General features: G+C 53.1%; 56 protein-coding genes, 3 tRNA genes and 2 pseudogenes (2 of these 61 running past the window's edge). 19 read left to right on the forward strand and 42 right to left on the reverse strand.

All coding sequences use genetic code 11. The features are described 5' to 3' along the window. The 3 genes from modB to E2L00_RS07200 form a co-directional block, all read right to left on the reverse strand. Positions 1-194, reverse strand: partial view of a molybdate ABC transporter permease subunit gene (modB, locus tag E2L00_RS07190; RefSeq protein WP_167609021.1) — the 5' portion only. 499 nt of this gene lie to the left of the window's left edge; only the first 194 of its 693 coding nucleotides appear in the window; its start codon is at positions 192-194; the stop codon falls past the left edge of the window. Next, positions 194-967, reverse strand: coding sequence for a molybdate ABC transporter substrate-binding protein (gene modA / locus E2L00_RS07195; RefSeq protein WP_167609024.1), 774 nt, complete (start codon positions 965-967; stop codon positions 194-196). Before modA ends, modB begins: the two co-directional genes overlap by 1 nt. A 294-nt stretch (positions 968-1261) precedes the next feature. Further along, positions 1262-1411: an AcrZ family multidrug efflux pump-associated protein gene (locus E2L00_RS07200; RefSeq protein ID WP_167609027.1), complete on the reverse strand. Its 150-nt coding sequence runs from the start codon at positions 1409-1411 to the stop codon at positions 1262-1264. Positions 1412-1540: 129 nt separating this feature from the next. Here E2L00_RS07200 and modE point away from each other — a divergent pair, with 129 nt between their 5' ends. From modE to gpmA, 7 genes are all read left to right on the forward strand, one after another. Further along, the gene (modE, locus tag E2L00_RS07205; RefSeq protein WP_167609030.1) at positions 1541-2332 is read left to right on the forward strand and encodes a molybdenum-dependent transcriptional regulator; all 792 of its coding nucleotides are present in this window, start codon (positions 1541-1543) and stop codon (positions 2330-2332) included. A gap of 75 nt (positions 2333-2407) precedes the next feature. Further along, positions 2408-3886: a molybdate ABC transporter ATP-binding protein ModF gene (modF, locus tag E2L00_RS07210; RefSeq protein WP_167609033.1), complete on the forward strand. Its 1479-nt coding sequence runs from the start codon at positions 2408-2410 to the stop codon at positions 3884-3886. Between the two features lie 234 nt (positions 3887-4120). After that, a complete protein-coding gene (galE, locus tag E2L00_RS07215; protein WP_167609036.1) occupies positions 4121-5137 on the forward strand; it encodes a UDP-glucose 4-epimerase GalE in 1017 nt (338 codons plus the stop codon). A gap of 9 nt (positions 5138-5146) precedes the next feature. Next, positions 5147-6193 (forward strand): galactose-1-phosphate uridylyltransferase, encoded by a 1047-nt coding sequence (galT, locus tag E2L00_RS07220; RefSeq protein ID WP_167609669.1) that lies wholly within the window; start codon positions 5147-5149, stop codon positions 6191-6193. 2 nt (positions 6194-6195) lie between these two features. After that, positions 6196-7344, forward strand: a complete 1149-nt coding sequence (galK, locus tag E2L00_RS07225; RefSeq protein WP_167609039.1) for a galactokinase — start codon at positions 6196-6198, stop codon at positions 7342-7344. After that, a complete protein-coding gene (galM, locus tag E2L00_RS07230) occupies positions 7338-8378 on the forward strand; it encodes a galactose-1-epimerase (RefSeq protein ID WP_167609042.1) in 1041 nt (346 codons plus the stop codon). The genes galK and galM overlap by 7 nt, the downstream gene beginning before the upstream one ends. A 209-nt stretch (positions 8379-8587) precedes the next feature. After that, a complete protein-coding gene (gene gpmA / locus E2L00_RS07235) occupies positions 8588-9340 on the forward strand; it encodes a 2,3-diphosphoglycerate-dependent phosphoglycerate mutase (RefSeq protein WP_167609045.1) in 753 nt (250 codons plus the stop codon). 257 nt (positions 9341-9597) lie between these two features. Here the strand turns inward: gpmA and E2L00_RS07240 are convergent, their stop codons facing one another. After that, positions 9598-10209, reverse strand: coding sequence for a TetR/AcrR family transcriptional regulator (locus E2L00_RS07240; RefSeq protein ID WP_167609048.1), 612 nt, complete (start codon positions 10207-10209; stop codon positions 9598-9600). A gap of 141 nt (positions 10210-10350) precedes the next feature. Between E2L00_RS07240 and E2L00_RS07245 the strand changes: the two genes are divergently transcribed. Then, positions 10351-11211, forward strand: coding sequence for an NmrA family NAD(P)-binding protein (locus E2L00_RS07245; RefSeq protein ID WP_167609051.1), 861 nt, complete (start codon positions 10351-10353; stop codon positions 11209-11211). 134 nt (positions 11212-11345) lie between these two features. On the opposite strand, the gene aroG is transcribed toward E2L00_RS07245, so the two are convergent. Next, complete coding sequence (gene aroG / locus E2L00_RS07250) at positions 11346-12398, reverse strand: 3-deoxy-7-phosphoheptulonate synthase AroG (protein ID WP_167609054.1); 1053 nt, start codon at positions 12396-12398, stop codon at positions 11346-11348. Between the two features lie 315 nt (positions 12399-12713). On the opposite strand from aroG, the gene E2L00_RS07255 reads away from it, so the two are divergent. Then, positions 12714-13091, forward strand: coding sequence for a protein YbgS (locus E2L00_RS07255; protein ID WP_167609672.1), 378 nt, complete (start codon positions 12714-12716; stop codon positions 13089-13091). A gap of 121 nt (positions 13092-13212) precedes the next feature. Continuing rightward, positions 13213-14151, forward strand: coding sequence for a CDF family zinc transporter ZitB (gene zitB, locus E2L00_RS07260; RefSeq protein ID WP_167609057.1), 939 nt, complete (start codon positions 13213-13215; stop codon positions 14149-14151). Here the strand turns inward: zitB and pnuC are convergent. From pnuC to sdhC, 24 genes are all read right to left on the reverse strand, one after another. Further along, a complete protein-coding gene (gene pnuC, locus E2L00_RS07265) occupies positions 14143-14859 on the reverse strand; it encodes a nicotinamide riboside transporter PnuC (RefSeq protein WP_167609060.1) in 717 nt (238 codons plus the stop codon). The two genes, zitB and pnuC, sit on opposite strands and share 9 nt — an antisense overlap. A 22-nt stretch (positions 14860-14881) precedes the next feature. After that, entirely contained in the window at positions 14882-15943 is a 1062-nt protein-coding gene (gene nadA / locus E2L00_RS07270; RefSeq protein ID WP_167609062.1) for a quinolinate synthase NadA, read from the reverse strand. Positions 15944-16202: 259 nt separating this feature from the next. After that, positions 16203-16278, reverse strand: a tRNA-Lys gene (locus E2L00_RS07275). 54 nt (positions 16279-16332) lie between these two features. Further along, positions 16333-16408, reverse strand: a tRNA-Lys gene (locus E2L00_RS07280). A 197-nt stretch (positions 16409-16605) separates the two neighbouring features. After that, positions 16606-16681 (reverse strand) — tRNA-Lys (locus E2L00_RS07285). A 164-nt stretch (positions 16682-16845) separates the two neighbouring features. Continuing rightward, entirely contained in the window at positions 16846-17640 is a 795-nt protein-coding gene (gene cpoB / locus E2L00_RS07290) for a cell division protein CpoB (protein WP_167609065.1), read from the reverse strand. 9 nt (positions 17641-17649) lie between these two features. Then, positions 17650-18168 (reverse strand): peptidoglycan-associated lipoprotein Pal, encoded by a 519-nt coding sequence (pal, locus tag E2L00_RS07295; RefSeq protein ID WP_167609068.1) that lies wholly within the window; start codon positions 18166-18168, stop codon positions 17650-17652. A 26-nt stretch (positions 18169-18194) separates the two neighbouring features. After that, positions 18195-19487, reverse strand: coding sequence for a Tol-Pal system beta propeller repeat protein TolB (tolB, locus tag E2L00_RS07300; RefSeq protein WP_167609071.1), 1293 nt, complete (start codon positions 19485-19487; stop codon positions 18195-18197). Positions 19488-19619: 132 nt separating this feature from the next. Further along, positions 19620-20915, reverse strand: a complete 1296-nt coding sequence (gene tolA / locus E2L00_RS07305) for a cell envelope integrity protein TolA (RefSeq protein ID WP_167609074.1) — start codon at positions 20913-20915, stop codon at positions 19620-19622. Between the two features lie 28 nt (positions 20916-20943). Next, entirely contained in the window at positions 20944-21369 is a 426-nt protein-coding gene (tolR, locus tag E2L00_RS07310) for a colicin uptake protein TolR (protein WP_167609077.1), read from the reverse strand. Between the two features lie 10 nt (positions 21370-21379). Beyond that, on the reverse strand, positions 21380-22066 hold the full coding sequence (tolQ, locus tag E2L00_RS07315) for a Tol-Pal system protein TolQ (RefSeq protein ID WP_167609080.1): 687 nt from the start codon (positions 22064-22066) through the stop codon (positions 21380-21382). Further along, complete coding sequence (gene ybgC / locus E2L00_RS07320; RefSeq protein WP_167609083.1) at positions 22063-22467, reverse strand: tol-pal system-associated acyl-CoA thioesterase; 405 nt, start codon at positions 22465-22467, stop codon at positions 22063-22065. The genes tolQ and ybgC overlap by 4 nt, the downstream gene beginning before the upstream one ends. Before the next feature lie 147 nt (positions 22468-22614). Then, complete coding sequence (gene ybgE / locus E2L00_RS07325; protein ID WP_167609086.1) at positions 22615-22908, reverse strand: cyd operon protein YbgE; 294 nt, start codon at positions 22906-22908, stop codon at positions 22615-22617. Continuing rightward, positions 22908-23018 carry a cytochrome bd-I oxidase subunit CydX gene (gene cydX / locus E2L00_RS07330; RefSeq protein WP_167609089.1) on the reverse strand — a complete coding sequence of 37 codons (111 nt, stop codon included), beginning with the start codon at positions 23016-23018 and terminating at the stop codon, positions 22908-22910. Before cydX ends, ybgE begins: the two co-directional genes overlap by 1 nt. Before the next feature lie 14 nt (positions 23019-23032). Beyond that, a complete protein-coding gene (cydB, locus tag E2L00_RS07335; RefSeq protein WP_167609091.1) occupies positions 23033-24172 on the reverse strand; it encodes a cytochrome d ubiquinol oxidase subunit II in 1140 nt (379 codons plus the stop codon). 15 nt (positions 24173-24187) lie between these two features. Then, the gene (cydA, locus tag E2L00_RS07340; RefSeq protein ID WP_167609094.1) at positions 24188-25756 is read right to left on the reverse strand and encodes a cytochrome ubiquinol oxidase subunit I; all 1569 of its coding nucleotides are present in this window, start codon (positions 25754-25756) and stop codon (positions 24188-24190) included. Between the two features lie 755 nt (positions 25757-26511). Next, positions 26512-27384 (reverse strand): succinate--CoA ligase subunit alpha, encoded by an 873-nt coding sequence (gene sucD / locus E2L00_RS07345; protein ID WP_167609097.1) that lies wholly within the window; start codon positions 27382-27384, stop codon positions 26512-26514. Further along, positions 27384-28550 (reverse strand): ADP-forming succinate--CoA ligase subunit beta, encoded by a 1167-nt coding sequence (gene sucC, locus E2L00_RS07350; RefSeq protein WP_167609100.1) that lies wholly within the window; start codon positions 28548-28550, stop codon positions 27384-27386. The genes sucD and sucC overlap by 1 nt, the downstream gene beginning before the upstream one ends. A 129-nt stretch (positions 28551-28679) precedes the next feature. Then, a complete protein-coding gene (gene odhB / locus E2L00_RS07355) occupies positions 28680-29906 on the reverse strand; it encodes a 2-oxoglutarate dehydrogenase complex dihydrolipoyllysine-residue succinyltransferase (RefSeq protein ID WP_167609104.1) in 1227 nt (408 codons plus the stop codon). A gap of 14 nt (positions 29907-29920) precedes the next feature. Beyond that, positions 29921-32728: a 2-oxoglutarate dehydrogenase E1 component gene (gene sucA, locus E2L00_RS07360; protein ID WP_167609107.1), complete on the reverse strand. Its 2808-nt coding sequence runs from the start codon at positions 32726-32728 to the stop codon at positions 29921-29923. A 198-nt stretch (positions 32729-32926) separates the two neighbouring features. Then, on the reverse strand, positions 32927-33643 hold the full coding sequence (locus E2L00_RS07365; RefSeq protein ID WP_167609110.1) for a succinate dehydrogenase iron-sulfur subunit: 717 nt from the start codon (positions 33641-33643) through the stop codon (positions 32927-32929). A 15-nt stretch (positions 33644-33658) separates the two neighbouring features. Then, positions 33659-35425 carry a succinate dehydrogenase flavoprotein subunit gene (gene sdhA, locus E2L00_RS07370; RefSeq protein ID WP_167609112.1) on the reverse strand — a complete coding sequence of 589 codons (1767 nt, stop codon included), beginning with the start codon at positions 35423-35425 and terminating at the stop codon, positions 33659-33661. Further along, a complete protein-coding gene (gene sdhD / locus E2L00_RS07375; RefSeq protein ID WP_167609116.1) occupies positions 35425-35772 on the reverse strand; it encodes a succinate dehydrogenase membrane anchor subunit in 348 nt (115 codons plus the stop codon). The genes sdhA and sdhD overlap by 1 nt, the downstream gene beginning before the upstream one ends. Beyond that, the gene (gene sdhC / locus E2L00_RS07380; RefSeq protein ID WP_167609119.1) at positions 35766-36170 is read right to left on the reverse strand and encodes a succinate dehydrogenase cytochrome b556 subunit; all 405 of its coding nucleotides are present in this window, start codon (positions 36168-36170) and stop codon (positions 35766-35768) included. Before sdhC ends, sdhD begins: the two co-directional genes overlap by 7 nt. Before the next feature lie 279 nt (positions 36171-36449). On the opposite strand from sdhC, the gene E2L00_RS21940 reads away from it, so the two are divergent. Together E2L00_RS21940 and E2L00_RS07385 are read left to right on the forward strand one after the other, a co-directional pair. After that, on the forward strand, positions 36450-36608 hold the full coding sequence (locus E2L00_RS21940) for a hypothetical protein (RefSeq protein WP_420808833.1): 159 nt from the start codon (positions 36450-36452) through the stop codon (positions 36606-36608). Positions 36609-36813: 205 nt separating this feature from the next. Then, a complete protein-coding gene (locus E2L00_RS07385) occupies positions 36814-38100 on the forward strand; it encodes a citrate synthase (protein WP_167609122.1) in 1287 nt (428 codons plus the stop codon). Between the two features lie 90 nt (positions 38101-38190). Here the strand turns inward: E2L00_RS07385 and nei are convergent, their stop codons facing one another. From nei to seqA, 9 genes and pseudogenes are all read right to left on the reverse strand, one after another. Further along, a complete protein-coding gene (gene nei, locus E2L00_RS07390; protein ID WP_167609675.1) occupies positions 38191-38982 on the reverse strand; it encodes an endonuclease VIII in 792 nt (263 codons plus the stop codon). An 18-nt stretch (positions 38983-39000) separates the two neighbouring features. Further along, a complete protein-coding gene (pxpC, locus tag E2L00_RS07395; protein ID WP_167609125.1) occupies positions 39001-39933 on the reverse strand; it encodes a 5-oxoprolinase subunit PxpC in 933 nt (310 codons plus the stop codon). Next, entirely contained in the window at positions 39927-40583 is a 657-nt protein-coding gene (pxpB, locus tag E2L00_RS07400) for a 5-oxoprolinase subunit PxpB (RefSeq protein WP_167609128.1), read from the reverse strand. Before pxpB ends, pxpC begins: the two co-directional genes overlap by 7 nt. 20 nt (positions 40584-40603) lie before the next feature. Then, the gene (locus E2L00_RS07405) at positions 40604-41347 is read right to left on the reverse strand and encodes a type 2 GTP cyclohydrolase I (protein WP_167609678.1); all 744 of its coding nucleotides are present in this window, start codon (positions 41345-41347) and stop codon (positions 40604-40606) included. Between the two features lies 1 nt (position 41348). Next, positions 41349-42174: pseudogene (locus tag E2L00_RS21585) on the reverse strand (FAD-binding domain-containing protein); the annotation flags it as partial. Then, positions 42172-42675, reverse strand: a pseudogene (locus E2L00_RS07415) (2-thiouracil desulfurase family protein); the annotation flags it as partial. The pseudogenes E2L00_RS21585 and E2L00_RS07415, both read right to left, overlap by 3 nt. Positions 42676-42934: 259 nt before the next feature. Then, complete coding sequence (locus E2L00_RS07420) at positions 42935-43141, reverse strand: YbfA family protein (protein WP_167609136.1); 207 nt, start codon at positions 43139-43141, stop codon at positions 42935-42937. Between the two features lie 257 nt (positions 43142-43398). Continuing rightward, positions 43399-45042 carry a phosphoglucomutase (alpha-D-glucose-1,6-bisphosphate-dependent) gene (gene pgm, locus E2L00_RS07425; RefSeq protein ID WP_167609139.1) on the reverse strand — a complete coding sequence of 548 codons (1644 nt, stop codon included), beginning with the start codon at positions 45040-45042 and terminating at the stop codon, positions 43399-43401. A gap of 22 nt (positions 45043-45064) precedes the next feature. Next, positions 45065-45619, reverse strand: a complete 555-nt coding sequence (seqA, locus tag E2L00_RS07430; RefSeq protein ID WP_167609141.1) for a replication initiation negative regulator SeqA — start codon at positions 45617-45619, stop codon at positions 45065-45067. A 185-nt stretch (positions 45620-45804) separates the two neighbouring features. On the opposite strand from seqA, the gene ybfF reads away from it, so the two are divergent. The 4 genes from ybfF to fur all read left to right on the forward strand — a co-directional run bounded on the left by ybfF (position 45805) and on the right by fur (position 48620). Continuing rightward, entirely contained in the window at positions 45805-46581 is a 777-nt protein-coding gene (ybfF, locus tag E2L00_RS07435) for an esterase (RefSeq protein ID WP_167609144.1), read from the forward strand. Positions 46582-46716: 135 nt separating this feature from the next. After that, positions 46717-46998 carry a LexA regulated protein gene (gene ybfE, locus E2L00_RS07440; RefSeq protein ID WP_167609147.1) on the forward strand — a complete coding sequence of 94 codons (282 nt, stop codon included), beginning with the start codon at positions 46717-46719 and terminating at the stop codon, positions 46996-46998. Positions 46999-47337: 339 nt separating this feature from the next. Further along, positions 47338-47868, forward strand: coding sequence for a flavodoxin FldA (fldA, locus tag E2L00_RS07445; protein ID WP_167609151.1), 531 nt, complete (start codon positions 47338-47340; stop codon positions 47866-47868). A gap of 299 nt (positions 47869-48167) precedes the next feature. Further along, on the forward strand, positions 48168-48620 hold the full coding sequence (gene fur / locus E2L00_RS07450; protein WP_167609681.1) for a ferric iron uptake transcriptional regulator: 453 nt from the start codon (positions 48168-48170) through the stop codon (positions 48618-48620). An 84-nt stretch (positions 48621-48704) separates the two neighbouring features. Here the strand turns inward: fur and chiQ are convergent, their stop codons facing one another. From chiQ to nagE, 4 genes are all read right to left on the reverse strand, one after another. Continuing rightward, the gene (chiQ, locus tag E2L00_RS07455) at positions 48705-49037 is read right to left on the reverse strand and encodes a ChiQ/YbfN family lipoprotein (protein WP_167609684.1); all 333 of its coding nucleotides are present in this window, start codon (positions 49035-49037) and stop codon (positions 48705-48707) included. Between the two features lie 40 nt (positions 49038-49077). Next, positions 49078-50475 (reverse strand): chitoporin ChiP, encoded by a 1398-nt coding sequence (gene chiP, locus E2L00_RS07460; RefSeq protein WP_167609154.1) that lies wholly within the window; start codon positions 50473-50475, stop codon positions 49078-49080. 459 nt (positions 50476-50934) lie between these two features. Then, entirely contained in the window at positions 50935-52602 is a 1668-nt protein-coding gene (glnS, locus tag E2L00_RS07465) for a glutamine--tRNA ligase (RefSeq protein ID WP_167609157.1), read from the reverse strand. 187 nt (positions 52603-52789) lie between these two features. Beyond that, entirely contained in the window at positions 52790-54811 is a 2022-nt protein-coding gene (gene nagE, locus E2L00_RS07470; protein WP_167609160.1) for an N-acetylglucosamine-specific PTS transporter subunit IIBC, read from the reverse strand. 333 nt (positions 54812-55144) lie between these two features. Here nagE and nagB point away from each other — a divergent pair, with 333 nt between their 5' ends. The 3 genes in view from nagB to nagC are tightly spaced (at most 25 nt apart) and all read left to right on the forward strand, a layout consistent with a single transcriptional unit that may run on beyond the window. Beyond that, positions 55145-55945: a glucosamine-6-phosphate deaminase gene (gene nagB, locus E2L00_RS07475; protein WP_167609162.1), complete on the forward strand. Its 801-nt coding sequence runs from the start codon at positions 55145-55147 to the stop codon at positions 55943-55945. 25 nt (positions 55946-55970) lie between these two features. Continuing rightward, positions 55971-57119: an N-acetylglucosamine-6-phosphate deacetylase gene (gene nagA, locus E2L00_RS07480; RefSeq protein WP_167609165.1), complete on the forward strand. Its 1149-nt coding sequence runs from the start codon at positions 55971-55973 to the stop codon at positions 57117-57119. Positions 57120-57126: 7 nt separating this feature from the next. After that, positions 57127-57671: the 5' end (the start) of a DNA-binding transcriptional regulator NagC gene (gene nagC, locus E2L00_RS07485; RefSeq protein ID WP_167609168.1), read on the forward strand. 676 nt of this gene lie beyond the right edge of the window; 545 of the gene's 1221 nt are visible here — the first part of the coding sequence; its start codon is at positions 57127-57129; the stop codon falls past the right edge of the window.

Below are 57671 nucleotides of genomic sequence, written 5' to 3' on the forward strand. Positions count from 1 at the left end.
AAATAGCCAACCACTACGGGCGGCAATACCAGGGGGAGATGAATAAGGCTGTCGAGCAAGGCTTTGCCCGGGAAGCGGCATCGCACCAGCACCCAGGCAAAGAAGATCCCAAAAGGAAGGCTAAACAGCACCGCAAGGGTCGAGACTTTCAGGCTCAGCAATACCGCCTGCCATTCGGGATCGGTCAATAACATTATTTGGTCGTAAATCCGTAACGTTGGAAGATAGCTGCCGCTTCCGGTCCTTGCAGATAGCCATAGAATGCGGTAACGGTTGGGTTATCGTGGCCTTTTACAATCGCGATAGGGTATTCCACTTTTTTATGGGAGTCTTCCGGGAAGGTGCCCACCACTTTCACGCCTTTGCTGGCAACGGCGTCGGAGCCGTAGACAATACCCAGTGGCGCTTCATCTCGCTCAACCAGCGCCAGCGCGCCGCGCACGTCTTCTGCAGGCGCAAGTTTAGGGGATAACGTCTCCCACGCGCCCAGTTTTTGCAGCGCTTCTTTGGCATAAATCCCGGCCGGTACATGGTCAGGATCGCCCACGGCCAGACGCCCGCCTTTCAGCAACGCTGTCCAGTCGGTTTTGGCGTTAATCGCCACATCGCCAGTTTTGCTCTCTTTTGGCGCAACGACCACCAGGCTGTTGCCAAGCAGCGTTTCGCGAGTATCCGTTTTAATCGCGTCTTTACTTACCGCGTAATCCATCCATTTCTGATCGGCAGAAATGAATAAATCCGCAGGCGCACCCGCTTCGATTTGACGCGCCAGGGTGGAAGAAGAGGCAAAAGAAGACGCCACTTCGACGTTTTTCCCTTTTTGATACTGCGCGGCAATGTCCTGCATCGCATTAGTTAACGATGCCGCGGCGAACACGGTAATTTTGCTGTTAGCGGCAAATGCCTGGCCTGCCAGACTGACGCTCAACGCTGCGCCAAATGCGAGACGTACCCACTGCTTAGTCATGTTATTACTCCATTGAGTTTCGTTATGTCCGCGGTAATATAACGATACTGCGCAAGAAGATACAAATATTATCGGCAGAAAAAGAAAGGTCTTTAACAAGAAACGCCCGCATAAGCGGGCGTTGCAGACTGATGATAAACTCTCAACCAACACAGGCTGAACGTATATCTCCGAATAAAAAATAACCAAAATCAACGAGTTAATTTGCGGCTGATAACCACAAAGAAGGAAAAATCACGCTTTTTCCTTCTTTGTCAGCAAACTAAAACGCCCGCATAAGCGGGCGTTGCAGAATCAATGCTGTTGTTTTGGCTGGTCGCGGTGACCGACTTTTGAGAAGACGTTGAAGACTTCACCCAATCCGTAGATCAAACCAAGGATCACTGCCATTACTACCGGCACCATGATCACGGCAAATGCCAAACTTTTCAATAACTCTAACATGATTGCCTCAGGTGAAAAGTAAGAGTAACTATTCTAACGGCCCGACAGAAAAACGCACTGTCCTTTTGTGCCATTTGCCCCCATCGCCGCAATAGAGGAAAATGGCATTTTTCCTTGTCCGGAGAGGATATGCAGGCTGAAATATTACTCACGCTAAAGCTCCAGCAGCGGTTGTTCGCCGATCCACGCCGCATTGCGTTACTTAAACAGATACAACATACCGGCTCTATTAGTCAGGGTGCGAAGCTTGCGGGCATCAGCTATAAAAGCGCCTGGGACGCCATCAATGAAATGAACCAGCTTACCGATGACACGCTGGTTGAACGCGTCACCGGCGGTAAAGGCGGCGGCGGCGCTGTCGTCACCCGCTACGGTGAGCGGTTGATTCAGCTCTATGAATTGCTGGCGCAAATCCAGCAGAAGGCGTTTGACGTGCTGCGCGATGATAATCTGCCGCTCGACAGCCTTCTCGCGGCAATTTCCCGTTTCTCCCTGCAAACCAGCGCCCGCAATCAGCTATTTGGCACGGTGCTCCATCGCGATAGCGAGCAGGTTCAGCAGCACGTTGATATTTTACTGGCCGATGGCGTCACCCGTCTGAAGGCAGCCATCACCCGGGGAAGCGCTGAACGTTTAAGCCTGAACGAAGGCAAAGACGTGCTGGTGTTAATTAAAGCGCCGTGGGTGGAACTCACTACCGATGAAACCCGCGCCAGCCACGCGGATAACCGCCTGCGGGGCACCGTGCAAAGCATTCAACAAGGTGCGGAACAAAGCGAAGTGCTGGTCCATCTTCCGGATGGGCAAACGCTGTGCGCTACCGTGCCAAACAGCGTGGTGGAACATCAGCGTCTGGCAGAAGGCTCTGAGGTCGTAGCATTTTTTAATGCCGACCGCGTGATTATCGCCACGCTGTGCTGAATGGTTGCGGCGAATTGACAAACGCGCAGACAATCCGTAATTCTGGGGTTATCACTGCAAAAAATGGGATAACACATGTCTGCGTTGCAAATTTCGCAAGGGTCTTTTCGCCTGAGCGACACACAAACTCTTACTCTCAATGACTTAACCATTAATGCGGGGGAAAGCTGGGCGTTTGTCGGAGCAAACGGCAGCGGGAAATCTTCGCTTGCCCGCGCGCTGGCAGGCTCGCTGCCATTGCTGAAAGGCAAGCGTGAATGTACTTTCCCACGTATAGCACATCTTTCTTTTGAACAACTTCAGAAGCTGGTGAGCGAAGAATGGCAGCGTAATAACACCGACCTGCTCAGCCCCGACGAAGATGACACCGGCCGCACCACCGCAGAAATTATTCAGGAAACGCTCAAAGACCCGGCACGCTGCGAAAAGCTGGCGGGGCTTTTTGGCATCCAGCACCTGCTGACGCGCCGTTTTAAATACCTTTCCACCGGTGAAACGCGCAAGACATTGCTTTGTCAGGCGCTGATGCCGGAGCCAGATTTACTGATTCTCGACGAACCCTTTGACGGGCTGGATGTGCAATCTCGCGAACAGCTCGCTGGCTTATTAGGCGAACTCAGCGCCCAGGGATACACGCTGGTGCTGGTATTAAATCGTTTTGATGAAATTCCTGACTTTGTACAGCATGCAGGCGTGCTGGCCGACTGTACGTTGATTGAAACCGGCGAGAAGAAAAAGCTGCTTGAGCAGGCGTTAATTGCGCAGCTTGCACATAGCGAGAAGCTGGCGGGCGTAGCGCTACCGGAGGCTGACGACCCGAGCGCCCGCTATACGCTGCCGGAAGGCGAGCCGCGCATTATTCTGCGTAATGGCGTAGTGGAATATAACGACCGCCCTGTTCTGCACAACCTTTCCTGGACCGTGAATCCTGGCGAACACTGGCAAATCGTCGGCCCGAACGGCGCGGGTAAATCAACGCTGCTAAGCCTGGTGACGGGCGATCATCCGCAGGGCTACAGCAACGATCTGACGCTATTTGGTCGCCGACGCGGCAGCGGCGAAACCATCTGGGATATTAAAAAACATATCGGCTACGTCAGCAGCAGCCTGCATCTGGAATATCGCGTCAGCACCTCGGTACGCAACGTTATTCTCTCAGGATTTTTCGACTCCATCGGCATCTACCAGGCCGTGTCCGATCGCCAGCACAAGCTCACCCGCGAGTGGCTGCATATGCTCGGTATGGACAACGCCATCGCCGACGCGCCTTTCCACAGCCTGTCATGGGGCCAACAGCGGCTGGCGCTTATCGCCCGTGCGCTGGTTAAGCACCCTACTCTGCTGATTCTTGATGAGCCGCTACAGGGGCTTGATCCGCTTAACCGCCAGCTGGTGCGCCGTTTTGTGGATATTCTGATTGGCGAAGGGGAAACCCAATTGCTGTTTGTTTCACACCATGCTGAAGATGCGCCGGAGTGTATTACGAAGCGATTAACTTTCCTGGCCGATGGCGATGCGTATCGCTATGAATTTGAGGATTTATCCCCGCGTTAATTTCCTGCTAAAGTGGCGCGCGTACACCTGCGCCACTTTTCTCGCCTTTCCTCGCTAAATTCAGACAACCCGCAAAATCAATCAGGCTTATAGTTGTTTTATAATCGTTTTTTCCCGCAGGGAATTTTGGGTCACCGCCTGTGTAAACGATTCCACTAATTTATCATATGTCACACTTTTCGCATCTCTGTTATGCTATGTTTAATACATACCATAGCCGTAATGGAGCGAAATATGAGAGTTCTGGTAACAGGTGGTAGCGGTTACATTGGCAGTCATACCTGCGTGCAGCTACTGCAAAATGGTCACGATGTCGTCATTCTGGATAATCTGTGTAACAGCAAACGCAGTGTGCTGCCGGCGATCGAACGTCTCGGCGGCAAACGTCCGCTGTTTATTGATGGCGATATTCGCGATGAAGGCCTGCTGGCTGAAATTTTCCATGATTACCAGATTGACGCAGTAATCCATTTTGCCGGGCTTAAGGCCGTAGGTGAATCGGTTAACAAACCACTGGAATATTACGACAACAACGTGACCGGGACGCTACGCCTGATTTCTGCAATGCGCGCGGCTAACGTGACTAACTTTATCTTCAGCTCCTCGGCTACCGTTTACGGCGATCAGCCGCAAATCCCTTACGTTGAAAGCTTCCCGACCGGCACGCCTGCAAGTCCCTATGGCCGCAGCAAGCTGATGGTTGAACAAATTCTTACGGACCTGCAAAAAGCACAGCCGAACTGGAGCGTGGCCTTGCTGCGTTACTTCAACCCGGTTGGCGCGCATCCATCAGGTGATATGGGGGAAGACCCACAGGGCATTCCAAATAACCTGATGCCGTATATCGCCCAGGTCGCCGTTGGGCGTCGTGACTCTTTGGCCATATTTGGCAACGACTATCCCACCGACGACGGTACAGGCGTACGTGATTATATCCACGTGATGGACCTGGCCGACGGTCACGTTGCCGCTATGCAAACGCTGCATGGCCAGCCTGGCGTGCATATTTATAACCTCGGCGCAGGCGTTGGCAGCAGCGTGCTGGACGTGGTCAACGCGTTCAGCAAAGCGTGCGGCAAGCCGGTAAATTACCACTTCGCGCCGCGCCGAGATGGCGATCTGCCCGCTTACTGGGCCGATGCGACCAAAGCAGATAAAGAACTTAACTGGCGTGTCAGCCGTACGCTGCAGGAAATGGCAGATGATACGTGGCGCTGGCAGTCCCGCCATCCTCAAGGTTATCCGGATTAAGGAAAAATGATGGAGCAGTTTAACCCGGTGGATCATCCACATCGTCGTTATAATCCCCTGACGGGTCAATGGATTCTGGTTTCTCCGCATCGCGCTAAGCGCCCCTGGCAGGGAGCGCAGGAAACCCCTTCGCAGGAGACTTTGCCGACACACGATCCGGACTGTTTTTTGTGCCCCGGTAATACCCGTGTCACCGGCGATAAAAATCCGCAATATACCGGCACCTTTGTTTTCACTAACGATTTTGCCGCGCTGATGACAGATACGCCGGATGCACCGGCAAGCGGCGATCCGCTGATGCGTTGCGAAAGCGCGCGCGGCACCAGCCGGGTGATCTGTTTTTCTCCCGATCACAGCAAAACGCTACCACAGCTTTCTGTTCCCGCCCTTGAAGAAGTGGTGAAAACCTGGCAACAGCAGACGGCGGATCTCGGTAAAACCTGGCCGTGGGTGCAGGTATTTGAGAATAAGGGTGCGGCGATGGGCTGCTCCAATCCACATCCGCACGGTCAGATTTGGGCGAACAGTTTTCTGCCAAATGAAGTGGCGCGCGAAGATGTATTGCAGCGCGAATACTTTGCCCGGCAGGACTCGCCCATGCTCGTCGATTACACACAGCGCGAGCTGAAAGACGGCAGCCGTACCGTGGTGGAAACCGAACACTGGCTGGCCGTTGTGCCGTACTGGGCCGCCTGGCCGTTCGAAACGCTGCTGCTGCCAAAAGCGCATGTGCTGCGTATCACCGATCTGAGCGCAGAACAAAGCAGCGATCTGGCGCTGGCGCTGAAAAAACTGACCAGCCGCTACGACAATCTTTTCCAGTGTTCCTTCCCTTATTCCATGGGCTGGCACGGCGCGCCGTTTAACGGCGAAAGCAACGACCACTGGCAGCTGCACGCGCACTTCTATCCGCCGCTGCTGCGAAGCGCCTCGGTGCGCAAATTTATGGTCGGCTACGAAATGCTGGCTGAAACCCAACGTGATTTAACCGCAGAGCAAGCCGCAGAACGCTTGCGTGCCGTTTCCGACGTCCACTTTCGCCAATCGGGAGTTTAAAAATGAGTCTGAAAGATAAAACCCAACAAATCTTCGCCGATAGCTTCGGCTACCCTGCTCCGCTGACTATTCAGGCTCCGGGTCGCGTCAACCTGATTGGCGAGCACACCGACTATAACGACGGTTTCGTGCTGCCCTGCGCCATCGACTACCAGACGGTGATTAGCTGTGCGAAACGCGATGACCGAATGGTGCGCGTCATCGCCGCCGACTATGGCAATCAGAGCGACGAGTTCTCTCTGGATAAACCGATCCTCAGCCATGATACCCAGCAGTGGTCCAACTATGTCCGTGGCGTGGTGAAGCACCTGCAAAAACGCGATAAAAACTTTGGCGGCGCGGATCTGGTAATCAGCGGAAACGTGCCGCAGGGCGCCGGGCTTAGCTCATCGGCTTCGCTGGAAGTCGCGGTGGGTAAAGTGTTCCAGCAGCTTTACCACCTGCCTTTGGATGGCGCGCAGCTTGCGCTCAACGGCCAGGAAGCGGAGAACCAGTTTGTCGGCTGTAACTGCGGCATTATGGATCAGCTGATTTCCGCGCTGGGCAAGAAAGATCATGCCCTGCTGCTCGACTGCCGCTCGCTTGGCACCAAAGCCGTTTCTATGCCGAAAGGCGTCGCCGTTGTCATCATTAACAGTAACTTTAAACGTACGCTGGTAGGCAGCGAGTACAATACCCGCCGCCAGCAATGTGAAACCGGCGCTCGCTTCTTTACGCAGAAAGCCCTGCGCGATGTCGAACTGGATAAATTTAACGCCGTGGCGCATGAACTGGATCCGGTAGTCGCCAAACGCGTGCGCCACGTGCTGACGGAAAATATCCGTACCGTTGAAGCGGCGGACGCGCTGGCGAAAGGCGACCTGGTACGCATGGGTCAGCTCATGGCGGAATCCCATGCCTCCATGCGTGATGATTTCGAAATTACCGTTCCGCAGATTGATACCCTGGTTGAGATAGTCAAAGAAACGATTGGCGATAAAGGCGGCGTGCGCATGACCGGCGGCGGCTTCGGCGGCTGCATCGTTGCGCTGATCCCTGAAGAACTGGTGCCGGCCGTTGAAAAAGCGGTGGCCGAACAGTACGAAGCGAAAACCGGCATCAAAGAAACCTTTTACGTCTGCAAACCTTCAGAAGGAGCCGGGCAATGCTAAAAGAGACGCCACAGCTTGCCCCGGACGGGCAGCCGTACCGTATTTCCACCCTGCGTAACAGCGCAGGAATGGTGGTAACCATGATGGACTGGGGCGCAACCCTGCTTTCATGCCGCGTACCGATGAAAGACGGGACCGTGCGTGAAACGCTGCTTGGCTGCGCGACGCCGGAAGATTATCTTCATCAATCTGCCTATCTAGGCGCAACGGTTGGCCGTTATGCGAACCGCATCGCAAACGGTAAATTTGTGCGCGATGGTAAAACCATCAGCGTTACCGCAAACCAGGGCGAGCATCAGCTACACGGCGGGCCGGAAGGGTTCGACAAATGTCGCTGGCGCATTGTCCGTCAGAACGAGCAGGAAGTGCTTTATACGCTCGATTCTGCGGATGGCGATCAGGGCTTCCCGGGCGAGTTTCGCGCCACGGCCCGTTACTCACTCACCGAGGATAACCGCATCGCAATTGAGTTTCGTGCAAAGGTTGATAAGCCATGCCCGGTGAACCTCACTAACCACGCTTACTTCAATCTTGACGGCACGCAACACGATGTGCGCCAGCATCAATTGCAGATCTTTGCCGATAGCTATCTGCCGGTAGATGCCAACGGCATTCCGCAGGCGGGCCTGAAAGATGTGACCGACACCAGTTTTGATTTCCGTAGCGCAAAAACTATCGCCGATGATTTCCTGCGTGAAGAAGATCAGGTGCTGGTGAAGGGCTACGATCACGCATTCCTGTTGCAGGCTAAAGGTGATGTAAGCCAGCCTGCCGCGCACGTCTGGGCCAGCGATAAGCAGTTGCAAATGACCGTTTATACCTCGGCCCCGGCGCTGCAGTTCTACAGCGGTAACTATCTGGACGGCACGCCGGCCCGCGAACAGGGCACTTATACCGCGTATCAGGGCCTGGCGCTGGAAAGCGAATATCTGCCGGACAGCCCGAATCATCCTGAATGGCCGCAGCCGGATTGCTGGTTACAGCCGGATGACGAATACCTGAGCGTGACTGAATATCACTTTATCCCGCAGTAGCGCTTATGCCCTCCTTTACGGGAGGGCAATTCTTATCCTGATTGCTGAATATCCCGCCAAAAGTCGGCAAAAAATAACGCCAGATTCACATCCAACTTACACTTCACGCTCTTTTTCGCTATGTTAAACGTTTAGATTGCCGCAGGTTAGCCCACGGCAATATAATGATAACCGTTATCATTAATCGCAGGCTTATTAAGGAGTAAACTATGGCTGTTACTAAGCTGGTACTGGTTCGTCACGGCGAAAGCCAGTGGAACAATGAAAACCGTTTCACCGGTTGGTATGACGTCGATCTGTCTGAGAAAGGTAAAACCGAAGCAAAAGCCGCAGGTCAGCTGCTGAAAGACGAAGGCTACTCCTTCGATTTTGCTTATACCTCCGTGCTGAAACGTGCCATCCACACGCTGTGGAATGTCCTCGATGAGCTGGATCAGGCCTGGCTGCCGGTTGAAAAATCATGGAAGCTGAACGAGCGTCACTATGGCGCGCTGCAGGGACTGAACAAAGCTGAAACCGCAGAAAAATATGGCGATGAGCAGGTTAAACAATGGCGTCGTGGTTTTGCCGTTACGCCACCAGAGCTGACTCGCGATGACGAGCGTTTCCCGGGCCACGACCCACGTTATGCATCGCTGTCCGATAAAGAGCTGCCAACCACTGAAAGCCTGGCGCTGACTATCGACCGCGTTATCCCTTACTGGAACGAAACCATTCTGCCACGCATGAAAAGCGGCGAGCGCGTGATCGTTGCGGCTCACGGTAACTCCCTGCGTGCGCTGGTGAAATTCCTCGATAACATGAGCGAAGAAGAGATCCTTGAGCTGAACATCCCAACCGGCGTGCCGTTGGTATATGAGTTCGATGAAAACTTCAAACCGCTGAAGCGCTACTACCTGGGCAACGCTGATGAAATCGCAGCCAAAGCTGCGGCAGTTGCGAACCAGGGTAAAGCGAAGTAATTCGCAAGTTGTGAAAAGGCGTGGATTGTTCCACGCCTTAGATTGCTGACAAAGAAGGAAAAAGCGTGGTTTTTCCTTCTTTGTGGTTATCAGCCGAAAATCAATCCGTTGATTTTCCTTATTTTTTATTCGGCGGTATTGGTTGAGAGTTTGTCATCACTCTGAAGCGTGGATTGTTCCACGCCTTTTTATTTCAACACCACTCGGCATTACACGTCACCCGGCTGTGTCAGGGTTCATTATTACTTTTTTATTCTTCATTCCGGCAGGCCAGTCGTCGTATCAGTCGCTCCGTAACGCATGCCATCCACAAGCATAGCAACCATTTTTCGCGCATAGGGAGGCTCTTCTTCGTTAGGTCCCTGACATAGCGTCACTATCGCCCGCAGCAGATCGTAGGCATCAATATCTGGCCGAATGAATTTCGCCTCAGCGGCGCCCTCCAGCAGGCCTTTCAGCGCCGGCACCATCCGTGAGCTGAAGTATGCGGGTAACGCGCTGTACGCGGGATCGCCCGACTGAAGCGCCGTGGCAAGGCCACGTTTGGACGCAACAAGATCCATGAAAATATAAATCCAGCGGAGCAACGCCTCGTCGGGTTCGTACTTATTTGCCAGAACGGTAGCTGCCTCTGCACAGCTATCCGCCCCCTTTTGCAGCACAGCGACGATGAGATCCGAACGCTGCGGAAAATGACGGTATACCGTACCCAGGCCAACTCCTGCCTGCTGCGCGATTTCGCGCACCGGAGCGTTCACGCCGGACTTCGCAAAAACTTCCAGAGCCGCTTCAAGCAAGGCTGTCATCTTTTGTCGCGCATCGGCACGCATCCGGCGGGGAGCGCCGTTGTCTTTAGGTTCGCTGATCATCCGTTCGAGACTTCTTTTAAGTAAGGGCTTGCAAACGGAACATTGTTCCGCTTATGATTCGGAACGTGGTTCCGGTTGCCATAATAGCAGAGTGACAACCGCACCGCATCAATGGTTGACATCATTCCTGGAGAGCTAATCATGATTTTAGTATTGGGAATTACGGGTAAAACGGGGGGCGCGGCCGCGCGTCACCTGCTGATGCAGGGCAGGAAGGTGCGGGCGCTGGTCCGCGATCGAGCAAAGGCGGCCGACTGGGAGAAACAGGGCGTCGAACTAATAGACGGCGATCTGAGCGATGCGGAGGCGATAACGCGGGCTCTGCAAGGCGTGGAGAGTGCATACGTCATGCTGCCCCCGACCCGGACCCCATCCCGTGACTTCGTGGAGTCAAAGAAGCCGATCGCGGCCTACGCCAGGGCACTTAAGTCGGCGCACCTCTCGCGTGTTGTGATTCTTTCATCCTACGGTGCGGAGAAAACAAGCGGTCTGGGATCTATCACGGCAAATGCCCTCCTTGAGCAGGGGCTAAGCGATCTGCCGTATCCCGTGGCGGTCATTCGTGCAGGCGGATTTTATGAGAATTTTCTCTATGGCTTACAGACCGGGCAAGGTGGCGTGCTACCTGTATTCAACAAGAAAACGGACGAAAAATCACCGCTGACCGCCACCGACGACATCGGCGCGGAAGCAGCCAGGCTGCTGACCGGACCGGTATGGAGCGGAAGGCGCGTGATCGAGTTGGGTTCGCTGGTGAGCGCTGACGAGATAGCTGCGCAACTGGGCGATGTGCTGAAACGGGAGGTGGCCGCGCGGGCTGTGCCACGTGAAGCGTGGACCGACACCCTGGAACAGATGGGCTTTCCACAAGGACAAACGTGGGGTTTTGAGGAGATGTTCGATGCGCTGAACTCGCACTGGATCGATTTCGGCGCGCCGGGTACGGAGCGCGTGGAGGGCACCACGACTGCACGCCAAATCTTTGCGGCAGCTAAAGGATAAATCGATCTTTAAACGCCCCCGACGAAAGCCGGGGGCTACGTTTTCATGCGGCTGTCGAGCAAGACATCAGCCGACGCAGCGCGAAATTGCGACCGCGTGCAGAACAGCGAACATTTTTTATCATTGATACGGCCTTAACCGCGACGTGCTTGCACCGCTGCGGCCAACTGGCGCAGAAGCGTTTCGGTGTCTTCCCAGCCAATGCAGGCGTCGGTGATACTTTTGCCATAGACCAGCGGCTCGCCGCTCTCCAGGCTCTGGTTCCCTTCCACCAGATGACTTTCAATCATTACGCCGGTAATGGCTTTATCGCCGCTTGCGATTTGCTGACAGACATCCGCGCCTACTTCCATCTGCTTTTTGAACTGCTTGCTACTGTTAGCGTGGCTGAAATCGATCATCACCTGCGCAGGCAGCCCGGCTTTCGCTAAATCTTGTTTAACCTGGGCTACGTGCGCCGCACTGTAATTCGGCTCTCTACCGCCGCGCAGGATGATATGGCAGTCGCCGTTGCCGCTGGTGCTGACGATAGCAGAGTGGCCCCATTTGGTCACAGACAGAAAACAGTGAGGCGCGCCCGCCGCGTTGATTGCATCGATAGCGACTTTCATCGTGCCATCGGTCCCGTTTTTAAAACCAACCGGACAGGACAGCCCGGACGCCAGCTCGCGGTGCACCTGAGATTCGGTGGTTCGTGCGCCAATCGCCCCCCAGCTCATCAGGTCTGCCAGATATTGCGGCGTGATCATATCAAGGAATTCGCCCGCGGCCGGCAGGCCAGTGTCGTTGATATCAAGCAGCAGCTTACGGGCAATACGCAGGCCGTCGTTAATCTGGTAGCTGCTATCCATATGCGGATCGTTAATCAGCCCCTTCCACCCTACGGTAGTACGCGGTTTTTCGAAGTAAACACGCATAACGACTTCAAGCTCGCCCTGCAGCTCTTCACGTAAAGCCAGCAGGCGCGTACCGTACTCTTTGGCGGCTTTGATATCGTGAATAGAGCATGGGCCGATGACCACCAGCAGGCGATCGTCATTGCCTTTTAGAATTTTATGAATAGCCTGGCGTGCATGAGAAACCGTCTGGGCCGCTTTTTCGCTGGCCGGGAATTTTTCGAGCAGCGCTACAGGTGGCAGGAGTTCGTTAATCTCTTTGATGCGTAAGTCGTCGTTCTGATAATTCATGATATTTCCGGAAGGTTTTTATATTTTTGCCAGTTGCAATCCCTTCAATCTATATCTTCATCGCAGAAGTGTAAACGCCATTTTACACTCCAGGCAGATTAATCCTGGAGTAGCGTTTAAGATCGCCGAAATATGGCGAAAAGTGAGATCAAGGCTACAATTTTTACTGTTAACGCTGAAAAATATCAGTTTTCCAAAATTGTATTCTGATCGCATTTCTATTGCCGATACTTTTTTCTGTTATATCCGGCGCGATCGGTACAGTTTTTGCACTGTTGGAAGAAGTTATCCAGCAATAACGACAAGAACAGGAGCATAAAGATGAATAAATTAGCCATGCTTTTCCTCACAGCTTCACTTTCTGCCGCAAGCGGCGCGGCTATGGCCGTTGATACACCTGCCGGTGGCGATAATAACGGCCAGGCAAATTCAAGCGCTGAGGCGGGACAGACCGCGCCCGGCGCACACCAGAATATCGCGCCTAAGGGTACCGATGGCGGCGATGTGAACAATTCCAGCACCATGCTGCATCCGAATGACAAGGGCACCAGCGCCTCCGGCGAAGGAATGGACTCGCAAGACGTTCATAAAAACACGATGTGTAAGGACGGACGATGCCCGGATATGGACAAAAAAGTTGAAACGGGAACCGGTAACGATGTAGACACCAAAACTGACGGTACTTCACAGTAGCCGGCGGCCGTAATATCTATAGAGGAGAGCTCAGGCTCTCCTTTTTTATGAAATGCTTTTCAATAGGTTGAACAGATTCATGGTTATAATGAACGCATGCTAATTAAGCTTGCGGGGAACCATGGCTCATTTACATCAGCACGATTCTCAGGATGCAAACGCGAAACGCCTGTTATGGGCTTTTGCTATCACCGCAGTATTTATGGTGGCGGAAGTTATCGGCGGCCTGTTCTCCGGTTCGCTGGCATTGCTCGCCGATGCAGGGCACATGTTGACGGATGCTGCCGCGCTGTTAGTAGCGCTTATCGCCGTACAGTTCGCCCGACGCCCGCCTAACTCTCGACGCACGTTTGGCTGGCTACGCTTAACGACGCTCGCCGCATTTGTGAACGCCCTTGCGCTGGTTGTCATTACCCTGTTAATCGCCTGGGAGGCGATCCAGCGCTTCAGCCACCCACGGCCCGTTGCCGGGTGGACGATGCTAACTATCGCAATTGCTGGACTGTTGGCAAATATCGCTTCTTTCTGGATATTGCATCGCGGTAGCGAAGAGAAAAATCTCAACGTTCGTGCGGCGGCGCTGCATGTTTTAGGCGATTTACTCGGTTCGGTGGGCGCTATCATCGCCGCACTGATCATTTTACGGACCGGCTGGACACCAATCGACCCGATTCTATCCATACTGGTTTCCTGCCTTGTTCTGCGCAGCGCGTGGAGCTTGCTTAAAGAAAGCGTCAATGAGTTGCTTGAGGGAGCGCCTGGAGCGATAGATATTGAAACGCTGAAGAAAAAGCTGTCTCGTGGCATTCCGGAAGTACGGAACGTGCACCATGTGCATATCTGGCTGGTGGGGGAAAAACCATTGATGACGCTGCATGTGCAGGTGGTTCCTCCACACGATCATGACGCGCTGCTTGGTCGTATCCATCATTTCCTGGCGCAGGAATATCAGATTGAACACGCGACGGTGCAGATGGAGTATCAACCCTGCAACGGGCCACATTGCGATTTAAACGAGCATGACCACCCGGGCCATGCTCATCATCACCGATCAGGATAGCGCGCGCGAACCCCGATCGCGTGCGCTTTTAATCCACATGCGGCTGCCGTTAAGAGCAATAAACGTCAGGATCAGATATTCAAGCGACATCGCATAAACGCCTTGTCGCGCAAAGATGACGACGCTGATAACGTTAATCACCACCCACAACAGCCAGTTCTCCACGTACTTACGCGTCATCAGAATCATCGCCACGATAGAGAGCACCATCATGCAGGAATCCCAGAACGGGAAAGCATCCGGCTGTAGCGCCGGCATGGTGACGTTCAGGCCAAGCGCTTGCATCACCGAAACGGCAATGCGTGTCAGATAAGCAAAGACAGGATCGATAAAGAAAGTCATCAGTCCAATCGCGCCCACACAGACGGCAAGCCAGGCCAGCGCCTTAGGAAACGGCAACCAACGTATGCGCAGCGCGGCCTCATTATTGCTGGTCTGGCGCGACCACGCGTACCAGCCATAAATATTGGCGGCAAAGAAGAACACCTGCAGCAGCAGGCTGGCATATAGCTGGATCTGGAAGAAGATAATGGCAAACAGCGTGACGTTGATTAATCCAAACGCGTAATTGCTGATTTTCTCAAGGCTTGCAAGCCAGATACAGAGCAGCCCGGCGAGCGTGCCTACCGCCTCAATCCACGATAAATCATAGCCACCTGCCCCAATCGGGATGTGGACCAGAATGTTTTGCGTGCTAAAAAAATCCATATTTTCCCCTGAGCGTCATGTCCTATGCGTTACCTTTTATCGAACGGCGTAATTCAGCGGCGAAGTCTAACATCCGGTTAAGCGGCACCAGAGCCCCCTCACGCAACGCGGCGTCCACGTGAATCTCGTGAGCCGCTCCGCCCTGCTCCAGGCTCTCAGCGATAGCCTTAAGGCCGTTCATCGCCATCCATGGACAATGAGCGCAGCTTCGGCACGTTGCGCCTTCACCGGCGGTCGGCGCTTCCAGCAGCTCTTTATCCGGACACGTCTGCTGCATTTTGTAGAATATGCCCCGATCGGTTGCCACGATCAGTTGCTGATTAGGCAGCGTTCTGGCTGCGGCAATCAACTGGCTGGTTGAACCCACCGCGTCAGCCATATCGACCACAGCCTGAGGCGACTCCGGGTGCACCAGGATTGCCGCATCAGGATATAGCGCTTTCATGCGCGCCAGCGCCTGGGTCTTAAATTCGTCATGCACGATACATGCGCCCTGCCAGCACAGCACGTCTGCACCGGTCTGTTTCTGGACATAGCTGCCCAAATGACGATCGGGCGCCCAGATGATTTTCTCGCCCAGGCTATCAAGATGCTCAATAAGCTCAACGGCAATGCTGGATGTCACCACCCAGTCCGCGCGAGCTTTGACCGCCGCTGAAGTGTTAGCATAGACCACGACCGTGCGATCGGGGTGCTGGTCGCAGAAGGCCGTAAATTCGTCAATTGGACAGCCTAAATCCAGAGAACACTCGGCATTCAGGGTCGGCATCAGGATGGTTTTCTCAGGACTGAGAATTTTTGCCGTTTCGCCCATGAAGCGCACGCCCGCGACCAGCAGCGTGGAGGCGGGATGGTTTGCCCCAAAGCGCGCCATTTCAAGCGAGTCAGAGATACAGCCGCCCGTTTCTTCTGCCAGCGCCTGGATTTCGGGATCCGTGTAGTAATGCGCAACCATTACCGCGTTACGCTCTCTCAACAAACGCTTAATTTTTTCGCGATAGAACTGCTTTTCGTCCACGCTTAGCGGCACCGGCTTCGGTGGGAAAGGATAAATGGCTGTTTCCGGGTCGAACATGACGCTCATAATGCTTTCTCGTTTGGCTGACTTAACAAAACCGTCGTAATTTTAGTATCAGCGGGCCAGGAATCACGGAGGTTGTTTTATATGCTAAACAAGATAGCGAATTATAAGAGGAATGTCGTGCGAATTTTGCAGGCTCAGAAACAACAAAAGCGCCTTACAGGCGCTTTGGTTGATTTTGTCGACCTGCTGCAGGTTCGTCTCCTGCACGGTCCGGCTCCGGATGCAACAAAGGCGCCATAAAGGCGCCTTTGTCTGAATATGGTGGGTCGTGCAGGATTCGAACCTGCGACCAATTGATTAAAAGTCAACTGCTCTACCAACTGAGCTAACGACCCGCTGTGCGGCTACTGCACTCTTCTACTTCACAAACTTCTTACCACATCAAGATTTGGTGGGTCGTGCAGGATTCGAACCTGCGACCAATTGATTAAAAGTCAACTGCTCTACCAACTGAGCTAACGACCCGCTATGCGGCTACTGCATCCTTCTACAACCTGTGACAGCGAAAATTAGTGGGTCGTGCAGGATAATTACTCGTCTCATCCTGAGACTCGCCCTGCGGGCCGTCGCGAGCGACGTTCAAAATCGTTCCCGACGATTTTGTCGACCTGCTGCAGGTTCAACCCCTTCACGATTCACAAACTTCTTATCACATCGAAAATTGGTGGGTCGTGCAGGATTCGAACCTGCGACCAATTGATTAAAAGTCAACTGCTCTACCAACTGAGCTAACGACCCATTTTCGTGTCACTCCCGGTTAGCTACTTATCCCCCGGCAACGGCGGCATATATTACTGATTTAAGATTTTGACGCAACAAGAATTTTGACACAGATCGCTTAACTGCTTAGTAATCGCGCGGCAAGACCAGAAAAACAGCGTTATCTGGTCAGGCCGCAAGCATTACATCGCATTCAGACGCTTCTGCGCCTGTTTTGCGCCATCGGTATTTGGAAACTGTTTGATCACTTGTTGGTAGACGGCTTTCGCTTTCGCGGTATCGCCTTTGTCCTGCATGATCAAACCGACCTTGTACATGGCATCCGGAGCTTTGGGCGACTTAGGGTAGTTTTTCACCACGGAGGCAAAATAAAACGCCGCGTCGTCTTTTTTCCCTTTGTTGTAATTCAACTGCCCGAGCCAGTAATTCGCATTAGGCTGGTAAGTTGAATCCGGGTATTTTTTCACAAAGCTCTGAAACGCGGCCATTGCCTCATCCTGGCGAGATTTATCCTGCACCAGAGCGATTGCCGCATTGTAATCGCTGTTGGCATCTCCACCTTGTACAGGCGCGCTCGCAGCCGGTGCGTTTGTAGACGCCCCGGCGTCAGGTGCTGCCGTCGCCGCGCCCTGATCGTTACCACCAGCCTGCCCCGCCGCACCGCCGCCGTTGCTGAGGCCATCTATCTGCAACAGAATTTGCTTCTGACGCTCCACAACCTGATTAAGCTGATACTGGCTTTCCTGAATCTGTCCGCGCAGGGAATCAATATCATTCTGATTATCGGAGAGCTGCTGCTGGAGTTGAGTTAAAAGCTGGCTGTGAGCATTAGAAATACGCTCAAGTTGAGTGACACGGTCTTCGACCGAGCCTGAGCCGACACTACTGATTGGCGCCTGAGCAAAAGCGGCCCAGGGGGCCGCTATGCCAACCAGTAACGACAGACTCAACAAGTGATGTCTGAAGTTACTGCTCATGCAATTCTCTTAGTAAACCAGTACGGCACGACGGTTTTTAGCGTAAGCCGCTTCGTCATGACCCAGTACTGCAGGTTTTTCTTTACCGTAAGAAACGATGGAGATCTGGTCTGCAGAAACGCCTTTACCTTGCAGGTACATCTTAACGGCGTTAGCACGACGCTCACCCAGGGAGATGTTGTATTCCGGGGTGCCACGTTCGTCCGCATGACCTTCTACGGTGACTTTGTAAGATGGGTTGCTACGCAGGAAGTTTGCGTGCGCATCCAACATTGCAGCAAATTCAGAAGAAACATCGTATTTGTCCAGACCGAAGTAAACGATGTTGTTCTGTTGCAGCTGCTGCATCTGCAGACGAGCCTGCTCTTCGGAAGACATATTGCCTTGACCGTTAGCGTCCATACCAGTGCCGGCACCCAGCATGCCTTCACCGCTTTCGTTGCTGGCGTTCTTGTTAGAAGAACATGCCGCGATGGCCATAACAGGCAGAGCAATCATCAGCCCTTTCAGCACTTTGTTCAGTTGCATTTCTTTGATCCTTTAATATTTTATTATCACAGATACGGCGACCAGGCAGGAGATTTAACCTGACCATCGGTTGCCGGAAGACGCGCTTTGAAACGCCCATCTGTTGAGACCAGATTCAGCACGGATCCCATCCCCTGAGAAGAGCTGTAGATTACCATAGTGCCGTTAGGTGCCAGACTTGGCGTTTCATCCAGGAACGTTGACGATAAAGTTTGTACGCCACCCGCTACCAGATCCTGTTTGGCAATGTGTTGCTGACCGCCTGCGGAGCTCACCATTACCATAAACTTGCCGTCAGCGCTTACATCAGCATTCTGGTTCTGGGTACCTTCCCAGGACAGACGCTGCGGAGCACCGCCGTTAATATTCACTTTATAAATCTGCGGACGACCGGCCTGGTCAGAGGTATAGGCCAGATTCTGGCTGTCCGGGAACCAGCTTGGTTCAGTGTTATTGCTACGGCCATCGGTAATCTGGCTAATTTGCCCGGAACCGATATCCATCACGTAAAGATTCAGGCTACCGGATTTAGACAACGCGAAGGCCAGTTTGCTGCCGTCCGGAGAGAATGAAGGCGCGCCGTTGTGCCGTGGGAAAGACGCGACCTGACGTACTGCGCCATTAGCCAGCGTCTGAATAACCAGCGCTGAACGGCCGCTTTCGAAGGTCACATAGGCGACTTTACTGCCGTCCGGAGACCATGCCGGAGACATCAGCGGCTGCGGAGAACGGTGAACCACAAACTGGTTGTAGCCATCGTAATCGGAAACGCGCAGCTCATACGGGAACTGGCCGCCGTTGGTCTGCACAACGTAGGCGATACGGGTGCGGAACGCGCCTTTGATACCGGTCAGCTTTTCAAACACTTCATCGCTGGCGGTATGACCGGCATAGCGCAGCCACTGTTTGTTCACCTTGTAGGAGTTCTGCGCCAGAACGGTACCTGGCGCACCAGAGGTATCCACCAGTTGATAAGCAACCGTATAGCTGCCATCGCCGTTAGGCGTAACCTGGCCTACGACAACGGCATCGATCCCCAGCGCGGTCCAGGCCGCTGGCTGCACTTCCTGGGCGGAGCCAGGCTGCTGCGGTAAACGAGAACGGTCCAGCGGATTGAACTTGCCGCTGTTACGCAAGTCAGCCGCAACAATGCCGCCAACGTCTTCTGGTGCGGCGCCAGGGCCTGCCCATTTGAACGGCGCCACGCCAATTGGACGTGCTGAATCCACCCCTTGTGTGATTTCAATACGAACCTCTGCGTGCAGCACCGCTGCCCACAGCATCAAGAAACTTAATGCAACTCGAAATGCCTGCTTCATCATATCTCCCTTATCCGGGCGAAAAGCCCGCGATAATTTAGCAGAATGTTAACAACACCCACATACCCAAAACTACCAAAACCCTTTGACACAGCTTAGTCAGGTTTTCCCTATTTTCATGGGGAAATGCCGTTAAGGTTTGAAGTCCAGCGGCGCGTTTTTAAAGACTTCATAAACGTCCTGGCTAGGTGGTTTTGGGATCTTCGCCAGTCGGGCCGCCGCAACAGCCGCCTGGCAAAGCGCCGGATCACCGCCTTCCGATTTGACATCAAGCAACAGGCCATCAGGCGCCAGTTTGACGCGCAGTGTACAAGTCTTACCGGCAAAGGATGGATCGTTGTAAAACTTACTTTCGATCGCCGATTTTATCTGACCTGCATAGTTGCTGATATCGGCCCCAGAAGCGCCATTATTTTTATTATTCCCTTTCCCGGCCGCGGCTGCGCTATCTCCTTTCGCCCCACCGCCGGTTTTCGGTGCATTCTTACCCGAGCTCAGGTCGCCAAACAGATCGTCAACGCCCTGGGCTGCTGCTTTATCGGCAGCTGCTTTCTCGGCTGCAGCTTTTTTCTTAGCATCCGCCGCCGCTTTTTTGTCTGCGGCAGCTTTTGCAGCAGCAGCCTTATCAGCAGCGGCTTTTTCAGCGGCTTCTTTTTTGGCTGCCTCAGCGGCGGCTTTCTTCTCAGCATCCTGTTGAGCTTTCTTCGCCGCTGCATCGGCGGCTTTTTTCTCAGCATCCTGCTGAGCTTTCTTCGCCGCTGCATCAGCAGCTTTTTTCTCAGCGTCCTGCTGAGCTTTCTTCGCCGCTGCATCGGCAGCTTTTTTCTCAGCGTCCTGTTGAGCTTTCTTCGCCGCTGCGGCTTGGGCAGCCGCTTTTGACGCAGCTTCTTCAGCGGCTTTTTTCTGTGCGTCTGCGGCGGCTTTCTTCGCCGCCTCTTCCGCCGCCTTTGCCTGAGCATCAGCCTGTGCTTTCGCGTCTGCTTTAGCTTTCGCCGCAGCCGCTTCGGCCTGTTTCTGTTGTTCCTGCGCTTCTTTGGCCGCTTCCTGGGCCTGTTTTTGCTGCTCCGCTTGCTGCTTCGCTTGCTCCTGCGCTTCCAGACGCTCCTTCTCCAGGGCTTTCAGACGCTGTTGTTCAGCGGCCTGTTTCTCCTGAAGTTCTTCAGCCTGTTGCTGCGCCTGCTTTTCGCGCTGCTCTGCCGCTCGCTTACTGCTCGCCTGTTGATTCTGCTGGCGATTGTACTGTTGCACCACGGCACCCGGATCGACCATGACCGCGTCAATGGACGATCCACCGCCGCCGCCCGCGCTGGCGTCTATGTGCTCATCAAACGAACTCCATATCAGGATCGCAATCAAGATGATATGCAGGATCACCGAGACGATTATCGCGCGTTTGAGCTTATCGTTTTCTGTGGTTGCCTTTGACACTATCAGTTCCCAAATATAGCGAGATGGATCAGATTGGCTGCGTCATCAGACCGACGGATTTCACCCCTGCACTGTGCAGCAGGTTAAGTGCCTTAATGATCTCCTCATAGGGGACATCCTTCGCACCACCGATCAAAAAGACCGTTTTAGGATTTGCCTGCAGGCGGCGCTGGGCTTCAGCAACAACCTGCTCGGACGGCAACTGTTCCATACGGTCTTTTTCAACCACCACGCTGTACTGCCCTGGGCCGGACACTTCGATAATGACCGGCGGCTCATCGTTACTGCTTACCGTTTGCGAATCTGTCGCATCCGGCAGGTCTACCTCAACGCTTTGGGTGATGATGGGTGCCGTGGCCATAAAGATCAGCAGCAACACCAGCAGCACGTCCAGCAGAGGTACGATGTTAATTTCTGACTTTAGTTCACGACGACCGCGTGTACGTCTGGCCATGACTTACCCCTTACTGCTTATCGCTGCTGGTAAAAGCCTGACGGTGCAGGATAGCCGTGAACTCTTCCATGAAGTTGTCGTAATTCAATTCCAGTTTGTTCACGCGCTGATTCAGGCGGTTGTACGCCATCACCGCTGGAATGGCGGCAAACAGACCGATCGCGGTCGCAATCAATGCTTCTGCGATGCCTGGCGCCACCATCTGCAACGTCGCTTGTTTCACCGCACCCAAGGCGATAAAGGCGTGCATAATTCCCCATACCGTACCAAACAGACCGATATAAGGGCTGATAGAGCCTACGGTACCAAGGAAAGGAATATGGGTTTCGAGCGTTTCAAGCTCGCGGCTCATTGAAATACGCATCGCACGCGCAGCGCCGTCCACCACCGCCTCCGGGGCATGGGTATTCGCACGGTGCAGTCGGGCAAACTCTTTGAATCCCGAATAGAAAATTTGTTCGGAACCGGCAAGGCTGTCACGGCGGCCCTGGCTTTCCTGATAGAGACGGGACAATTCAATGCCCGACCAGAACTTATCTTCAAACGCTTCCGCTTCACGGGTGGCGGCATTGAGGATTCGCGTTCGCTGAATGATGATCGCCCATGATGCAATGGAAAAACCAATCAAAATCAACATGATAAATTTGACCAGAAGGCTCGCCTTCAGGAACAAATCAAGGATATTCATGTCAGTCACTGCTTGAACTCCGCGACAATAGACTTGGGAAGCGCACGAGGCTTCATTGAGAGAAGATCAACGCAGACGATAAGGACCTCAGCTTCATTGAGTGTCCGCCCATCGGCATTGACTATTCGCTGCGTAAACACCATAGAAGTGCCTCGCATCGAGGTAATTTCACTTTGGATTTCGAGTAAATCGTCGAGTCGGGCAGGCGCAAGATAATCGACTGTCATCCTGCGTACGACAAAGGCGATGCGCTCCGCCAGCAAATCTTGCTGGTTAAAGTGGTGCTGGCGCAGCATCTCAGTGCGTGCTCTTTCATAAAAAGCAACATAACTGGCGTGGTAAACCACACCACCGGCATCGGTATCTTCATAGTAGACACGAACCGGCCATCGAAACAGCGTTGTACTCACTTTACATCCCGGTAATGCAATTAAACGTTGCTACTATACGCAAGAGGATGAGGGTTGGGAATGGGTTGTATTAAAGGTTAGATAAATATTTATGGGCCTGTTAAAGCCCATAAAATTTAGGTAAATCAGATTAGCCTGATGTCAGCTTCAGAAGAAGAAAAACAGCAGCCCGGCCAGCAGCACCAGTTGCGCCAATAAAGGACAGAAAATGCCCTGCCAGAGCGCCTTCTGCGGGCGAAACCCTACACCGTGAATTACCCCAGCACATACGGCCCACATCAGCAGAAAACCGTGCCAGATTTCCAGCTCGCTGGTCTTCGCGGCAAAGCGCGTCGGGTCCCAGAAGATGCAGCCGGCCAGGGCTAACGCCATGATGAAGGAAAGAGCCCGTAGCGGGCTCTTGTCCATTACCGCATACAGCCTGGCGATAATCGCTTCCATTAGCGCTCTTCTTTGCCAGCTTTAGCTTCAATATGCTCAAGCGAAAGCGCGGTGATGATGCCAAATGCACAGGCAAGAAGCGTTCCCAGAATCCATGCAAAATACCACATAATCAGCTCCTTACTTAGTACAGAGAGTGGGTGTTGCTTTCAATATGTTCTTTGGTAATACGGCCGAACATTTTCCAGTAACACCACGCCGAATAGGCCAGAATGATCGGCACGAATACCAGCGCCACATAGGTCATCAGGTTCAACGTCAACTGGCTGGAGGTCGCATCCCACATCGTCAGGCTCGCGTTCAGCACGGTGCTGGACGGCATGATGAACGGGAACATCGCGATACCCGCCGTCAAAATGATGCAGGCGAGCGTCAGGGATGAAAACAGGAATGCCCACGCGCTACGGTTCACGCGCGCGGTTAATACGGTCAGCAGCGGCAGAATCACGCCCAGCGCCGGGATAGCCCACAGAGCCGGCATAGCGTTAAAGTTCATCAGCCAGGCACCTGCCTGACGCACCACTTCTTTGGCCAGCGGATTCGAAGGCGCATGATGGTTCATGACGGAGGTCACGGCATAACCGTCAATGCCATACATCACCCAGACGCCTGCCAGAGCGAAGCACACCATTGTCACCAGCGCGGCAATCTGCGAGATGATACGCGAGCGCAGATAGACCTCGCCAGTAGTGCGCATCTGCAGGTAAGTTGCACCCTGCGTCAGGATCATCGCGACGCTCACCACGCCCGCCAGCAGGCCGAACGGGTTCAGCAGCTGGAAGAAGTTACCGGTGTAGAACAGACGCATGTACTCGTCCATATGGAAAGGCACACCCTGCAACAGGTTGCCGAACGCCACGCCGATAACCAAAGGCGGAACGAAGCTACCGATAAAGATGCCCCAGTCCCACATGTTACGCCAGCGCGTGTCTTCAATCTTCGAACGGTAATCAAAACCGACCGGACGGAAGAACAAGGATGCCAGCACCAGAATCATCGCTGCATAAAAGCCGGAAAACGCCGCGGCGTAGACCATCGGCCAGGCGGCAAACAGCGCGCCGCCTGCGGTGATAAGCCAGACCTGATTACCGTCCCAGTGCGGGGCGATAGCGTTGATCATAATACGGCGTTCGGTGTCGTTACGGCCCAGGAAGCGGGTCAGCATGCCGACGCCCATATCCCAGCCGTCGGTGACGGCAAAACCAATCAGCAAAATGCCAACCAGCAGCCACCAGATAAAACGTAATACTTCATAATCGATCATTTCACGACTCCTGACTTAGCGTGCCGGCTGAGAAGATACGGTGGACTGCTCGTAGTGGTAGCGACCTGTTTTCAGACTGCTCGGCCCGAGGCGAACAAATTTGAACATCAGGAACAGCTCCGCCACCATAAACAGCGTGTACAGACCGCAAATCAGTATCATGGAGAAGAGCAGGTCGCCCACGGTCAGAGATGAGTTGGCGACCGCGGTTGGCAGTACCTCACCAATCGCCCAGGGCTGACGGCCGTATTCAGCAACAAACCAGCCGGATTCAATCGCGATCCACGGCAACGGGATGCCGTACAGCGCCGCACGCAGCAGCCATTTTTTCGAGCCGATAGCGTTACGCGTGACGGTCCAGAACGACGCAGCGATAATAAACAGCATCAGGAAGCCACATCCCACCATGATACGGAACGCGAAATACAGCGGCGCAACGCGTGGGATAGAGTCTTTTGTCGCTTTCTGAATCTGCTCTTCCGTCGCATCGGTAACGTTCGGGGTATAGCGTTTCAGCAACAGACCGTAACCAAGGTCTTTCTTAACGTTATTGAAGTTTTCACGCAGGGTCGGGTCAGTTGACCCGGCACGCAGCTCTTCAAGCAGGCTGTAAGCCTTCATGCCGTTACGGATACGCTCTTCGTGTTGAATCATCAGCTCTTTCAGGCCGGTAACGGGTTTATCAACAGAGCGTGTAGCGATGATGCCCAGCGCGTAAGGGATCTGAATCGCGAAGCGGTTTTCCTGGCTTTCCTGGTCTGGAACACCAAACAGCGTAAAGGCTGCCGGAGCCGGTTGCGTTTCCCACTCGGCTTCGATAGCGGCCAGTTTGGTTTTCTGCACGTCGCCCATTTCGTAACCGGATTCATCACCCAGCACAATAACGGACAGGATTGCTGCCATACCGAAGCTTGCTGCAATGGCAAAAGAGCGCTTCGCAAACGCGAAGTCGCGGCCTTTTAACATGTAGTAAGAACTGATACCAAGGATGAACATCGCGCCACAAACGTAGCCGGAAGCCACGGTGTGAACGAATTTAACCTGGGCTACAGGGTTCAGTACCAGCTCGGAGAAACTGACCATCTCCATACGCATGGTTTCGAAGTTGAAGTCCGAAGCGATTGGGTTTTGCATCCAACCGTTGGCAACCAGAATCCACAGCGCGGAAAGGTTGGAGCCAAGCGCTACCAGCCAGGTTACCGCCATGTGCTGCACTTTAGTGAGGCGATCCCAACCGAAGAAGAACAGGCCAACGAAGGTGGACTCGAGGAAGAATGCCATCAGACCTTCAATGGCCAGTGGCGCACCAAAAATGTCACCGACGTAGTGTGAGTAGTAAGACCAGTTGGTTCCGAACTGGAACTCCATGGTTAAACCGGTGGCGACGCCCAGAGCGAAGTTGATACCAAACAACTTGCCCCAGAATTTGGTCATATCTTTATAAATTTGTTTACCCGACATCACGTAAACCGTTTCCATGATGGCCAGCAGGAACGCCATACCTAGCGTCAGTGGCACAAACAGGAAGTGGTACATCGCGGTCAAGGCAAACTGTAAGCGCGACAGCTCGACAATATCAAACATCTTGACTCCTTGCTCTTCGCATGAAGACTTCGCCCGTGGTTTGCAAATTTAGCGCCCCACAATGCATACCCTAATACAAAAAAATTCGCTTCCGGACGCCCTTCTGCCGTTCATTTTTTTAATGTGACAACAAAAGAGGAAAGGTTACAAATACGTTAATTAATGCACTAATAGAATCCGCAAATATATTACCCCGCAATACCCTTACAATAAACAGGTATTTACTTAGCCTTTTTTACGTTTCTCGACGGCGATCAATTTATAGCAAAAATATTACTACAGCTCCGGATTGATCTGTAGCAATTTTCCCCTTTTTCGAGCTATTAATCTAGCCTCAGATATTGATCTAGCGCATGTATTGTTGCTTTTGTTAATCAGGTTTCATTTAAGAAGGAATGGTAAACATATTGTTAATAAAGTGTTTTTTTTTAAACGTAAGGCCTGATTACCTCCGGAACAACACCCGTAAATAAATATCTGCGATTTAAACCGCTGGCAGTAGAACATTCATTTTCGCTATGGCCCTTTATATTAACGCCAATATATTAAAAATCGGCACTCCCCGGCGTAATTCATACAATTAATTAACTTTTAATGACGAGTAAATTAACAAATAGTGAATATTAAAGATTTCAGAAGGTGAATAGTAAAAAGTAAACAAAATGCCGGCCAAAAAAAGGCCACCCAAAGGGTGGCCAACCATGTCGAACGTTTATTATTAGTTCTACGTCTTCCCCGCCAGAGCGGTGAAACGCTTACTGCGGCAGAATCGCCTTCAGAGTCTCGCCAATGTCAGCGAGGCTGCGAACGGTTTTCACGCCTGCGGCTTCCAGCGCTGCGAATTTCTCATCCGCCGTGCCTTTACCACCGGCGATGATGGCGCCCGCGTGCCCCATACGCTTGCCTTTAGGCGCAGTTACACCGGCGATGTAACCCACGACTGGCTTGGTTACATGGTCTTTGATGTATGCGGCGGCTTCTTCTTCCGCGCTGCCGCCGATCTCACCGATCATGACGATGGCTTCAGTTTTCGGGTCTTCCTGGAACATCTTCAGGATATCGATGAAGTTGGAGCCGGGAATCGGGTCGCCGCCGATGCCCACGCAGGTGGACTGGCCCAGGCCGGTATCGGTAGTCTGCTTAACCGCTTCATAGGTCAGCGTACCGGAGCGGGAAACGATGCCCACTTTGCCCGGCAGGTGAATATGACCCGGCATGATACCGATTTTGCACTCGCCCGGGGTGATAACGCCCGGACAGTTTGGTCCGATCATACGCACGCCAGCTTCATCAAGCGCAACTTTTACCGTCAGCATATCCAGGGTCGGGATGCCTTCGGTGATAGTGATGATCAGCTTAATACCGGCGTCGATAGCTTCCAGAATGGAATCTTTGCAGAACGGAGCTGGCACATAGATAACAGACGCGGTCGCACCCGTTGCTTCTACTGCCTCAAGTACGGTGTTAAAGACCGGCAGGCCGAGGTGCTCGGTGCCGCCTTTACCAGGCGTTACGCCGCCAACCATTTGTGTACCGTATGCAATCGCCTGCTCGGAGTGGAAAGTCCCCTGGCTGCCGGTGAAACCCTGGCAAATTACCTTGGTGTTTTTATCGATTAAAATGGACATTATTTTCCCTCCACGGCAGCAACAACCTGCTGTGCTGCATCCGTCAGACTTTTCGCTGCAATGATGTTCAGGCCGCTGTCAGCCAGTTTCTTCGCGCCCAGATCGGCATTGTTCCCTTCCAGACGAACCACGACCGGAACGTTCACGCCTACTTCTTCAACCGCGCCGATAATACCGTCTGCGATCAGGTCGCAACGCACGATCCCGCCGAAGATATTCACCAGAACGGCTTTCACTTTGTCGTCAGACAGAATGATTTTGAAAGCTTCGGTAACGCGCTCTTTGGTTGCGCCGCCGCCCACGTCCAGGAAGTTAGCCGGTTCGCCGCCGTGCAGCTTAACGATGTCCATGGTGCCCATTGCCAGGCCCGCACCGTTAACCATACAGCCGATGTTGCCATCCAGCGCAACGTAGTTCAGCTCCCACTGCGCGGCCTGAGATTCACGGGCATCTTCCTGGCTTGGGTCACGCATTTCACGCAGCTCCGGCTGGCGGAACAATGCGTTGCCATCGGCGCCCAGTTTGCCATCGAGGCATACCAAATCGCCCTGCTTCGTGATAACCAGCGGGTTAATTTCGATAAGCGCCAGGTCGCGTTCGAGGAAAATATTCGCCAGGCCCATAAAGATTTTGGTGAACTGCTGAACCTGTTTACCTTCCAGACCCAGTTTGAACGCCAGCTCACGTCCCTGGTAAGGCATTGGCCCTGCCAGCGGATCCAGCGCAACTTTGTGGATCAGGTGCGGGGTTTCTTCCGCTACTTTCTCGATTTCCACGCCGCCTTCGGTGGAAGCCATAAACACCACGCGACGCGAGCTACGGTCTACAACCGCGCCAAGATACAGCTCTTTATCGATGTCGGTAGCAGCTTCCACCAGGATCTGATGAACCGGCTGGCCGCCAGCGTCAGTTTGATAGGTCACCAGGCGTTTGCCAAGCCAGTGCTCAGCAAAGGCACGAATGTCTTCTTTGCTGTTAACCACTTTCACGCCGCCCGCTTTACCGCGGCCACCGGCATGAACCTGACATTTCACCACCCAAGGACCTGCGCCGATTTTAGAAGCAGCTTCTTCCGCTTCACGCGGCGTGGTGCAGGCGTAACCAACGGGGGCCGGTAAGCCATACCGAGCAAACAACTGTTTCGCCTGATATTCGTGTAAGTTCATGAGTTCTATCCATCCTTCATAAATACAGGTAGGCCATCAATCCACGTCGGATGACGCTTCGCTTATCCGACCTACCAGGCAGGTAATATTTGTAGGGCGGGTAAGCAAAGCGCCACCCGCCAGAGGTTACTACACGTCCAGCAGCAGACGGGTTGGGTCTTCAAGCAGCTCTTTAATCGCCACCAGATAGCCCACAGACTCGCGGCCATCGATCAGACGGTGATCGTATGAGAGCGCCAGGTACATCATCGGCAGGATCTCAACTTTACCGTCGACCGCCATTGGCCGGTCTTTAATGGCGTGCATACCGAGGATCGCGCTCTGCGGCGGGTTGATTATCGGGGTAGACATCAGGGAACCAAACACGCCACCGTTGGTAATGGTGAAGTTACCGCCGGTCAGATCTTCAACGGTCAGCTTGCCGTCACGGCCTTTCACAGCCAGCTCTTTGATACGTTTTTCGATATCAGCCATGCCGATAGTATCGACATCGCGCAGCACCGGCGTGACCAGACCACGAGGCGTGGATACCGCGATGCTGACGTCAAAGTAGTTGTGGTAAACCACATCTTCGCCGTCGATAGAAGCGTTCACTTCCGGATAGCGTTTCAGCGCTTCAACAACCGCTTTAATGTAGAAGGACATGAAGCCCAGACGCACGCCGTGACGCTTCTCGAAAGATTCACCGTACTGCTTACGCAGCTCCATGATTGGCTTCATGTTCACTTCGTTAAAGGTCGTGAGCATGGCGGTGGAGTTTTTCGCTTCCAGCAGACGTTCGGCAACGCGTTTACGCAGACGGGTCATCGGCACGCGTTTTTCACTGCGGCCAGCTAATGGCGCAACCGGTGCTTTCGTTTCTTCTGCCGCTTTCGTTTTAGCCGGCTGGGCCGCTTTCGCCTGGGTCAGATGCTTATCAATATCTTCACGGGTGATACGGCCGCCAACGCCGCTGCCTTTAATAGCGCTGGCGTCAAGAGAATGCTCGGCGATCAGGCGGCGAATAGCCGGGCTAAGCGCGTCGTTATTTTGCTCTTCCAGCGAAGCCTGCTGGCGCTGTGCCGGAGTGGACTCTTTGCTGTCTGCTTTCGCAGAAGTCTCTTTCCCGGAGCTGTTGCCTTCACGCAGGCGGCCCAGAATCTGGCGCGAGGTAACCGTCGTGCCTTCATCTTCCAGAACAGCATCCAGGACACCATCTGCAGACGCCGGTACTTCCAGTACCACTTTGTCAGTTTCGATTTCTACCAGCACTTCGTCACGGGTTACGGTATCACCCGGTTTTTTATGCCAGGTGGCGACGGTCGCATCGGCAACGGACTCAGGCAGGTCAGGAACGAGAATATCTACGCTACTCATTTTTTATCCTTTAATTAATCGACGTTCAGCGCGTCATTAACCAGATCTTGCTGCTGTTTCTGGTGAACGGACATATACCCTACCGCCGGAGAGGCGGAGGCCGGACGGCCTGCATAACGCAGGGCAGATCCAAATGGAATCACTTCGCGGAAGTGGTGCTGGCTGCAGTACCAGGCGCCCTGGTTAAGCGGCTCTTCCTGACACCATACAAAATCATGCACCTGAGCAAACGGCTTCAGCGCTTCCTGCACCGCCTGGTGCGGGAACGGGTACAGCTGCTCAATGCGCACAATCGCTACATCTTTTTGATCGCGCTTACGGCGCTGTTCAAGCAGATCGTAATAGACCTTGCCGGAACACAGTACTACGCGTTTAACGCCTGCAGGATCCAGCTCGTCGACTTCGCCAATCGCAGGCAGGAAGGTGCCGTTCGCCAGTTCATCCAGCGTCGAAACCGCCAGCGGATGACGCAGCAGGGACTTCGGCGACATTACTACCAGCGGACGACGCATACCGCGCAGCGCCTGACGACGCAGCATGTGGTAAACCTGTGCCGGAGTAGACGGCACGCAAACCTGCATGTTCTGTTCAGCACAAAGCTGGAGGTAACGCTCAAGGCGCGCAGAGGAATGCTCAGGCCCCTGGCCTTCATAACCATGCGGCAGCAGCATCACCAGGCCACACATACGACCCCATTTCTGCTCGCCGGAACTGATAAACTGGTCGATAACGACCTGCGCGCCGTTCGCAAAGTCGCCAAACTGGGCTTCCCAGATGGTTAAAGTGCGAGGTTCTGCGGTTGCGTAACCATATTCAAAAGCCAGCACGGCTTCTTCAGACAGCACGGAATCCCAGACTTTGAATTCGCCCTGACTGTTGTGTACATGCTGAAGCGGCGTGTAAGTGGAGCCGTTAGTCTGGTTGTGAATCACGGCGTGACGGTGGAAGAACGTACCGCGACCAGCATCTTCACCGGACAGGCGCACGGAGATGCCTTCATCAACCAGCGTAGCGTAAGCCAGATTTTCAGCAGCGCCCCAGTCGAATTTCTTCGCACCGTTCGCCATTTCCTGACGATCGTTATAGATTTTCGCCACGCGGGACTGCATTTCTACGGATTCTGGCGCGGTGCTGATGCGTTTGGCCAGCTCCTGCAGACGCTTCATCTCAACCTTGTTCGGGTAGCTTTCGTCCCACTCGTGGTTAAGGTATGGCGACCAGGTGAAAGAATGCATGTTCATTGGGCGGTATTCTTTCACTACGCATTCACCGGCATCCAGCGCGTCGCGGTAGAGATTCACCATTTCGGTAGCATCTTCAAGCGTCGCCAGCTTTTCCTGCTCCAGACGGTCGGCATAAATCTTACGCGGCGTCGGGTGTTTCTTGATTTTCTGGTACATCACGGGCTGGGTTGCGCTTGGCTCATCAGCTTCGTTATGACCATGACGACGGTAACAGACCAGATCGATAAACACGTCACGTTTGAACGTGTTACGGAAATCTAATGCCAGACGGGTTACGAACGCTACCGCTTCCGGGTCATCCGCATTGACGTGGAAAATTGGCGCCATCACCATCTTACCGATATCGGTACAGTACGGCGTGGAACGCGCATCCAGCGGGTTGGAGGTGGTGAAACCAATCTGGTTGTTGATAACGATACGCACGGTACCGCCTACTTCGTAACCACGAGCTTTGGACATGTTCAGGGTTTCCTGAACCACGCCCTGGCCGGCGACCGCGGCATCGCCGTGGATAGTGATCGGCAGAACCTGGTTGCTGCCTGGTTTATCCAGACGGTCCAGACGAGCGCGCACAGAACCGATAACAACCGGGCTTACGATTTCCAGGTGCGACGGGTTAAACGCCAGCGCCAGGTGAACCAGGCCGCCTTCGGTTTCAACGTCGGATGAGAAGCCCATATGGTACTTCACATCGCCGGTGCCGAGATGTTCTTTATGCTTGCCCGCAAACTCGTCGAACAGATCCTGCGGTTTTTTACCCAATACGTTAATCAGTACGTTCAGACGGCCACGGTGTGCCATCCCCAGTACGACTTCACGGGTGCCGCTCTTGCCCGCATGGCGGATCATCTCTTTGAGCATTGGCACCAGCGCGTCGCCACCTTCCAGCGAGAAGCGTTTCGCACCCGGGAACTTCGCCCCCAGATAACGCTCCAGGCCTTCAGCGGCGGTCAGCTCGCTCAGGAAGCGTTTTTTCTCTTCACTGGTGAAAGTAGAGTGTCCCACCACCGATTCGATACGCTGTTGGATCCAGCGTTTCTCTTCCGTGCTGGTGATATGCATATATTCCGCGCCGATAGAGCCGCCGTAGGTTTGTTTCAGGGCGTCAATCAGATCGGCAAGCTTCATGGTTTCTTTACCGCTGGCAAAAGAACCCACGTTAAAGGTTTCCTGAAGATCGGCATCCGTCAGGTTGTGGAAAGCCGGGGAGAGATCGGTGACCGCGTCCTGTTTCCACAGGCCAAGCGGATCGAGATTAGCCGCCTGATGACCACGGAAGCGCCATGCGTTGATAAGCTGCAGCACTTTGACTTGCTTAACATCGGTGTCAGGGTCGGTAATCGCGGTAGAGTAACGTGAGGCATCCTTCGCCAGACGACGGAAATAATCACGTGTTTTAGAATGGAACTGATCGGGTCTGGCTCCGGTTCCGGGTAACTGCTGGAACATTGAGCGCCAGTGCGCATCAACAGAGTCAGGATCGGTTAAGAAGTCTTCATAGAGCTGCTCTATCCAGGACTGGTTCGCACCCGCCAGGTAAGAGGAATCCAGCCAGGCTTTCATTTCGCCGTTCTGCATCGTGATCCCTTAAGCATTTATCTGCTTATTCGCCGTGGATAACTATAGCGTACACGTCTGGTACACATTCCAGGGTTCACTTTCAGCGGACCTGTTGCCGTAGTAAGACGGCCCGCGAAGGAACCTTTAAAAACTGTCTACATGGCAGTTTTTAAAGGTTTCCTGCAATTCCCCCTCCCTGCGGGAGGGGGAATAACATTAAGCGCTTCTTTGCAGCAGCATCGACTTAATATGGCCGATGGCTTTCGTCGGGTTCAGCCCCTTAGGACATACACTGACGCAGTTCATGATGCTATGGCAGCGGAATACGCTGAAAGCGTCGCTCATCCCATCCAGACGACTGGCCGTCTCAGTGTCGCGACTGTCGATCAGGAAGCGATAGGCGGCCAGTAAACCTGCCGGGCCGATGAACTTATCCGGGTTCCACCAGAACGATGGGCAGGAGGTCGAGCAGCAGGCGCACAGAATGCACTCGTACAGACCATCCAGTTTTTCACGCTGCTCCGGCGACTGTAAATGTTCACGAGCCGGCGGATTTTGCCCATTATTCAAAAGGTAAGGCTTAATCTTCTCATATTGAGTATAGAACTGCCCCATGTCCACCACCAGATCCCGCACAACCGGTAAACCCGGCAGAGGACGGATAACAATCTTCTGTTTTCCATTGCCCAGCGCGGAGATTGGCGTGATACAGGCCAGACCGTTTTTACCATTCATGTTCACGCCGTCGGAGCCACAAACCCCTTCACGGCACGAGCGGCGAAAAGCCAGCGTCGGATCTTTTTCTTTCAGTTGAATAAGCGCGTCAAGCAACATCATGTCGCGCCCTTCTTCTCCTTCCAGGGTGTACTCCTGCATACGCGGAGCATCGTCAACGTCCGGGTTGTAGCGATAAATAGAGAATTCGAGTTTCATCACTTTGCTCCGCTATTAGTAAGTACGCACTTTCGGTGGGAATGCCGGACGCAGTTTCGGCTGCATGTTCACCTCGCGGCGGGTCATGCTTTCTGAGTCTGGCAGATACAGGCTGTGGCACAGCCAGTTCGCATCGTCGCGGTCCGGGTAGTCGAAGCGGCTATGCGCCCCACGGCTTTCAGTGCGGAAGTTAGCAGAAACAGCGGTAGCAAAAGCGGTTTCCATCAGGTTATCCAGCTCCAGACACTCCACACGCTGGGTATTGAACTCGCTGGAGGTATCATCAAGACGGGCGTTCTTCAGGCGCTCGCGGATAACTTTCAGTTGCTCAAGCCCTTTGGCCATCGCGTCTCCTTCGCGGAATACCGAGAAGTTATGCTGCATGCATTCCTGTAAATCTTTGCGAATTTGCACCGGATCTTCACCGTCGCGGTTACCGTTCCAGCGATTCAGGCGTTCCAGCGCAGCATTAATCTGTTCTTCGCTGGCATCGCGCAGTTCACCCTGCTCGGTGATAGACTCCAGCAGATGCAGGCCGGCCGCGCGACCAAAGACGACCAGATCCAGCAGCGAGTTACCGCCAAGACGGTTAGCGCCGTGTACCGATACACAGGCGATTTCGCCAACGGCGAACAGGCCCGGAATCACTACGTCTTCGCCCTGCTCATTTACCGTCAGCGCCTGGCCGGTAACTCTGGTCGGAATACCGCCCATCATATAGTGGCAGGTTGGGATAACCGGAATTGGCTCTTTGATAGGGTCAACGTGTGCGAAGGTGCGGGAGAGCTCCAGAATACCCGGCAGACGGGATTCGAGCACTTCTTTACCCAGATGATCGAGCTTCAGTTTTGCGTGCGGGCCCCACGGACCCTCGCAGCCGCGACCTTCGCGGATTTCGATCATGATGGAACGCGCCACCACGTCACGACCCGCAAGATCCTTCGCATTCGGCGCATAACGCTCCATAAAGCGTTCGCCGTGTTTGTTCAGCAGGTAACCGCCTTCGCCGCGGCACCCTTCGGTGACCAGAACCCCCGCACCGGCGATACCGGTTGGGTGGAACTGCCACATTTCCATATCCTGTACCGGAACGCCTGCGCGCAGCGCCATGCCAACGCCGTCGCCGGTGTTGATGTGGGCGTTAGTCGTGGACTGATAAATACGGCCCGCGCCGCCGGTCGCCAGCACGGTTGCTTTCGCCTTAAAGTAAACAACTTCCCCGGTTTCGATGCACAGCGCGGTACAACCTACTACTGCGCCATCGTCGTTTTTCACCAGGTCTAATGCATACCATTCGGAAAAAATCGTCGTTTTGTTTTTCAGGTTCTGCTGATAAAGCGTATGCAGAAGAGCATGGCCTGTACGGTCGGCCGCCGCTGCGGTACGCGCCGCCTGTTCGCCGCCGAAGTTTTTCGACTGGCCGCCAAACGGACGCTGATAAATTTTTCCATCATCAAGACGGGAGAACGGCAGACCCATATGTTCCAACTCCAGAATCGCTTCCGGGCCGGTTTTACACATATATTCAATGGCGTCCTGGTCACCGATATAGTCGGAACCTTTTACCGTGTCATACATATGCCATTCCCAGTTGTCTTCGTGGGTATTACCAAGCGCTACGGTGATACCGCCCTGCGCAGACACGGTATGGGAACGGGTTGGAAAGACTTTAGACAGTAAGGCACAAGTCTGGCCTGACTGGGAAATTTGCAGCGCGGCGCGCATACCTGCGCCACCGGCACCGATGACGACTGCATCAAACTCTCTGACTGGTAAATTCATTACACACCCCACACCACAACAAATCCATAAATGACGTAAACCAGCAGAGCCACAACGATAAGAAGCTGTAACCCAAGGCGAATCGCTACCGGTTTAACGTAGTCGGTCAACACCTGCCACATGCCAATCCAGGCATGGATTAAAATCGAAAACAGAGCCAGCAGGGTGAACACTTTGGTGAAGGCGGAGGCGAAGAATCCACGCCAGACCTCGTAGGTTAAATCACCGGTGACGGCGAAAAAACCGATCATATAGATGATGTACAGGGTGAGTACGATGGCGGTGGCACGAACCAGCAAAAAGTCATGCACGCCATTGCGACCTAATGCGGAGGCATTGCTTACCATACGAGGACTCCTGCGAGAATTGAAAGCACGACAGTAATAACAAAGCAGATATTTGCGGATCGTTTGCCCGCTGCAAAAGTTTCTTCCAGATAACCGACATCCATCATCATGTGGCGAATCCCGCCAACGGCGTGATAAGCAAGTGCGGTAAGAATGCCCCACATAATGAACTTAACAAAGAAGCCGCTCATCATTGATGAGGCAGAGAGAAAACCTTCCGGGGAGGAGAGTGACAGACCCAACAGCCAAAGCAGAATGCCGACAGCCACAAAGGTGATCACGCCGGATACACGATGGAGGATGGAAGCGATGGCAGTCACGGGAAACTGGATCGTTGAGAGATCCAGATTGACAGGTCTTTGTTTCTTCGCATTTTTTATCATGAATAGCGCCCACATGCTGTTCTTATTGTTTCCTTCCTCCGGATCTGCAGGCGGGGTCAGACAGCGTGAACTTTCTATAACTGTGCGTCATGCAAAAACAGCTACGTCCAGATGCCAAAAAAGCTGGCTACAACGCTGGGTGGCGCCCGGTGGCAAGGTATTCCGGAGACCTGGCGGCAGTATAGGCGCTTCACAAAATCATTACAATTAACCTACATATAGTTTGAAGGGTTTTGCTCGAAACAGTGAGCAGGATCACGATAACAACATTATTTTAAAATTTAATCATCTGATTTGACAAAAGTTAAACATTCTTGTTACAAACAAGGCCAGAAAAGCCGTATAATTCGTAAAAGTTATGGGGTCAGCCTTTCACCTGAGAATAAGTTATGTAACAGTGTATCGGCCTTGACCCAGTCAATCAGGACAGTTATTAGTGGTACACAGGTTTGAATGATATGGACTGCTAACACCCTGATTTGCTGATTTTTCGCCTGCGTGGCTACGTTACCTGCAAGCGCCCATCGCTCTGTACCCTGCTGTATCCCTTTCGAAACAGAGCTGCGAGCCAAATAACAAACTGGTAATGAACACGGCGGGTTCGAATGCAAATCGGGCGCCCGCAGTCTTATGAAATAAGGCGCTAAGGAGACCGTAAATGGCTGATAAAAAAGCAACCCTCACCTACAATGGTGATGATGCTATCGAACTGGATGTGCTAAAAGGCACGCTCGGTCAGGATGTAATTGATATCCGTAGTCTTGGTTCTAAAGGTATGTTTACTTTTGATCCGGGTTTCACCTCCACCGCATCATGCGAATCAAAAATCACCTTTATCGACGGTGACGAAGGTGTTCTGCTGCACCGTGGTTTCCCGATTGATCAACTGGCAACCCACTCCAGCTATCTCGAAGTATGTTACATCCTGCTGTACGGCGAAAAGCCGAACCAGGAAGAGTTTGACGAATTCCAGACTACCGTCACCCGCCACACCATGATCCACGAGCAGATCACCCGTCTGTTCCACGGTTTCCGTCGTGACTCACATCCAATGGCCGTTCTGTGCGGCGTGACCGGCGCGCTGGCCGCGTTCTATCACGATTCTCTGGATGTGAATAACCCGCGTCACCGCGATATCGCCGCCTTCCGTCTGCTGTCCAAAATGCCGACCGTTGCCGCGATGTGTTACAAATATTCTATTGGTCAGCCGTTCGTCTATCCGCGTAACGATCTGTCCTATGCCGGTAACTTCCTGAACATGATGTTCTCCACGCCGTGCGAGAAATACGAAGTTAACCCAATTCTGGAACGCGCAATGGACAGAATTCTGATCCTGCACGCTGACCACGAGCAAAACGCTTCCACCTCAACCGTGCGTACCGCAGGCTCTTCTGGCGCAAACCCATTTGCCTGTATCGCTGCTGGTATCGCTTCCCTGTGGGGGCCTGCGCACGGCGGTGCTAACGAAGCCGCGCTGAAAATGCTCGAAGAAATCAACAGCGTTGAACACATTCCGGAATTCATCCGTCGCGCGAAAGATAAAAATGATTCTTTCCGCCTGATGGGCTTTGGCCACCGCGTGTACAAAAATTACGACCCGCGCGCCACCGTAATGCGTGAAACCTGCCATGAAGTGCTTAAAGAACTGAATCTGAAAGATAACAGCCTGCTGGAAGTGGCGATGGAGCTTGAACATATCGCGCTGAACGACCCGTACTTCATCGAGAAGAAACTCTACCCGAACGTGGACTTCTACTCCGGCATCATCCTGAAAGCGATGGGCATCCCTTCTTCCATGTTTACCGTTATCTTCGCGATGGCGCGTACCGTGGGCTGGATTGCGCACTGGAACGAAATGCACGACGACGGCATCAAAATTGCCCGTCCACGCCAGCTGTACACCGGCTACGAGCAGCGTGACTTCAAATCTGATTTGCAAAAATAAGCTCTGACTGGCGGATGGCGCATTGCTTATCCGCCCTACGATTGTTCAGGCGAACGTAGGGCGAATAAGCGTCAGCGTCATCCGCCAGATTTAAAGCTGACAATGCGGACACCAGTAAAAAGGCCGTGAAGAAAGCATCGTTTTTTCTATCACGCCGCCGCAACGCGCGCATTTCTTCCCTGCCTGATGAAACACTTTAAAGCTAAAAATAGCGCCGTGATGTTTATTTTCATCCACGCTGCCACGCGTATTGTACGAAAGCCGTGGGATATCCAGCAGCGCGTTTGCAAGCCTGTCGAGCTGAACGTCGGTAAGATCCTGCGCTTTATGCTGCGGAGCAAGCCCAGCGTGCCAGAGGATCTCAACCCGCAGATAGTTACCTAAACCTGCAAGAAAAGCCTGATCCAACAGCAGGCCGCTGAACTGTCGCTTACGAAATCTCGCCGACAAGAGACGCTCTTTCACCTGCTGCGCCGTCAGCGTTAAATCCAGCACGTCCGGCCCGACACGCAGCAAAAAAGGATGCTTCAGCAGTTGTTCATCGTCGAACATGGCAATGTCGGAGGCGCTGTAGAGCAAAATAGCTTTGTCCGCCGTCTGCAATTTTACCCGCAGCACGCGCGTGGTTTGCGGTATGTCTCCTGAATTCACCACGCGCCACACGCCATAAAGCTGGTTGTGGCTGTACAACGTAGTGCCGTTAGAGAAACGCGTCAGCAACGCTTTCCCCCGCGTTTCTATTCGCTCAACTTTTTGTCCAATCAACGCCTGTTCAAAGGTTTTTAATTCAGGAAAAGCAAACCAGACATCGGTTAGAGGCTTATCTAAAACGGCGGCTTCAAGCGCGTCCGCCGCGCGTCTAATTTCCGGTCCTTCAGGCATCATAACCCCTGGGTTAAATCAATCGCCATCATTAAGCCGCCACGCCAGTTGCTCAAGGTAGACCTGCCGATCGTGGCGAGCTTTAAGCGCTTCTTCCAGCGTGCATTGCACAAAGTGGACAGGCTCACCCAGACGCAGCTGCGCCAGGTGATACATATCCGCTTCAATCACGCAGGCGATTCGCGGATAACCGCCGGTTGTCTGCGCATCGTTCATCAGGACGATTGGCTGTCCGTTATGCGGCACCTGCACGACGCCAGGCAATAAGCCATGGGATAACAACTCGCGATCGGTATTTCGTTCTAAACGCTGCCCCTGGAAACGGTAACCCATGCGGTTACTCTGCGGGCTGAGCTGCCAGGGCAGGCGCCAGAAGTTTTCCTGCGCGGAACGGCTAAATTCGTGGTATTCAGGGCCCGGCAGCGCACGAATGCGGTTGCCCCACAGCAGCTGCTTTACGCCGCGCGCCTCGCGGAAAAGGCGTTTTGCCGGCAGAAGCGGAATCGTATCGCCGTCCTGTAACAGACGCCCGGAAAATCCGCCGACCTGCGCTTTTAAATCGGTGCTTGCTGACCCCATCAACAAAGGAATATCCAGCCCGCCCGCAACGGCGACATAGCTGCGCATGCCTCTTTGCGGAGATTTAAGCCGGAGCTGTTGCCCGGCTTTCACCGGCAACCGCCACCCTGTCCAGACAGCATGCCCGTCCAGCTCCGCATGACAGCCCGCGCCGGTTAAAGCAAACCAGCCATCCTGCGAAAACTCAATCACGCACTGACCAAGCGTAATTTCTAACGCGGCGCTTTCGGGGTCATTTCCCACCAGTAAATTAGCGATGCGCAAAGCTGGACCATCCAGCGCGCCGCAGCGGCTGACGCCCAGCTGGCGATAACCATAACGCCCATTATCCTGCACAGAAGTGTGCATTCCGGCACGAATAATCTTCAGCACACGCCCTCCTTCTGAGGCACAAAGCGCACGGTATCGCCCGGCGCTAACAACGCTGGCGGTTCAACCGCGGGATTAAACAGTTTTACGGATGTCTGGCCGATAATCTGCCAGCCGCCGGGCGTCGCAAGAGGATAGATTCCCGTCTGGCTGCCGCCAATCCCCACGGATCCGGCAGGCACCAGCAAACGAGGCTCTGCACGACGCGGCGTTTGTAACGACGCTGCAAGCCCGCCAAGGTAAGCAAATCCCGGCTGAAAACCGAGGAAATAAACCACGTATTCGGCGCAGGAATGCTGCTCCACCACCTGACGGGGCGTCAGGCCGCTATGTTCCGCAACCACGCTAAGATCCGGCCCAACGTCGCCGCCGTAGATCACCGGGATCTCAATGCGACGTGAGTCAGGGATCATCGCTTCACTTTCTTCCCACCAGCGCTGGATCCTTTCGATGCCGTCCAGCGCCAGACTCTGCGGCTCGCGCAGCACGATCGTAATGTTATTCATGCCCGGGATCGCTTCCCGTACCGCATCGGCTTCTTCCAGCCTGCGGGTCAGCCCCCAGATACGTTGCTGGCTTTCAAGGGATATCGGCGGCTCCAGTTCCAGAACCACCGCGCTTTCACCTAATAGATAACACCGTGCTCTTTGCACTTTTCCTCCTGAATACCGCGTTATGCCGGGTTAGGAATATCGATAAAGGTAACGTCCAAATCCGTTTCGCTGTTAAGCCAGTCGCTCAACGCCTGGATACCGCCGCGTTCGGTCGCGTGGTGTCCGGCGGCATAGAAATGCAGGCCTTGCTCACGCGCCGAGTGAATGGTTTGCTCGGAAACTTCGCCAGTAATAAACGCATCCACGCCAAAACGTGCGGCGCTATCGATAAAGCTTTGCCCACCGCCGGTGCACCAGGCGATGCGACGAATTTGATCCGGCCCGGTATCGCCACACCACAGCGGCGTGCGGCCAAGCCGCATTTCAATCCATGAAGCAAGTTCCACGCCGGAAAGCGGCGTTGAAAATTCGCCCCACGGCACCAGCGGCTCTATTTCCCCTTTGGTTTCAATGCCCAGCAAAGAACCTAACTGCGCGTTATTGCCCAGTTGCGGATGCGCATCGAGCGGCAGATGCCAGCCGTAAAGATTGATGTCGTTTGCCAGCAGCGTTTTCAGGCGGTTACGCTTCATGCCGCGAATAACCGGCGATTCCCCTTTCCAGAAATAGCCGTGGTGCACAATCACCGCATCGGCATTCTGACGTACCGCCTCGTCCAGCAGCGCCTGGCTTGCCGTTACGCCGGTAATGATTTTACGAATCTCTTCGCGTCCCTCAACCTGCAGGCCATTTGGCGCATAATCGCTTATCGTCGCGCTGTTGAGCTTCTCGTTAATCAGGCGTTCCAGTTCGCTATTTTTCATCTTATTGGCCTTCCGGTTTTCGGGCCGCCTCATCGGCGGCAAGTGTCGCAGTACGTGCCTGCTTATGGTCAACAATCGGGCGCGTATAGTCCAGCATCTGCTGCTGTTTATTGGCCCAAATCCAGGTGAATGGATATGTTTGCCCGGAACGGCGTTGGTTTCGGGCGCCCAGCGACGAATAAATGCCCCTTCGGCATCAAATCGTTCCCCCTGCGTGGTGGGATTGAAAATATGGAAATAAGGCGCGGCATCGGTGCCGGTAGACGCTGCCCACTGCCAGCCGCCGTTATTTGCCGCAGGATCGCCATCCAGCAGCTGCGACATAAAATAGCGCTCGCCTGCCCGCCAGTCGATAAGCAAATCTTTTACCAGGAAGCTGGCAATAACCATCCGCAGACGGTTATGCATCCAGCCCGTGGTATTTAACTGACGCATGGCGGCATCCACAATCGGGTAGCCGGTTCGTCCCTGCTGCCAGGCTTCAGGCGTTCTTCATCCTGATGCCGGCGCACCTTCTCTGTCCATGGGATAAACGGATGAAAGCGGCAAAGCTTAGGGTAAGCCACCAGCAGATGACGATAAAAATCACCCCACATCGGCTCGTTTAACCAGCTCGCTCCCGTCCCGCCTTCCAGCGCCTGCGGATGTTCTGCGGGTAAACGATGCAGGCACTGACGCGGTGATATCACCCCAGGCGTCAGTTAAGGCGATAAACGACTGGCGCCTTCGGTTGCCGGAAAAGCTCGTTGCTCAGGATAATCGGCGACAGGACGCAGGCAAAATGCCTGAGGCTTTTCGATTGCCGCACGTTCGCCGAGGAGAAAAAGCGTGTAAATACGTTCGACAAAATTCTCGCGGATGGCGGGATCCTGTAAACGACCATCTTTTTCAACGAGTAACCACGGCATTTGCCTTTTAAGCTCTGCGGTAAAGGCTCCTGTACCGCTTTTACGATTATTATTTCCAGCAGGTTCGTAAACCCATGCCCGCTCCATGCCACAGCTCGGGGATTTCGCGCAGAAAATATAACCGCGGAGATGCTCCAGACCTGCGATATGTCCGGCAGCGAACCGCTGCATCGTCTGGGTTAAATCCCCTGCCGTATGATTGCTGAAACGCAGCGCGATTTCGCCGTCGGCTGATTTAATTAAACGCCAGGCCGGGCGCGACGCGGGTAAGCCAATCGCCCTCTCCGGGCAAACGTGTTCAAAACGTACCCAGGAAGCAAGCTCGTTGACGGCAAATGCCAGCCGTTTATGGCCGTCATCAAAGCGGACATTTTCCCCAGGTAAACAGGCGCTGATACCGACCGGGATATTGTCACACATGGGCTTGCTCTTTACGCTGAACGTTAAGTGTAGCAAGTCGCCATAACAAAAAGGCTACCTCTCAGGGTAGCCTTCAGACTGGTGATAAATCCTCAACCTGCACAGGTTGAACATATATCACCAGGTAAAAAATATGGAAAATCAATCGATTGATTTTCGGCAGAGCAACCACAAAGAAGGGAAAACCACGTTTTTTCCTTCTTTGTCAGCAATCTCAAGGCTGCCTCTCAGGGTAGCCTTCGTCGCCTTAATGCGGCACTCAATAGAAGTCGCCGGAGGCGGCTTCCGCCTGAGCCATCCAGACCGGTTGATCGCTCGTTTTTGACCATACGCGATGCAGGTAGCTGTAAAAACGCGCGCGATCTTTCCAGAACAGCATCACCGGCAGCGCCAGTACGCCAACAACTACCGCGAAGGCGCGTCGCAGGATGACCTGATGCGCAGGATATTCTTTGTATAAAGACATAGGCTTCTCCCTTTATTTTGTGACCGGTAACAAACTCCGGAAATTTAAAACTTGTTATCTGGCTAAAATAGTATCGCAATGGATGAAACTTTACTACTCATCCGACCACCAAAACGGCGTTATTGAGGGAGATTTACAATTCGTGGCGTAACTAAGTTACAGAAAGGTTAAATAAAAACTAAACATTAGTTAACTAGTGGTTATGCTGGTGACGGGTATAAAAAAAGCGCCTTGCGGCGCTTTTTCAGTTTTGAATCTTATTTCGCGTTTTTCAACACTTCGCTGACTATCTCTACCGCTTCTTTCTCTATCTGCTGACGATGCTCAGCGCCCAGGAAACTTTCACAGTAGATTTTGTACGCGTCTTCCGTGCCGGATGGACGAGCCGCAAACCAGCCGTTCTCTGTCATCACCTTCAACCCGCCGATAGATGCACCGTTGCCCGGCGCCGCCGTTAAGCGTGCGGTGATCGGGTCACCCGCCAGGGTATCAGCGCTGACCATTTCCGGAGACAATTTCGACAGCGCAGCTTTCTGTGCGGAGGTAGCAGAAGCCTGCAGACGATTATAGCTTGGCGCGCCGAAGCGGGCTGCCAGCTCGTCATAATGCTGCTGCGGGTTCTTACCGGTTACTGCGGTAATTTCTGCCGCCAGCAGGCACATGATGATGCCGTCTTTATCGGTTGACCATGGCGTACCGTCAAAGCGCAGGAAGGAGGCGCCGGCGCTCTCTTCGCCACCAAAACCGAAGCTGCCGTCAAACAGGCCGTCGACAAACCATTTAAAACCAACCGGCACTTCCACCAGCTTGCGACCCAGATCGTTGACCACGCGATCGATCATCGCAGATGAAACCAGCGTTTTACCGACCGCCACATCTTTACCCCACTGCGGGCGATGCTGGAACAGATAATTAATCGCCACGGCCAGATAGTGGTTCGGGTTCATCAGGCCTGCCGGGGTAACGATACCGTGGCGGTCGTAATCCGGGTCGTTGGCAAAGGCCAGATCGAACTTATCGCGCAGCGCCAGCAGCCCTGCCATCGCGCATTCGGACGAGCAATCCATACGAATGGCGCCGTCTTTGTCGAGATGCATAAAGCGGAAAGTCTGATCAACCTGATCGTTTACGATGGTCAGGTCCAGATTGTAGTGCTTCGCGATACGCTGCCAGTATTCGATGCCGGAGCCGCCAAGCGGATCAACGCCCAGCTTCAGGCCCGCTTTCTGGATGGCTGCCATATCAATGATATCCACCAGGCCTTCGATAAACGGCTGCACCAGATCCAGCTCTTTTACGTGCCCGCTTGCCCAGGCCTCGTCAAGTGAAATACGTTTCACCTCTTTCAGGCCGCCTGCCAGCAGCGCGTTTGCACGCTCTTCAATAACCCTGGTTACGTTAGTATCGGCCGGACCACCGTTGGGCGGATTGTATTTGATACCACCGTCTTCAGGCGGGTTGTGCGAAGGCGTGATAACGATACCGTCCGCCTGAGCGCCGCCTTTTTTGTTGTGCACCAGAATCGCGTTAGAGACCGCAGGCGTTGGCGTATAGCCATTCGCCTGCTGAACAATGACGTCCACACCGTTTGCCGCCAGCACTTCCAGTACAGAGATAAACGCAGGCTCGGACAGGGCGTGCGTGTCCTTACCGACATAGCACGGGCCGGTGATGCCATTTTTAGCACGATCTTCAGCAATCGCCTGAGCAATCGCCAGGATATGCGGTTCGTTAAAGCTATGACGAGCCGCGCTGCCACGGTGACCGGAAGTGCCAAATTTCACCGCGTGTTCGCTATTACCCGCTTCTGGTTTCAGCACGTAGTACTGGGCCGTTAGCTGGGCTACGTTAATCAAATCGCTCTGTTGCGCAGGTTGACCTGCACGGTTGTGGTTAGCCATTGGCCCTTCCTTTTGACGCAGATTAAATAGTGCCGCAAACCTTCTCAATCAATTCCGCCGGGAACTGCATTGATTGCATAATATGTTCGATCATGCTGCATTTGCGACCCGTATTGGTATTGGTGATAACCCAGTATGGGGTGCCCGAAACGTGTTTTGGTTTGGTCTGATTGCCGTTAGCCAGCAGCGTTTGTTCGTTGCCGGCAAAATAGATGCGGGTACGACCATGCAAAGACTCAGTGGCTTCGCCAAAGGTTTTCGCATCCAGCTGATAGAGCGTAGAAAGCACCATCATGAAGCGATTAACGGCTTTCTTTTGTTCCGCATACTCATCAGAGAGTAGCAACTCACGAACGGCCCGCACGCGATTGCTAGCCTGATTTACAGGTTTTTCTTCGGAAACAGAGGTTGCCGCAGATTGTGCGGAATTGGCTGTAGGAGTAGTCGTCGCTGCGGAAGTCTGACCGGCGGTAAATTTCAACATACGCCGTAAAATATCGGACGCGCTCTCGCCAATGTGTTGCGTGTGGCTGGCAATATAGCGATATAGCTCGTCATCAACTTCAATCGTTTTCATCTTCATCCAGTGCGATATCTTATTCTGAATACAAGTCGTTGGGATTATAAGGGCAAATCCCAACAGCGGGTAGCGCCAAACAGGTGCCGCCTGGTAAAGCCAGATTAAACTGAATGTTTGCGGCACTGCGGCAGGAATATCTTCATGATACCCTAACCCTACGAATCAAAAAAAAGAACTTTGCCATGAAATTAAACGCTCGCCTGCAAACTACGCAACAATCGACCAGCAATTCCCCTGTTGTGCTCATCCACGGCCTGTTTGGCAGCCTTGATAACCTCGGCGTGCTCGCCCGCGATCTCGGGCAGGATCGCACGCTGCTGCAAATCGATTTGCGTAATCACGGCCAGTCTCCCCGCAGCGATGAAATGACCTATCCGGCGATGGCGCAGGATGTTCTGGAAACCCTGGACGAATACGGTTTTGAGAAAGCGATAATTATCGGCCATTCTATGGGCGGCAAAGTAGCAATGGCCTTAACGGCTATCGCGCCTGAGCGTATCGCCAAACTGGTGCTGATCGATATCGCGCCGGTTGATTATCAGGTACGTCGCCACGATGAAATCTTCGCGGCGATAAACGCCGTGAGCGACGCCGGAGCGAAGACGCGTCAGCAGGCCGCAGCGTTGATGCGCGAATATGTAAAAGAAGAAGGCGTGATTCAGTTCCTGCTTAAGTCGTTTGCCGAAGGCGAGTGGAAGTTTAACGTTCCTGTACTGTGGCAGCAGTACGAAAATATTGTCGGCTGGCAGACTATTCCCGCGTGGAACCATCCCGCGCTATTTATCCGCGGTGGCGCTTCGCCTTATGTTGATGAAACGCACCGGGATGCGCTGCTGGCCCAGTTTCCTCAGGCGCGTGCTCATGTGGTTGCTGGTGCCGGACACTGGGTTCACGCCGAGAAACCGGAAGCGGTTTTACGCGCCATTCATCGTTTTATCGATGAATCTTTCCCAAACTGATTAAAAACAGACCGACTGGCCGCAAGTTGCGGCTAACGCGTTGGCGCGCCGGACTCGCTGATGTATGATGGCGCGCTTAAATGCGCCGGAGCATTCTGCTCGCAGCATCCTGAATTCCCTGTCAGTACTCTAATCATGGCAAAAGAACAAACGGACCGTACAACTTTAGATCTGTTCGCGGACGAGCGTCGCCCGGGGCGGCCAAAAACTAATCCGCTAACGCGCGATGAGCAACTGCGTATCAATAAACGTAACCAGCTCAAACGCGATAAGGTACGCGGCCTGAAGCGAGTAGAACTAAAGCTCAACAACGACGCGGTGGATGCGCTTAACCAGCTTGCTGAAGCCAGAAATATCAGCCGCAGCGAGCTGATTGAAGAGATGTTGTTGGCGCAGCTAAAACAGCATCTGAGCTAAACGTTCGCCATTCCCCCGTTATTAATGAAAGTGGCGCTTAATGCGCCAGCATGCTTGCTGACAAACAAGGAAAAAACGTGGTTTTACCTTGTTTATGATTATCAGTCGAAAATCAATGAGTTGATTTTCCAGTTTATTTTCCGAGTGATCTTTTTCAGAACTTCGCAAGCCATGAGATTTGTCATCACTCTAAGTGGCGCTTAAAACGCCAGCATGTTGCAGTCTGTGCACAGCGCCGTGATAGCTGTTTCCGCACCGTGGCCTGTTCTGCTATGATTGCCCTATCTGTGGGCAATTCTCCGCCACCATACCATTAAGTTTCAAGAGGTTATTTAACTCATGGCAATCGTAGGCATTTTTTTCGGCAGCGATACTGGTAACACCGAAAATATCGCAAAAATAATTCAAAAACAGCTCGGTAAAGATGTTGCTGAAGTGCGTGACATTGCGAAGAGCAGTAAAGAAGATCTCGAAGGTTTCGATATTTTGTTGCTGGGTATCCCTACCTGGTACTACGGCGAAGCGCAGTGCGACTGGGATGACTTCTTCCCGACGCTTGAAGAAGTTGATTTCAACGGCAAGCTGGTGGCGCTGTTCGGCTGCGGCGATCAGGAAGATTACGCAGAGTATTTCTGCGACGCGCTGGGCACCATTCGCGATATCATTGAACCTCGCGGCGCGGCAATCGTAGGCCACTGGCCAACCGCTGGCTATCATTTCGAAGCCTCTAAAGGGCTGGCAGACGACGATCACTTCGTAGGTCTGGCTATCGACGAAGATCGCCAGCCGGAGCTGACCGCCGAGCGCGTAGAGAAATGGACCAAACAAGTTGCTGACGAGCTGAATCTGGCTGAAATTCTTAATGCCTGATGCAATACGGCGCAAAAAAAGCTTTTGCGCCGTATTGATAGGTATTACCAATGAAAATAATTGCTACAATTTTGTAACTTTTCTGGCTATCTCTGTACAATATCCCACAGGTCATCTTTGCTAAACTGCCAGCAAATAGCGACTCGGCCACGATTTTTTAGCTGTGTTATGCTTCACATTTACAGGTTCTATTTAGACGTGGCTGTACTATACCCACACGAGAAGGGTATATAATGAGATGCATTCACTTAACGCTCAACGAGTTCGAGCAAAACGTTAAGCAACAGGACAATTTCCGCATGACTGACAACAACACCGCATTAAAGAAGGCCGGCCTGAAAGTCACGCTTCCGCGATTAAAAATCCTTGAAGTGTTGCAGGGTCCGGTGAACCACCACGTCAGTGCGGAAGAGTTATACAAACGTCTGATTGATATGGGTGAAGAAATTGGTCTGGCTACGGTTTATCGCGTGCTGAACCAGTTTGATGACGCAGGTATCGTTACCCGTCATAATTTTGAAGGCGGCAAATCAGTGTTCGAGCTGACTCAGCAGCATCACCACGATCATCTGATTTGTCTGGACTGTGGCAAAGTTATTGAATTCAGCGATGATTCAATCGAAGCCCGCCAGCGTGAGATCGCCACTCGCCACGGGATCCGCCTGACCAATCACAGCCTTTATCTTTATGGCCACTGCGCCGAAGGCGACTGTCGTACTGACGAAAACGCCCACGAAATCAGCGAAAAGTAATCCGCATTCCGGCTGCCATCGCTTGGGAGCCAGACATAAAAAAGCCGGTGAGGAAACTTACCGGCTTTTTATTGCCTCAACAACTCAGCGGTTACTGACGCGAATCTCTTGCCAGATCTTATCGCATTGCGCTTTCGCTGCCCGATCGTTGCCCGTGCGGGTTGCCTGGATGCAGTTCTGGTAATCCAGAGTGCGGACCGTTTCCTTCTTCGCAAATTCCTGATGCTGCTTCTCCTGAGCAAGTATGTTCAGCACGCGCTGGCAGGCCTGGATTTTGTCCGGGTTGCCTTCTGCGGTGTTAATACAGGCGCTGTACGCTTCATTTAACTTTGAATCCTCAGGTGCCGACGTTGGCTGCGCGCACGCGGTCAATCCCAGAGCGATAATGAACAGCAGGATGATTTTTTCATCAGGGATATCCTTAATAAAACCGGACGCGTTAGCGCCCGGAATCAAATCAGAAAATGGTGAACGGTGCGATAACGATGAATTTCACGTCACGCTCATCCTGGAAAATGTTGCCGTAACCACCGCCCCAGCTCGGGATATCTGAGTGGTTGTCGTACTGGGTGAAGTGCAGCTTGAACAGCGTGCCTTTCGCACGGCCATCCTGCACGGTATAAAGCGCATCGAGACTGTAAGAAGACTCTTTCAGGCGGCGATCCGCATCGTAATATCCGTCAGTGGTCGGCGCAGAGCCTGGCTTCGCATCCCAGGCGTAAACGTAAGAAGCGCCGACCGCCCAGCCGGCCAGGTCCCAGTTGCTCAGGTCATACATAGCGCCAGCAAATACCGCTTTCTCGCCATTGGCGTTGAAGTCGGAGCGGTTATCCCACCATATATCAAGACGGCCATTTGAAGAGGCATAGGTTGGGGTCATGCGCTGCAGGAAGTAGCCTTGCTGGCCGTCGGCCTTAACTATGGTCCCTTCCAGACGCAGGTCAACCTGACCAATTTTGTAACCGAGGGTCAGCGCCTGCAACCACGCAGTACCGTCATAAATATCGTTAACGCCGCCGTTGGAAACTTTGTCGCGCGTACCGTAGAACTGATAGCTTGTGGTCAGCGGGCTGCCAGCGATATCAAATTTATAGCTTGCTTTAGTGAAGTATTGATCGACATACCCTTCTGCCTGGCCGAATGCCGCTTCGAGCACAAGATCGTTTTTGAAGTCATACTTCGCGCCGACCGAGTGCAGATAGTCGACTTTGGTGTGCTTATCGTTCTGATAGAACTTGTCCATTTCCAGATGCCATGGCGCTTTATACTCGTTCGCCCACATCCAGGAGAAGCTCAGCGCGCCCGCATTACCATAATCAAAATTCGCGCCCGCTTCTGCTCCCTGATAGGTGCCCGGCATAAAGCTCCAGTGCGGCGCTAACAGCGTCTGGCCGGTTGGCTGAATATAACCCGCACGCGCCCAGACCGGACCATACTTAAATTTTGCCGCAGCTTTATAAACACTGATGCCGCTTTTATCACCGGAATAGTCTTCTGAGTAGGCTTTATTTTTAGAAGAAAATGCAATTTCGTTCGGGTGTCCGCTATTTCCATTTTCTGCCATTTCGATAGCGGTAAACGCCGCAAAATCGATACCAAACATATCGGCCGCATAGCCGGACTGAAAGTCCAGGTTGGCGTTCCAGGTAGAATGGGAAAGATTGGTCTCGTATTTATTGGTATTAACATCTTTACGGTCACGTTCACGCTGCCAGTAATAGATGCCGCCGGTGAGCGTTGAATCATCAACCAATCCCGCACCGATTGCCTGCGGAACGACAACAATGCCTGAAAGGGCCGTGACACCTGCGATTGCAAGCGCCAGCGCACTACGTTTGCCACTAAACGTACGCATAGTAAAATCCTCTTTGACGTATAAATAATCACCCGGCGTAAAACACCTGACGGTGAAAAATAAAAAATGCCTGACGGCTAAAAAGCGGTTATGAATATTTTCCCCGCATTACTGCTGACATAAGACTATTTTTCGCGACGCGAATTATCAATGACTTTATAAGAGGTAATTCCTGTATTATGACGAAGTGCACATAATCTATGAGAATTTGTAACAATTTGGCTGGATGGAATTTTATGCCATTAAATTTATATTATTAAGCATAAGCACGTAAATGAGAGCGTTTTCATAAAAAGTAATGAGAATTTTTACCAAACCAGGTCAATGGCAGACAATTATTATTTCGCTCCGTTTAATGAATTAATTCTCGACGCGAATATTTATAATTAATTAACCCGTTGAGCGATAAGCGAAAAAAAACGCCGCTTAAAGCGGCGTTTGATATTTCAGCCCAGCGGATTAATCACCGATTTTTGCCCAGGTGTCGCGCAGACCAACGGTACGGTTAAAGACCAGTTTGGTAGCGGTTGCATAACGGCTGTCGAGGCAGAAATAACCTTCACGCTCAAACTGGTACGCTTTGCCTTTCTGCGCATTTTGCAGGCCTGGCTCAACGAAACCTTGTTTGATAACCAGAGATTCCGGATTAATTGTCGCGAGGAAATCTTCCGCGCTACCCGGATTCGCTACGCTAAACAGGCGGTCGTAGAGACGAATCTCCACCGGCAGCGCATGGGCAGCGCTTACCCAGTGAATGACGCCTTTCACTTTACGACCGTCCGCCGGGTCTTTACTCAGCGTTTCAGGGTCGTAGGTGCAGTACAGCGTAGTGATATTGCCTTGCGCATCTTTCTCAACGCGTTCGGCTTTAATCACATACGCGTTGCGCAGGCGCACTTCTTTGCCCATCACCAGACGCTTGTACTGCTTGTTCGCTTCCTCACGGAAATCGGCGCGATCGATATAGATTTCGCCGCTAAAAGGAACCTGACGGCTACCCATTTCAGGTTTGTTAGGATGATTAGGCATAGTGACCATCTCTTCCCCATCCTGCGGATAGTTTTCGATGATTACTTTCACCGGATCCAGCACGGCCATCGCACGCGGCGCGTTCTCGTTCAGATCGTCACGGATGCACGATTCCAGAGATGCCATCTCAACGGTGTTGTCCTGTTTAGTGACGCCGATACGTTTGCAGAACTCACGGATAGAAGCCGCGGTATAACCACGACGACGCAGACCGGAAATAGTTGGCATACGCGGGTCATCCCAGCCCTCAACAATCTTCTCGGTCACCAGCAGGTTCAGCTTGCGCTTGGACATGATGGCGTATTCAAGATTCAGACGTGAGAATTCGTACTGACGTGGATGAGCAGGAATAGTAATGTTGTCTAACACCCAGTCGTACAGACGACGGTTGTCCTGGAACTCCAGCGTACACAGCGAATGGGTAATGCCTTCCAGCGCATCGGAAATGCAGTGGGTGAAGTCATACATCGGATAAATGCACCACTTGCTGCCCGTCTGGTGATGATCGGCAAATTTTATACGGTAAATAACCGGATCGCGCATCACGATAAAAGGCGATGCCATATCGATTTTTGCACGCAGGCAAGCGGTACCTTCGGCAAATTCACCGTTACGCATTTTTTCGAACAGCGCGAGGTTCTCCTCGACGGTGCGATCGCGATATGGGCTGTTTTTGCCGGGCGCCGTCAGGGAACCACGATATTCGCGGATCTGCTCGGGCGTCAGCTCGTCAACATACGCCAGGCCTTTATTAATCAGCTCAACGGCGTAGTTAAACAGCTGGTCGAAGTAATCAGATGAGTAGCGCACGTTGCCGGACCAGTGAAAACCTAGCCACTCTACGTCGTGTTTGATGGAATCTACGTATTCGATGTCTTCTTTTACCGGGTTGGTGTCATCGAAACGCAGATTGCACTGGCCCTGGTAATCCTGCGCGATACCAAAGTTCAGACAGATAGATTTTGCATGGCCGATGTGCAGATAGCCATTCGGCTCCGGCGGGAAACGAGTGCAGATACGGTCATGCTTACCATTGGCCAGATCTTCATCGATAATCTGGCGAATAAAGTTAGTTGGGCGGGCTTCAGCCTCACTCATCGCGGATTCCTCAAGACAAAACTTTCGTTAACGGTGCATGATCTAATAAGCAGGCGCGGGAAACAACCTTTAGTTGCACAAATTAGGTGAACGCGATTACAGCGAAGGAGGTTTAATTCGGAGCAATAAAAAAGCGGCTGAAGATTAACCCCAGCCGCTTAAGGCACAAATGCTTACTCAGGAGCGATTACTTGCCTTTAATCTCATACAGCGGCGTCTGACCGGCAACCACGTGACCCTGAGCCTGAAGAACCAGCCCGCTGAAGTCATCGATGTTGCTGCAAACTATCGGGCTAATCATGGAACGAGCGTTAGCGTTCAGGAAATCCAGATCCATTTCCAGAACCGGCTGACCGGCTACCACTTCCGCACCCTCTTCCACCAGGCGAGTAAAGCCTTTACCGCCAAGTGCTACGGTGTCAATGCCCATGTGGACAACGATTTCCGCACCCTTTTCCGTCTCCAGGCAGAACGCATGGTTGGTGTTAAAGATTTTCACGATGGTGCCCGCCGCCGGCGAGACAACGGTTTTATCCGTTGGCTTCACGGCTACGCCATCGCCTACCGCTTTGCTGGCAAAGGCTTCATCAGGAACCTGGTCCAGCGCAACCACGTCACCGGTTACCGGCGAAACCAGCGCCGCGATGGTAACTGCATTTGATACGGCCTGTGGTTTAGCCGTAGTCGTAGCAGCAACGGGGGCGGTAGGCGCTTTTGCCGCAGGAACATCACCGGTAGTTTTCATGGCGTTGGCGATTTTCTCAGCCACAAAGCCCACGATAATTTGCACGCTGGTTTTGTTCAGGCGAATCACACCGGTTGCACCCAGACGTTTAGCCAGAGCTTCGTTAACCAAAGAAGAGTCTTTCACGCTCAGACGCAGACGCGTGATACAGGCATCAATACCGGTCAGGTTAGCAGAACCGCCAACCGCCGCGATGTACTGACGAGCCAGACCAGAAACGTCCTGATTTGCTGTACCGCTAACGTTCACATCCTGACCATCGGTCTCATCACCGGCAACCGCCAGTTCACGACCCGGGGTTAACAGGTTGAATTTGGTGATAGTGAAACGGAACACCACGTAGTAAATCACGAAGAACACGATACCTTGCGGGATCAGCATCCACCAGTGTGTTGCCAGCGGGTTACGGGAAGAAAGCACCATATCCACCAGACCTGCGCTGAAACCGAAACCTGCAATCCAGTGCATGCTTGCGGCGATGAACACGGAAATACCGGTCAGCACGGCGTGGATAACGTACAGAACCGGAGCAACGAACATGAAGGAGAATTCCAACGGTTCGGTGATACCGGTAAAGAACGCGGCGAAGGCAGCCGCCATCATGATACCAGCCACTTTCGCTTTATTTTCCGGGCGAGAGCAGTGATAGATAGCCAGTGCTGCACCCGGCAGACCGAACATCATGATTGGGAAGAAGCCAGCCTGGTAACGACCGGTGATACCAACAACCGCTTTACCTGCTTCGATGGACTGCGCGCCGCCGAGGAAGTTAGGGATATCGTTAATACCGGCAACGTCAAACCAGAATACGGAGTTCAGCGCATGGTGCAGACCAACAGGAATCAGCAGGCGGTTGAAGAAGGCGTAAACGCCCGCGCCTACGGAGCCCAGCTTCTGGATATGCTCACCAAAGTTGACCAGACCGTCGAAGATCATCGGCCAGACGTACATCATGATGAAGGCCACAACGATCATCACGAAAGAGGTGAGGATCGGCACCAGGCGGCGGCCGCTGAAGAACGACAACGCTTTCGGCAGCTCGACGCTGCTGTAACGGTTGTACAATTCCGCAGAGATAATACCAACCAGAATACCCACGAACTGGTTGCTGATTTTACCAAATGCCGCCGGAACCTGCTCCGCCGGAATTTTCTGGATCATGGCAACCGCTGCTGGAGAACACAGAGTGGTCAACACCAGGAAGCCAACAAAGCCGGTCAGCGCTGCGGCACCGTCTTTATCTTTGGACATACCGTAAGCCACACCAATGGCGAAAAGTACGGACATGTTATCAATAATGGCAGAACCAGATTTAATGAAGAACGCCGCAAGCGCGTTATCTCCACCCCAGCCAACCGGGTCAATCCAGTAGCCTACCCCCATCAAAATTGCTGCTGCAGGTAGTGTAGCCACGGGCACCATCAGTGCGCGGCCAATTCGTTGTAAATAACCTAGAATACTCACTTTATTCCCCCTATGAGACCCTGTTAAGGCTCGCTCAAAGCAGTGTTTTTATTGTCTTAACTACCTTATATAAACGGCGACGATTCACATCACACCTGAAGTGTGAAAAAAATTAATTCGTATCGCAAATTAAATGCGCGCTTTTTGTGACTATAGTCACCAAATATCGCTATAACACCCCCCTTTGACTGGCTATCCCGCAAAACTTATTTTATTATTCAAAAAATCGAGACAGATTGCTCCCTCAGGTGCCGGTATAAAACTGGTTTACCCTTAGAAGGGTGAATATCAATCTGGCTATACCCGTTTCTATTAACTCTTAAGAGGTGAATGATGAGACTGATTCCCCTGGCTACTCCGGCTCAGGTCGGCAAATGGGCAGCTCGCCATATTGTTAAGCGCATCAATGCATTTAACCCAACCGCAGACCGTCCTTTCGTGCTGGGTCTGCCAACCGGCAGCACGCCGCTCGAAGCCTATAAAGCGCTGATAGAGATGCATAAAGCAGGCCAGGTCAGCTTTAAAAACGTCGTCACCTTTAATATGGATGAATACGTCGGTCTGCCAAAAGAGCATCCGGAAAGCTATCATACATTCATGCACAAAAATTTCTTTGATCATGTTGATATCCCAGCAGAAAATATCAACCTGCTAAACGGTAATGCGGAAGACGTTGACGCAGAATGCCGTGCTTACGAAGAAAAAATTCGCTCCTACGGCAAAATCCACCTCTTTATGGGCGGCGTGGGCAACGATGGTCATATCGCGTTCAACGAACCCGCTTCTTCTCTGGCGTCCCGTACCCGTATTAAAACCCTGACTCATGACACTCGCGTGGCAAACTCCCGCTTCTTTGACGGCGACGTGAGCCAGGTTCCAAAATACGCGCTGACCGTGGGCGTCGGCACCCTGCTTGACGCAGAAGAAGTGATGATTCTGGTGCTCGGCCATGTGAAAGCGCAAGCGCTGCAGGCAGCCGTGGAAGGTAACGTCAACCATATGTGGACTATTAGCTGCCTGCAACTGCATCCGAAAGCGGTTGTGGTGTGCGACGAACCATCCACTATGGAGCTGAAAGTGAAGACGTTGAAATACTTCAACGAACTTGAAGCAGAAAATATTAAAGGCCTTTAAGCACTGATTTTTACCGGGGGTAATTATGTTTGCACTAACCCACGGTCGGATTTATACCGGCCATGATATTCTGGATGACCACGCGATCGTTATTGCTGATGGCCTGATTGAGCGCGTTTGTCCGCGTTCCGAACTCCCGGCAGGGATCGAAACCCGTGACATGGGCGGTGCAATCATTGCCCCCGGTTTTATTGATGTGCAGCTCAACGGCTGCGGCGGCGTGCAGTTCAACGACACCGTCGATGCCGTCACGGTTGAAACGCTGGAAATTATGCAGAAAGCCAACGAGCGTTCTGGCTGCACCAGCTATCTGCCAACGCTTATTACCGCCAGCGATGAGCTGATGAGGCAGGGCGTTAAAGTGATGCGCGAGTACCTGGCGAAATACAGCAATCAGGCGCTAGGTCTGCACCTTGAAGGCCCATGGCTGAACATGGTGAAAAAAGGCACGCATAACCCGAGCTTTGTACGTAAACCTGATGCCAAACTGGTCGATTTCCTCTGCGAGAACGCAGACGTCATCACAAAAGTCACGCTGGCGCCAGAAATGGTCGAGCCTGAAGTTATCAACAAACTGGTTGCGTCCGGGATTATCGTTTCCGCCGGTCACTCCAACGCGACAGCAAAAGAAGCCAAAGCCGGTTTCCGGGCGGGAATCACTTTTGCCACGCACCTTTTCAACGCCATGCCTTATATTACGGGCCGCGAACCGGGTCTGGCGGGCGCAATCTTTGATGAACCAGACGTTTACTGCGGTATCATTGCCGATGGCCTGCATGTGGACTATGTCAATATCCGCACCGCAAAACGCGTGAAAGGCGATAAGCTCTGCCTCGTCACGGACGCCACCGCGCCGGCAGGTGCCAATATTGAGCAGTTCATTTTTGCTGGTAAAACAATATACTACCGTAACGGTTTATGTGTAGATGAGCACGGTACGCTGAGCGGTTCTGCCCTGACGATGATCGAAGGGGTGCGTAATCTGGTCGAGCATGCCAACATCGCGCTGGACGAAGTCCTGCGGATGGCGACTCTCTACCCTGCCCGTGCGATGGGTGTGGAAAAGCAGTTGGGCACTATTGAGGCGGGTAAAGTCGCCAACCTGACCGCTTTTACCCGCGATTATAAAATCATCAAGACTCTCGTTAATGGTAATGAGGTCGTAACTGAGTAAATAAGGCATGACGACTGGCGGACAGGCTCAAATAGGTAATGTCGATCTGGTAAAACAGCTTAACGGCGCGGCGGTATACCGTCTGATTGACCAGCAGGGTCCAATCTCGCGTATACAGATTGCCGAACAGAGCCAGCTTGCCCCCGCCAGCGTCACCAAAATTACTCGCCAGCTTATTGAGCGCGGCCTGATTAAAGAAGTCGATCAGCAGGCCTCTACCGGAGGCCGCCGCGCTATCTCCATCATTACTGAAACTCGTAATTTCCACGCAATTGGCGTGCGCCTTGGCCGTCATGACGCCACTATTACGCTGTTCGATCTCAGCGCCAAGCCGTTGGCTGAAGAGCACTACCCTCTTCCGGAGCGCACCCAGGAAACGCTTGAGCACGCCCTGCTCCACGCCATCGCCCATTTTATCGAACAGATGCAGCGTAAAATTCGCGAGCTGATTGCCATCTCTGTGATCCTGCCAGGCCTGGTCGATCCGGACAGCGGCGTGATTCGCTATATGCCGCACATTCAGGTGAACAACTGGTCGCTGGTTGATAGCCT

It is taken from the genome of Cedecea colo (assembly GCF_011808225.1).
Classification (GTDB): domain Bacteria; phylum Pseudomonadota; class Gammaproteobacteria; order Enterobacterales; family Enterobacteriaceae; genus Dryocola; species Dryocola colo.

Excerpts from the sequence above, each read along its gene's own strand:
- galE (WP_167609036.1), top strand. The coding sequence starts at position 4,121 with ATGAGAGTTCTGGTAACAGGTGGTAGCGGTTACATTGGCAGTCATACC.
- ybfE (WP_167609147.1), top strand. The coding sequence starts at position 46,717 with ATGGCAAAAGAACAAACGGACCGTACAACTTTAGATCTGTTCGCGGAC.
- galT (WP_167609669.1), top strand. The coding sequence starts at position 5,147 with ATGGAGCAGTTTAACCCGGTGGATCATCCACATCGTCGTTATAATCCC.
- pal (WP_167609068.1), bottom strand. The coding sequence starts at position 18,168 with ATGCAACTGAACAAAGTGCTGAAAGGGCTGATGATTGCTCTGCCTGTT.
- galM (WP_167609042.1), top strand. The coding sequence starts at position 7,338 with ATGCTAAAAGAGACGCCACAGCTTGCCCCGGACGGGCAGCCGTACCGT.
- tolR (WP_167609077.1), bottom strand. The coding sequence starts at position 21,369 with ATGGCCAGACGTACACGCGGTCGTCGTGAACTAAAGTCAGAAATTAAC.
- odhB (WP_167609104.1), bottom strand. The coding sequence starts at position 29,906 with ATGAGTAGCGTAGATATTCTCGTTCCTGACCTGCCTGAGTCCGTTGCC.
- E2L00_RS07245 (WP_167609051.1), top strand. The coding sequence starts at position 10,351 with ATGATTTTAGTATTGGGAATTACGGGTAAAACGGGGGGCGCGGCCGCG.
- zitB (WP_167609057.1), top strand. The coding sequence starts at position 13,213 with ATGGCTCATTTACATCAGCACGATTCTCAGGATGCAAACGCGAAACGC.
- glnS (WP_167609157.1), bottom strand. The coding sequence starts at position 52,602 with ATGAGTGAGGCTGAAGCCCGCCCAACTAACTTTATTCGCCAGATTATC.
- aroG (WP_167609054.1), bottom strand. The coding sequence starts at position 12,398 with ATGAATTATCAGAACGACGACTTACGCATCAAAGAGATTAACGAACTC.
- sdhC (WP_167609119.1), bottom strand. The coding sequence starts at position 36,170 with ATGTGGGCGCTATTCATGATAAAAAATGCGAAGAAACAAAGACCTGTC.
- gpmA (WP_167609045.1), top strand. The coding sequence starts at position 8,588 with ATGGCTGTTACTAAGCTGGTACTGGTTCGTCACGGCGAAAGCCAGTGG.
- sdhA (WP_167609112.1), bottom strand. The coding sequence starts at position 35,425 with ATGAATTTACCAGTCAGAGAGTTTGATGCAGTCGTCATCGGTGCCGGT.
- sucD (WP_167609097.1), bottom strand. The coding sequence starts at position 27,384 with ATGTCCATTTTAATCGATAAAAACACCAAGGTAATTTGCCAGGGTTTC.
- cydB (WP_167609091.1), bottom strand. The coding sequence starts at position 24,172 with ATGATCGATTATGAAGTATTACGTTTTATCTGGTGGCTGCTGGTTGGC.
- modE (WP_167609030.1), top strand. The coding sequence starts at position 1,541 with ATGCAGGCTGAAATATTACTCACGCTAAAGCTCCAGCAGCGGTTGTTC.
- nagB (WP_167609162.1), top strand. The coding sequence starts at position 55,145 with ATGAGACTGATTCCCCTGGCTACTCCGGCTCAGGTCGGCAAATGGGCA.
- E2L00_RS07405 (WP_167609678.1), bottom strand. The coding sequence starts at position 41,347 with ATGAAAAATAGCGAACTGGAACGCCTGATTAACGAGAAGCTCAACAGC.
- nei (WP_167609675.1), bottom strand. The coding sequence starts at position 38,982 with ATGCCTGAAGGACCGGAAATTAGACGCGCGGCGGACGCGCTTGAAGCC.
- cydA (WP_167609094.1), bottom strand. The coding sequence starts at position 25,756 with ATGTTTGATATTGTCGAGCTGTCGCGCTTACAGTTTGCCTTGACCGCG.
- tolB (WP_167609071.1), bottom strand. The coding sequence starts at position 19,487 with ATGAAGCAGGCATTTCGAGTTGCATTAAGTTTCTTGATGCTGTGGGCA.
- pnuC (WP_167609060.1), bottom strand. The coding sequence starts at position 14,859 with ATGGATTTTTTTAGCACGCAAAACATTCTGGTCCACATCCCGATTGGG.
- seqA (WP_167609141.1), bottom strand. The coding sequence starts at position 45,619 with ATGAAAACGATTGAAGTTGATGACGAGCTATATCGCTATATTGCCAGC.
- E2L00_RS07240 (WP_167609048.1), bottom strand. The coding sequence starts at position 10,209 with ATGATCAGCGAACCTAAAGACAACGGCGCTCCCCGCCGGATGCGTGCC.
- galK (WP_167609039.1), top strand. The coding sequence starts at position 6,196 with ATGAGTCTGAAAGATAAAACCCAACAAATCTTCGCCGATAGCTTCGGC.
- sucA (WP_167609107.1), bottom strand. The coding sequence starts at position 32,728 with ATGCAGAACGGCGAAATGAAAGCCTGGCTGGATTCCTCTTACCTGGCG.
- fldA (WP_167609151.1), top strand. The coding sequence starts at position 47,338 with ATGGCAATCGTAGGCATTTTTTTCGGCAGCGATACTGGTAACACCGAA.
- ybgE (WP_167609086.1), bottom strand. The coding sequence starts at position 22,908 with ATGGAAGCGATTATCGCCAGGCTGTATGCGGTAATGGACAAGAGCCCG.
- sdhD (WP_167609116.1), bottom strand. The coding sequence starts at position 35,772 with ATGGTAAGCAATGCCTCCGCATTAGGTCGCAATGGCGTGCATGACTTT.
- sucC (WP_167609100.1), bottom strand. The coding sequence starts at position 28,550 with ATGAACTTACACGAATATCAGGCGAAACAGTTGTTTGCTCGGTATGGC.
- E2L00_RS07420 (WP_167609136.1), bottom strand. The coding sequence starts at position 43,141 with ATGTCTTTATACAAAGAATATCCTGCGCATCAGGTCATCCTGCGACGC.
- nadA (WP_167609062.1), bottom strand. The coding sequence starts at position 15,943 with ATGAGCGTCATGTTCGACCCGGAAACAGCCATTTATCCTTTCCCACCG.
- nagA (WP_167609165.1), top strand. The coding sequence starts at position 55,971 with ATGTTTGCACTAACCCACGGTCGGATTTATACCGGCCATGATATTCTG.
- E2L00_RS07365 (WP_167609110.1), bottom strand. The coding sequence starts at position 33,643 with ATGAAACTCGAATTCTCTATTTATCGCTACAACCCGGACGTTGACGAT.
- E2L00_RS07200 (WP_167609027.1), bottom strand. The coding sequence starts at position 1,411 with ATGTTAGAGTTATTGAAAAGTTTGGCATTTGCCGTGATCATGGTGCCG.
- chiP (WP_167609154.1), bottom strand. The coding sequence starts at position 50,475 with ATGCGTACGTTTAGTGGCAAACGTAGTGCGCTGGCGCTTGCAATCGCA.
- pgm (WP_167609139.1), bottom strand. The coding sequence starts at position 45,042 with ATGGCTAACCACAACCGTGCAGGTCAACCTGCGCAACAGAGCGATTTG.
- modF (WP_167609033.1), top strand. The coding sequence starts at position 2,408 with ATGTCTGCGTTGCAAATTTCGCAAGGGTCTTTTCGCCTGAGCGACACA.
- ybfF (WP_167609144.1), top strand. The coding sequence starts at position 45,805 with ATGAAATTAAACGCTCGCCTGCAAACTACGCAACAATCGACCAGCAAT.
- cydX (WP_167609089.1), bottom strand. The coding sequence starts at position 23,018 with ATGTGGTATTTTGCATGGATTCTGGGAACGCTTCTTGCCTGTGCATTT.
- E2L00_RS07385 (WP_167609122.1), top strand. The coding sequence starts at position 36,814 with ATGGCTGATAAAAAAGCAACCCTCACCTACAATGGTGATGATGCTATC.
- fur (WP_167609681.1), top strand. The coding sequence starts at position 48,168 with ATGACTGACAACAACACCGCATTAAAGAAGGCCGGCCTGAAAGTCACG.
- modA (WP_167609024.1), bottom strand. The coding sequence starts at position 967 with ATGACTAAGCAGTGGGTACGTCTCGCATTTGGCGCAGCGTTGAGCGTC.
- cpoB (WP_167609065.1), bottom strand. The coding sequence starts at position 17,640 with ATGAGCAGTAACTTCAGACATCACTTGTTGAGTCTGTCGTTACTGGTT.